The organism is Pseudomonas sp. MUP55, from assembly GCF_034043515.1.
Taxonomy (GTDB): domain Bacteria; phylum Pseudomonadota; class Gammaproteobacteria; order Pseudomonadales; family Pseudomonadaceae; genus Aquipseudomonas.
Window position 1 is genome coordinate 804735 of sequence record NZ_CP138214.1, and the last position, 57671, is coordinate 862405.

42 protein-coding genes, 3 tRNA genes, 3 rRNA genes and 4 pseudogenes (2 of these 52 cut by a window edge) are annotated in these 57671 nt (G+C 57.3%); 27 read left to right on the top strand and 25 right to left on the bottom strand.

Annotation, left to right across the window (positions count from 1 at the left end; all coding sequences use genetic code 11):
* Positions 1-440: the 5' portion of a uracil-xanthine permease family protein gene (locus SC318_RS03420; RefSeq protein ID WP_320429659.1), read on the bottom strand. The gene continues 955 nt to the left of window position 1, outside the view; the window shows 440 of its 1395 coding nt (coding positions 1-440); its start codon is at positions 438-440; its stop codon lies beyond the left edge, outside the window.
* A gap of 88 nt (positions 441-528) precedes the next feature.
* Positions 529-1449: a LysR family transcriptional regulator gene (locus SC318_RS03425; RefSeq protein WP_320429660.1), complete on the bottom strand. Its 921-nt coding sequence runs from the start codon at positions 1447-1449 to the stop codon at positions 529-531.
* Positions 1450-1575: 126 nt separating this feature from the next.
* On the opposite strand from SC318_RS03425, the gene SC318_RS03430 reads away from it, so the two are divergent.
* From SC318_RS03430 to SC318_RS03475, 10 genes are all read left to right on the top strand, one after another.
* Positions 1576-2925 (top strand): omega-aminotransferase AptA, encoded by a 1350-nt coding sequence (locus SC318_RS03430; protein ID WP_320429661.1) that lies wholly within the window; start codon positions 1576-1578, stop codon positions 2923-2925.
* Positions 2926-2964: 39 nt separating this feature from the next.
* Positions 2965-4458 (top strand): CoA-acylating methylmalonate-semialdehyde dehydrogenase, encoded by a 1494-nt coding sequence (locus SC318_RS03435; RefSeq protein WP_320429662.1) that lies wholly within the window; start codon positions 2965-2967, stop codon positions 4456-4458.
* A gap of 572 nt (positions 4459-5030) precedes the next feature.
* Positions 5031-6567 (top strand): 16S ribosomal RNA (locus SC318_RS03440).
* 123 nt (positions 6568-6690) lie between these two features.
* Positions 6691-6767: transfer RNA gene (locus SC318_RS03445), tRNA-Ile, on the top strand.
* Positions 6768-6777: 10 nt separating this feature from the next.
* A tRNA-Ala gene (locus SC318_RS03450) sits at positions 6778-6853 on the top strand.
* 239 nt (positions 6854-7092) lie between these two features.
* A 23S ribosomal RNA gene (locus SC318_RS03455) occupies positions 7093-9984 on the top strand.
* A 155-nt stretch (positions 9985-10139) separates the two neighbouring features.
* A 5S ribosomal RNA gene (gene rrf, locus SC318_RS03460) occupies positions 10140-10255 on the top strand.
* The 16S, 23S and 5S rRNA genes sit together here with 2 tRNA genes alongside, the layout of an rRNA operon.
* 223 nt (positions 10256-10478) lie before the next feature.
* Positions 10479-11138 (top strand): paraquat-inducible protein A, encoded by a 660-nt coding sequence (locus SC318_RS03465; protein WP_320429663.1) that lies wholly within the window; start codon positions 10479-10481, stop codon positions 11136-11138.
* Complete coding sequence (locus SC318_RS03470) at positions 11125-11748, top strand: paraquat-inducible protein A (protein ID WP_320429664.1); 624 nt, start codon at positions 11125-11127, stop codon at positions 11746-11748. The genes SC318_RS03465 and SC318_RS03470 overlap by 14 nt, the downstream gene beginning before the upstream one ends.
* A complete protein-coding gene (locus SC318_RS03475; RefSeq protein ID WP_320429665.1) occupies positions 11741-14044 on the top strand; it encodes a PqiB family protein in 2304 nt (767 codons plus the stop codon). Before SC318_RS03470 ends, SC318_RS03475 begins: the two co-directional genes overlap by 8 nt.
* Before the next feature lie 176 nt (positions 14045-14220).
* On the opposite strand, the gene mksF is transcribed toward SC318_RS03475, so the two are convergent.
* From mksF to mksB, 3 genes are read right to left on the bottom strand one after another with little or no spacing between them, the layout of a single operon-like run.
* The gene (gene mksF, locus SC318_RS03480) at positions 14221-17061 is read right to left on the bottom strand and encodes an Mks condensin complex protein MksF (protein WP_320429666.1); all 2841 of its coding nucleotides are present in this window, start codon (positions 17059-17061) and stop codon (positions 14221-14223) included.
* Positions 17058-17765, bottom strand: coding sequence for an Mks condensin complex protein MksE (mksE, locus tag SC318_RS03485; protein ID WP_320429667.1), 708 nt, complete (start codon positions 17763-17765; stop codon positions 17058-17060). The genes mksF and mksE overlap by 4 nt, the downstream gene beginning before the upstream one ends.
* Positions 17755-19032 (bottom strand): Mks condensin complex protein MksB, encoded by a 1278-nt coding sequence (gene mksB, locus SC318_RS03490; RefSeq protein ID WP_320429668.1) that lies wholly within the window; start codon positions 19030-19032, stop codon positions 17755-17757. Before mksB ends, mksE begins: the two co-directional genes overlap by 11 nt.
* A gap of 187 nt (positions 19033-19219) precedes the next feature.
* Between mksB and SC318_RS03495 the strand changes: the two genes are divergently transcribed.
* Both SC318_RS03495 and rimI read left to right on the top strand, forming a co-directional pair.
* Positions 19220-19963 carry an energy transducer TonB gene (locus SC318_RS03495; RefSeq protein ID WP_320431183.1) on the top strand — a complete coding sequence of 248 codons (744 nt, stop codon included), beginning with the start codon at positions 19220-19222 and terminating at the stop codon, positions 19961-19963.
* On the top strand, positions 19956-20408 hold the full coding sequence (gene rimI, locus SC318_RS03500; RefSeq protein ID WP_320429669.1) for a ribosomal protein S18-alanine N-acetyltransferase: 453 nt from the start codon (positions 19956-19958) through the stop codon (positions 20406-20408). Before SC318_RS03495 ends, rimI begins: the two co-directional genes overlap by 8 nt.
* 118 nt (positions 20409-20526) lie before the next feature.
* Here the strand turns inward: rimI and SC318_RS03505 are convergent, their stop codons facing one another.
* A complete protein-coding gene (locus tag SC318_RS03505; RefSeq protein ID WP_320429670.1) occupies positions 20527-20931 on the bottom strand; it encodes a serine kinase/phosphatase in 405 nt (134 codons plus the stop codon).
* A gap of 139 nt (positions 20932-21070) precedes the next feature.
* Here SC318_RS03505 and can point away from each other — a divergent pair, with 139 nt between their 5' ends.
* Positions 21071-21715, top strand: coding sequence for a carbonate dehydratase (gene can, locus SC318_RS03510; protein ID WP_320429671.1), 645 nt, complete (start codon positions 21071-21073; stop codon positions 21713-21715).
* Here can and SC318_RS03515 read toward each other — a convergent pair.
* The 4 genes from SC318_RS03515 to SC318_RS03530 all read right to left on the bottom strand — a co-directional run bounded on the left by SC318_RS03515 (position 21712) and on the right by SC318_RS03530 (position 26876).
* On the bottom strand, positions 21712-22233 hold the full coding sequence (locus tag SC318_RS03515; protein WP_320429672.1) for an SET domain-containing protein: 522 nt from the start codon (positions 22231-22233) through the stop codon (positions 21712-21714). The genes can and SC318_RS03515 overlap by 4 nt on opposite strands.
* 92 nt (positions 22234-22325) lie before the next feature.
* On the bottom strand, positions 22326-23495 hold the full coding sequence (locus SC318_RS03520) for a hypothetical protein (RefSeq protein ID WP_320429673.1): 1170 nt from the start codon (positions 23493-23495) through the stop codon (positions 22326-22328).
* Between the two features lie 122 nt (positions 23496-23617).
* Entirely contained in the window at positions 23618-25318 is a 1701-nt protein-coding gene (acpA, locus tag SC318_RS03525) for an acid phosphatase (RefSeq protein ID WP_320429674.1), read from the bottom strand.
* A 139-nt stretch (positions 25319-25457) separates the two neighbouring features.
* Positions 25458-26876, bottom strand: a complete 1419-nt coding sequence (locus tag SC318_RS03530; protein ID WP_124384995.1) for a short-chain fatty acid transporter — start codon at positions 26874-26876, stop codon at positions 25458-25460.
* Between the two features lie 185 nt (positions 26877-27061).
* Between SC318_RS03530 and SC318_RS03535 the strand changes: the two genes are divergently transcribed.
* Complete coding sequence (locus SC318_RS03535) at positions 27062-28351, top strand: MFS transporter (RefSeq protein ID WP_320429675.1); 1290 nt, start codon at positions 27062-27064, stop codon at positions 28349-28351.
* 3 nt (positions 28352-28354) lie between these two features.
* Here SC318_RS03535 and SC318_RS03540 read toward each other — a convergent pair whose 3' ends face one another.
* Positions 28355-29725, bottom strand: coding sequence for a GntT/GntP/DsdX family permease (locus SC318_RS03540; protein WP_320429676.1), 1371 nt, complete (start codon positions 29723-29725; stop codon positions 28355-28357).
* A gap of 343 nt (positions 29726-30068) precedes the next feature.
* On the opposite strand from SC318_RS03540, the pseudogene SC318_RS26950 reads away from it, so the two are divergent.
* The 3 genes and pseudogenes from SC318_RS26950 to SC318_RS03550 all read left to right on the top strand — a co-directional run.
* A pseudogene (locus SC318_RS26950) lies at positions 30069-30755 on the top strand (PAS domain-containing protein); the annotation flags it as partial.
* Positions 30756-30863: 108 nt separating this feature from the next.
* Positions 30864-31295: pseudogene (locus SC318_RS26955) on the top strand (methyl-accepting chemotaxis protein); the annotation flags it as partial.
* 59 nt (positions 31296-31354) lie between these two features.
* Positions 31355-31930, top strand: a complete 576-nt coding sequence (locus tag SC318_RS03550) for a flavin reductase family protein (protein WP_320429678.1) — start codon at positions 31355-31357, stop codon at positions 31928-31930.
* A gap of 100 nt (positions 31931-32030) precedes the next feature.
* Here the strand turns inward: SC318_RS03550 and SC318_RS03555 are convergent, their stop codons facing one another.
* Both SC318_RS03555 and SC318_RS03560 read right to left on the bottom strand, forming a co-directional pair.
* Positions 32031-32267, bottom strand: coding sequence for a hypothetical protein (locus SC318_RS03555; RefSeq protein ID WP_003188310.1), 237 nt, complete (start codon positions 32265-32267; stop codon positions 32031-32033).
* Between the two features lie 452 nt (positions 32268-32719).
* A complete protein-coding gene (locus tag SC318_RS03560) occupies positions 32720-33529 on the bottom strand; it encodes an AraC family transcriptional regulator (RefSeq protein WP_320429679.1) in 810 nt (269 codons plus the stop codon).
* Between the two features lie 144 nt (positions 33530-33673).
* Here SC318_RS03560 and ddlA point away from each other — a divergent pair, with 144 nt between their 5' ends.
* Entirely contained in the window at positions 33674-34768 is a 1095-nt protein-coding gene (gene ddlA / locus SC318_RS03565) for a D-alanine--D-alanine ligase (protein ID WP_320429680.1), read from the top strand.
* Between the two features lie 50 nt (positions 34769-34818).
* Here ddlA and ggt read toward each other — a convergent pair whose 3' ends face one another.
* Together ggt and SC318_RS03575 are read right to left on the bottom strand one after the other, a co-directional pair.
* Entirely contained in the window at positions 34819-36648 is a 1830-nt protein-coding gene (ggt, locus tag SC318_RS03570) for a gamma-glutamyltransferase (protein ID WP_320429681.1), read from the bottom strand.
* Positions 36649-37015: 367 nt separating this feature from the next.
* Entirely contained in the window at positions 37016-37237 is a 222-nt protein-coding gene (locus SC318_RS03575) for a hypothetical protein (protein WP_017478639.1), read from the bottom strand.
* A gap of 496 nt (positions 37238-37733) precedes the next feature.
* Between SC318_RS03575 and SC318_RS03580 the strand changes: the two genes are divergently transcribed.
* The 4 genes from SC318_RS03580 (at position 37734) to SC318_RS03595 (ending at position 44847) form a co-directional block, all read left to right on the top strand.
* Positions 37734-38282 (top strand): hypothetical protein, encoded by a 549-nt coding sequence (locus SC318_RS03580; RefSeq protein WP_320429683.1) that lies wholly within the window; start codon positions 37734-37736, stop codon positions 38280-38282.
* Positions 38283-39136: 854 nt separating this feature from the next.
* The gene (locus SC318_RS03585) at positions 39137-41563 is read left to right on the top strand and encodes an ABC-three component system protein (protein ID WP_320429684.1); all 2427 of its coding nucleotides are present in this window, start codon (positions 39137-39139) and stop codon (positions 41561-41563) included.
* Positions 41556-42101, top strand: coding sequence for a hypothetical protein (locus SC318_RS03590; protein ID WP_320429685.1), 546 nt, complete (start codon positions 41556-41558; stop codon positions 42099-42101). Before SC318_RS03585 ends, SC318_RS03590 begins: the two co-directional genes overlap by 8 nt.
* Positions 42094-44847 (top strand): AAA family ATPase, encoded by a 2754-nt coding sequence (locus SC318_RS03595; protein ID WP_320429686.1) that lies wholly within the window; start codon positions 42094-42096, stop codon positions 44845-44847. Before SC318_RS03590 ends, SC318_RS03595 begins: the two co-directional genes overlap by 8 nt.
* A gap of 141 nt (positions 44848-44988) precedes the next feature.
* Here SC318_RS03595 and SC318_RS03600 read toward each other — a convergent pair whose 3' ends face one another.
* The 10 genes from SC318_RS03600 to SC318_RS03645 form a co-directional block, all read right to left on the bottom strand.
* On the bottom strand, positions 44989-45846 hold the full coding sequence (locus tag SC318_RS03600) for a hypothetical protein (protein ID WP_320429687.1): 858 nt from the start codon (positions 45844-45846) through the stop codon (positions 44989-44991).
* A 91-nt stretch (positions 45847-45937) separates the two neighbouring features.
* The gene (locus tag SC318_RS03605) at positions 45938-48829 is read right to left on the bottom strand and encodes a DUF927 domain-containing protein (protein WP_320429688.1); all 2892 of its coding nucleotides are present in this window, start codon (positions 48827-48829) and stop codon (positions 45938-45940) included.
* Positions 48826-49098 carry a DUF3077 domain-containing protein gene (locus tag SC318_RS03610; RefSeq protein WP_017478646.1) on the bottom strand — a complete coding sequence of 91 codons (273 nt, stop codon included), beginning with the start codon at positions 49096-49098 and terminating at the stop codon, positions 48826-48828. The genes SC318_RS03605 and SC318_RS03610 overlap by 4 nt, the downstream gene beginning before the upstream one ends.
* Positions 49095-49379 carry a hypothetical protein gene (locus tag SC318_RS03615; RefSeq protein WP_044286452.1) on the bottom strand — a complete coding sequence of 95 codons (285 nt, stop codon included), beginning with the start codon at positions 49377-49379 and terminating at the stop codon, positions 49095-49097. The genes SC318_RS03610 and SC318_RS03615 overlap by 4 nt, the downstream gene beginning before the upstream one ends.
* Before the next feature lie 530 nt (positions 49380-49909).
* Positions 49910-50215 (bottom strand): hypothetical protein, encoded by a 306-nt coding sequence (locus SC318_RS03620; RefSeq protein WP_106805475.1) that lies wholly within the window; start codon positions 50213-50215, stop codon positions 49910-49912.
* On the bottom strand, positions 50212-50493 hold the full coding sequence (locus SC318_RS03625; RefSeq protein ID WP_154845687.1) for a helix-turn-helix transcriptional regulator: 282 nt from the start codon (positions 50491-50493) through the stop codon (positions 50212-50214). Before SC318_RS03625 ends, SC318_RS03620 begins: the two co-directional genes overlap by 4 nt.
* A 100-nt stretch (positions 50494-50593) precedes the next feature.
* Positions 50594-51451, bottom strand: coding sequence for a hypothetical protein (locus SC318_RS03630; protein WP_320429689.1), 858 nt, complete (start codon positions 51449-51451; stop codon positions 50594-50596).
* A gap of 279 nt (positions 51452-51730) precedes the next feature.
* On the bottom strand, positions 51731-52972 hold the full coding sequence (locus tag SC318_RS03635; protein WP_320429690.1) for a tyrosine-type recombinase/integrase: 1242 nt from the start codon (positions 52970-52972) through the stop codon (positions 51731-51733).
* A gap of 166 nt (positions 52973-53138) precedes the next feature.
* Positions 53139-53215: transfer RNA gene (locus SC318_RS03640), tRNA-Met, on the bottom strand.
* A 211-nt stretch (positions 53216-53426) separates the two neighbouring features.
* Entirely contained in the window at positions 53427-53978 is a 552-nt protein-coding gene (locus tag SC318_RS03645; RefSeq protein ID WP_320429691.1) for an RNA polymerase sigma factor, read from the bottom strand.
* Between the two features lie 263 nt (positions 53979-54241).
* Between SC318_RS03645 and SC318_RS26960 the strand changes: the two are divergent.
* From SC318_RS26960 to sctO, 5 genes and pseudogenes are all read left to right on the top strand, one after another.
* A pseudogene (locus SC318_RS26960) lies at positions 54242-54772 on the top strand (HrpJ domain-containing protein); the annotation flags it as partial.
* A 140-nt stretch (positions 54773-54912) separates the two neighbouring features.
* Positions 54913-55311: pseudogene (locus SC318_RS03655) on the top strand (FHIPEP family type III secretion protein); the annotation flags it as partial.
* Between the two features lie 37 nt (positions 55312-55348).
* Entirely contained in the window at positions 55349-56248 is a 900-nt protein-coding gene (locus SC318_RS03660; RefSeq protein WP_320431184.1) for an FHA domain-containing protein, read from the top strand.
* The gene (locus tag SC318_RS03665; RefSeq protein WP_320429693.1) at positions 56245-57603 is read left to right on the top strand and encodes a FliI/YscN family ATPase; all 1359 of its coding nucleotides are present in this window, start codon (positions 56245-56247) and stop codon (positions 57601-57603) included. The genes SC318_RS03660 and SC318_RS03665 overlap by 4 nt, the downstream gene beginning before the upstream one ends.
* Positions 57590-57671 carry the start of a type III secretion system stalk subunit SctO gene (gene sctO, locus SC318_RS03670; protein ID WP_320429694.1) on the top strand. 347 nt of this gene lie beyond the right edge of the window, so 82 of the gene's 429 nt are visible here — the first part of the coding sequence; its start codon is at positions 57590-57592; its stop codon lies off the right edge, out of view. The genes SC318_RS03665 and sctO overlap by 14 nt, the downstream gene beginning before the upstream one ends.

Sequence of the window (57671 nt, forward strand, 5' to 3'; positions counted from 1 at the left end):
GGTGTGATGACCCGGCGCAGTTGGCCGATAAAGCGGCTCAGCACGATTTGCACCAGTGCGCCGAAAAAGCACACGCCGAAGATCATCGCCAGAATGTCCTCAGGGCTGCCGCCGCGTTGCTTGACCAGAAAACCCGCCGACAGCACCGCACCCAGGAACGCAAAGCTGGTGCCTTGCAGGCAGATCATGCCCGCGCCAATACCAAACGGCCGGCGCGCCTGGATGAACGTGCCGACGCCGGAGACCATCAGCGCCATGCTGATCAGGTAGGGCAGGTGCGCGGTGAGGCCCAGGGTGGAGCCGATGATCAAGGGCGGAGTGATGATGCCGACGAAGGCGGCCAGCACATGTTGCAGGGCGGCGAGCAGGGCGGGCAGTGGTTTCGGGCGGTCGTCGAGGCCGTAGATCAGGTCGTTGGGACTGCAGGATTCTGGTGGCATGGCGGGTCAACTCGGGGGCGGACGGTTCAAGGTCCATGGGCCTTGCAAAAAACTGTCCACCTGCTCAGCTTTTTGCGAGAGCCCCGAATTAGCGCGTTGCTGCCAGACTTTCCAGGAAGCTTTCCAGCACCAAATGGGGGCGGCGGCCCTTGCGCGTGACCGATGCCAGGCTCAAATCGTAAAACCGTGTAGCCGGTTTCAGCGCACGTAGTCGGCCTTGTTGTACCCACAGGCTGGCGTAGTGGTCAGGCAGGTAGCCGATATAGCGGCCGGTGAGGATCAGGAACGCCATGCCTTCTCGATCCGACGCGCTGGCGGTGCAATTGAGCGCCTGGTAATGGGCCTGGATATCGGCCGGCAAGCGGAAGGTGGGGGCGATGGCGTCCTGGCTGTCGAGCCGGGGGTCGTCCAGTTGCATGTCGTCGACGTAAAACAGCGGATGGCCGACCGCGCAATAGAGCAGCGAGCGTTCGCTGTACAGCGGCTGGTACTCCAGGCCGGACAATGCGCTGGCCTGGGGCACAACACCGACGTGCAGACGGCCATCGAGCACGCCTTGCTCCACTTCATTGGGAGCAATCATGCGGATTTGGATCTGCACGTCCGGGCCACGCTCTTTCAACTGCGCCAAGGCATGGGTGATGCGCATATGCGGCAGGGTGACGAGGTTGTCGGTGAGGCCGATGGTCAGCTCTCCGCGCAAGTGCTGGTGCAGGCCGTTGACCTCGGTGCGAAAACTTTCCAGGGCACTCAACAGTTGCAACGCCGACTGGTAGACCTCGCGGCCTTCTTCAGTCAACGAGAACCCTGCGCGGCCGCGTTGACAGAGCCTCAGCCCGAGGCGCTGTTCCAGGTCGCTCATTTGCTGGCTGATGGCCGAGCGACCAATCCCCAGAACAGTCTCCGCCGCCGAAAACCCGCCGCACTCCACCACGCTGCGAAAGATGCGCAGCAAGCGGATATCAAAGTCGCTGACCTGGGCCAGAGGGTCGGGACGACGGGTGCTCATAGTTTAGTGAAGTCCTGACTGAAGGTTAGAAGAGTTGAATTTCACCGACTTTATCCGCGTGGCAACTTAGCTGCAACAACGCTTTTTCAATCCCGACGCTGCCTTTTGCCTTGCGAGGTTTTGCTGATGAACATGCCGGAAAACGCCCCAACATCCCTGGCCAGCCAACTCAAGCTGGATGCTCACTGGATGCCTTACACCGCCAACCGTAACTTTCAGCGTGATCCGCGCCTGATCGTGGCTGCCGAGGGCAGTTGGTTGACCGATGACAAGGGGCGCAAGGTCTACGATTCATTGTCGGGCCTTTGGACATGTGGCGCCGGGCATACGCGCAAGGAAATTCAGGAAGCGGTCGCCAGGCAGTTGGGCACGCTGGACTACTCTCCTGGCTTCCAATACGGTCATCCACTGTCCTTTCAGTTGGCGGAAAAAATCACCGACCTGACCCCGGGCAACTTGAACCATGTGTTCTTCACCGACTCCGGCTCCGAGTGCGCCGACACCGCCGTGAAGATGGTGCGCGCCTATTGGCGCCTGAAGGGCCAAGCCACCAAGACCAAGATGATCGGCCGCGCCCGTGGCTACCACGGTGTGAACATTGCCGGTACCAGCCTGGGTGGTGTCAGCGGTAACCGTAAGCTGTTTGGTCAGGCGATGATGGATGTCGACCATTTGCCGCATACGTTGCTGGCGAGCAATGCGTTCTCCCGTGGCATGCCGGAGCAGGGCGGTATCGCGTTGGCCGATGAGTTGCTCAAGTTGATCGAGCTGCATGATGCTTCGAACATCGCCGCGGTGTTTGTCGAACCAATGGCCGGTTCCGCGGGCGTGCTGGTGCCGCCGCAGGGTTATCTCAAGCGCCTGCGTGAAATCTGCGATCAGCACAACATCCTGTTGGTGTTCGACGAAGTGATCACCGGTTTCGGCCGCACCGGTTCGATGTTCGGCGCCGACAGCTTTGGTGTCACCCCGGACTTGATGTGCATTGCCAAGCAAGTCACCAACGGCGCGATTCCGATGGGCGCGGTGATTGCCAGCAGCGAGATCTATCAGACCTTCATGAATCAGGCGACGCCCGAGTACGCGGTGGAATTCCCCCATGGCTACACCTATTCGGCGCATCCGGTGGCCTGTGCGGCCGGCCTGGCGGCGCTGGACCTGCTGCAGAAGGAAAACCTGGTGCAGAGCGTAGCCGAAGTCGCACCGCACTTTGAGAATGCGCTGCATGGCTTGAAGGGCAGCAAGAACGTGATTGATATTCGTAACTACGGCCTGGCCGGAGCCATCCAGATTGCCCCGCGTGACGGTGATGCAATCGTGCGTCCGTTCGAGGCCGGCATGGCACTGTGGAAAGCCGGCTTCTACGTGCGCTTCGGCGGCGACACCCTGCAGTTCGGGCCAACCTTCAACAGCAAGCCGCAGGACCTGGATCGCCTGTTCGATGCGGTCGGCGAAGTGCTGAACAAGATCGACTGATTTCTCCTTCTATATAGAACAACTTTTCAGGAGCCCTGCATGAGCCTTATCCAGCATTTGATCAATGGTGAGTTGGTCAACGACAGCGGTCGCAGCGCCGACGTGTACAACCCGTCCACTGGCCAGGTGATTCACCAGGTGCCGTTGGCCAGTCGTGAAACCATTCAACAGGCGATCGACTCGGCCAAGGCTGCGTTCCCGGCCTGGCGCAATACGCCGCCGGCCAAACGTGCCCAGGTGATGTTTCGTTTCAAGCAGTTGCTGGAGCAGAACGAAGAGCGTATCTCGCAGTTGATCAGCGAAGAGCACGGCAAGACGTTGGAAGACGCTGCTGGTGAGTTGAAGCGTGGCATTGAGAACGTTGAGTACGCGTGTTCGGCGCCGGAGATTCTCAAGGGCGAATACAGTCGCAACGTGGGCCCGAACATTGATGCCTGGTCGGATTTTCAGCCGCTGGGCGTAGTGGCGGGCATTACGCCGTTCAACTTTCCGGCGATGGTGCCGCTGTGGATGTACCCGCTGGCGATTGTGTGCGGCAACTGCTTCATCCTCAAACCGTCGGAGCGTGACCCGAGTTCGACGCTGCTGATCGCGCAATTGCTGCAGGAGGCGGGTCTGCCCAAGGGCGTATTGAGCGTGGTGCATGGTGACAAGGGGGCGGTGGATGCATTGATCGAAGCACCCGAAGTCAAGGCGCTTAGCTTTGTAGGATCGACGCCGATTGCCGAGTACATCTATTCCGAAGCCACCAAGCGCGGCAAGCGCGTGCAGGCACTGGGCGGGGCGAAGAACCACGCGGTGCTGATGCCGGACGCGGACCTGGATAACGCAGTCAGTGCCTTGATGGGGGCGGCGTATGGGTCTTGCGGCGAGCGCTGCATGGCGATCTCGGTGGCCGTATGCGTGGGCGACCAGGTGGCAGATGCGTTGATTGCCAAGCTGGTGCCGCAGGTCAAGGCGCTGAAGATCGGCGCGGGCACCACCTGTGGCCTGGATATGGGTCCGCTGGTGACGGGGCAGGCGCGGGACAAGGTCAGTGGTTATATAGAAGACGGCGTGTCGGCGGGGGCAAAGCTGGTCGTCGATGGCCGTGGCTTGAGCGTTGCCGGGCATGAGGAAGGGTTCTTCCTGGGCGGCAGCCTGTTTGATCGCGTCACCCCCGAGATGCGTATCTATAAGGAAGAAATCTTCGGGCCGGTGTTGTGTGTGGTGCGGGTGGACAGCCTGGAAGCGGCGATGCAGTTGATCAACGATCACGAGTACGGCAACGGTACTTGCATCTTCACCCGTGACGGTGAGGCGGCGCGGCTGTTTTGTGACGAGATCGAAGTGGGCATGGTGGGTGTTAACGTTCCTCTACCGGTGCCGGTGGCGTATCACAGCTTTGGTGGCTGGAAGCGCTCGTTGTTTGGCGACTTGCATGCCTATGGGCCGGACGGGGTGCGGTTCTATACCCGCCGCAAGGCGATTACTCAGCGTTGGCCGCAGCGGGCCAGCCATGAAGCGTCGCAATTCGCTTTCCCTAGCCTGTAAGGCTGGGTGAGTAAAAGGCCGGCCCGTTGGGGCCGGCCTTTGAGTTTCTGGGGCTTTTCGACTTATATGACAGAAATGTGAAAAAGAAGGTTGACGGCAGATTCTGGAAGCCTATGATTCGCCCCACTTCCGGCGCAGTCGAAACGGAAAACTCCTTGGTAAACAATGAGTTAAGTAGGTTTCGGCAGCGGGTTGCTTCAGTTCATCGAAGCCAAAAGGAAGTTGAAAAAGAGGTGTTGACAGCAGCGTGTAACGCTGTAGAATTCGCCCCCCCGCTTACGAGAGATCGCAAGCGCAAGTGGTTGAAGTTGTTGAAGAATTCTTCGAAAACTTCTGAAAATAACCACTTGACAGCAAATGAGGCTGCTGTAGAATGCGCGCCTCGGTTGAGACGAAAGATCTTAACCAACCGCTCTTTAACAACTGAATCAAGCAATTCGTGTGGGTGCTTGTGGGGTCAGACTGATAGTCAACAAGATTATCAGCATCACAAGTTACTCCGCGAGAAATCAAAGATGTAACCAACGATTGCTGAGCCAAGTTTAGGGTTTCTTAAAAACCCAAAGATGTTTGAACTGAAGAGTTTGATCATGGCTCAGATTGAACGCTGGCGGCAGGCCTAACACATGCAAGTCGAGCGGTAGAGAGAAGCTTGCTTCTCTTGAGAGCGGCGGACGGGTGAGTAATGCCTAGGAATCTGCCTGGTAGTGGGGGATAACGTTCGGAAACGGACGCTAATACCGCATACGTCCTACGGGAGAAAGCAGGGGACCTTCGGGCCTTGCGCTATCAGATGAGCCTAGGTCGGATTAGCTAGTTGGTGGGGTAATGGCTCACCAAGGCGACGATCCGTAACTGGTCTGAGAGGATGATCAGTCACACTGGAACTGAGACACGGTCCAGACTCCTACGGGAGGCAGCAGTGGGGAATATTGGACAATGGGCGAAAGCCTGATCCAGCCATGCCGCGTGTGTGAAGAAGGTCTTCGGATTGTAAAGCACTTTAAGTTGGGAGGAAGGGCAGTTACCTAATACGTGATTGTTTTGACGTTACCGACAGAATAAGCACCGGCTAACTCTGTGCCAGCAGCCGCGGTAATACAGAGGGTGCAAGCGTTAATCGGAATTACTGGGCGTAAAGCGCGCGTAGGTGGTTTGTTAAGTTGGATGTGAAATCCCCGGGCTCAACCTGGGAACTGCATTCAAAACTGACTGACTAGAGTATGGTAGAGGGTGGTGGAATTTCCTGTGTAGCGGTGAAATGCGTAGATATAGGAAGGAACACCAGTGGCGAAGGCGACCACCTGGACTGATACTGACACTGAGGTGCGAAAGCGTGGGGAGCAAACAGGATTAGATACCCTGGTAGTCCACGCCGTAAACGATGTCAACTAGCCGTTGGGAGCCTTGAGCTCTTAGTGGCGCAGCTAACGCATTAAGTTGACCGCCTGGGGAGTACGGCCGCAAGGTTAAAACTCAAATGAATTGACGGGGGCCCGCACAAGCGGTGGAGCATGTGGTTTAATTCGAAGCAACGCGAAGAACCTTACCAGGCCTTGACATCCAATGAACTTTCCAGAGATGGATTGGTGCCTTCGGGAACATTGAGACAGGTGCTGCATGGCTGTCGTCAGCTCGTGTCGTGAGATGTTGGGTTAAGTCCCGTAACGAGCGCAACCCTTGTCCTTAGTTACCAGCACGTTATGGTGGGCACTCTAAGGAGACTGCCGGTGACAAACCGGAGGAAGGTGGGGATGACGTCAAGTCATCATGGCCCTTACGGCCTGGGCTACACACGTGCTACAATGGTCGGTACAGAGGGTTGCCAAGCCGCGAGGTGGAGCTAATCCCACAAAACCGATCGTAGTCCGGATCGCAGTCTGCAACTCGACTGCGTGAAGTCGGAATCGCTAGTAATCGCGAATCAGAATGTCGCGGTGAATACGTTCCCGGGCCTTGTACACACCGCCCGTCACACCATGGGAGTGGGTTGCACCAGAAGTAGCTAGTCTAACCTTCGGGAGGACGGTTACCACGGTGTGATTCATGACTGGGGTGAAGTCGTAACAAGGTAGCCGTAGGGGAACCTGCGGCTGGATCACCTCCTTAATCGACGACATCAGCTGCTCCATAAGTTCCCACACGAATTGCTTGATTCATTGAAGAAGACGATAGAAGCAGCTTTAAGCTCCAAGCTGATAGCTCCAAGCTAACAGTTGCGCGCTCGAAATTGGGTCTGTAGCTCAGTTGGTTAGAGCGCACCCCTGATAAGGGTGAGGTCGGCAGTTCGAATCTGCCCAGACCCACCAATTTTGTTATGGGGCCATAGCTCAGCTGGGAGAGCGCCTGCCTTGCACGCAGGAGGTCAACGGTTCGATCCCGTTTGGCTCCACCATTTAACTGCTTCTGCTTGTTAGAGTTTAGAAATGAATATTCCGGTGTGAATATTGATTTCTAGTCTTTGATTAGATCGTTCTTTAAAAATTTGGGTATGTGATAGAAAGATAGACTGAACGTTACTTTCACTGGTAACGGATCAGGCTAAGGTAAAATTTGTGAGTTCTCTTAATTGAGAAATTCGAATTTTCGGCGAATGTTGTCTTCACAGTATAACCAGATTGCTTGGGGTTATATGGTCAAGTGAAGAAGCGCATACGGTGGATGCCTTGGCAGTCAGAGGCGATGAAAGACGTGGTAGCCTGCGAAAAGCTTCGGGGAGTCGGCAAACAGACTTTGATCCGGAGATGTCTGAATGGGGGAACCCAGCCATCATAAGATGGTTACCTTACACTGAATACATAGGTGTATGGAGCGAACCAGGGGAACTGAAACATCTAAGTACCCTGAGGAAAAGAAATCAACCGAGATTCCCTTAGTAGTGGCGAGCGAACGGGGACTAGCCCTTAAGTGGCTTTGAGATTAGCGGAACGCTCTGGAAAGTGCGGCCATAGTGGGTGATAGCCCTGTACGCGAAAATCTCTTAGTCATGAAATCGAGTAGGACGGAGCACGAGAAACTTTGTCTGAATATGGGGGGACCATCCTCCAAGGCTAAATACTACTGACTGACCGATAGTGAACTAGTACCGTGAGGGAAAGGCGAAAAGAACCCCGGAGAGGGGAGTGAAATAGATCCTGAAACCGTATGCGTACAAGCAGTGGGAGCCCACTTTGTTGGGTGACTGCGTACCTTTTGTATAATGGGTCAGCGACTTATTTTCAGTGGCGAGCTTAACCGAATAGGGGAGGCGTAGCGAAAGCGAGTCTTAATAGGGCGTCTAGTCGCTGGGAATAGACCCGAAACCGGGCGATCTATCCATGGGCAGGTTGAAGGTTGGGTAACACTAACTGGAGGACCGAACCGACTACCGTTGAAAAGTTAGCGGATGACCTGTGGATCGGAGTGAAAGGCTAATCAAGCTCGGAGATAGCTGGTTCTCCTCGAAAGCTATTTAGGTAGCGCCTCATGTATCACTGTAGGGGGTAGAGCACTGTTTCGGCTAGGGGGTCATCCCGACTTACCAAACCGATGCAAACTCCGAATACCTACAAGTGCCGAGCATGGGAGACACACGGCGGGTGCTAACGTCCGTCGTGAAAAGGGAAACAACCCAGACCGTCAGCTAAGGTCCCAAAGTTATGGTTAAGTGGGAAACGATGTGGGAAGGCTTAGACAGCTAGGAGGTTGGCTTAGAAGCAGCCACCCTTTAAAGAAAGCGTAATAGCTCACTAGTCGAGTCGGCCTGCGCGGAAGATGTAACGGGGCTCAAACCATACACCGAAGCTACGGGTATCACGTAAGTGATGCGGTAGAGGAGCGTTCTGTAAGCCTGTGAAGGTGAGTTGAGAAGCTTGCTGGAGGTATCAGAAGTGCGAATGCTGACATGAGTAACGACAATGGGTGTGAAAAACACCCACGCCGAAAGACCAAGGTTTCCTGCGCAACGTTAATCGACGCAGGGTTAGTCGGTCCCTAAGGCGAGGCTGAAAAGCGTAGTCGATGGAAAACAGGTTAATATTCCTGTACTTCTGGTTATTGCGATGGAGGGACGGAGAAGGCTAGGCCAGCTTGGCGTTGGTTGTCCAAGTTTAAGGTGGTAGGCTGGAATCTTAGGTAAATCCGGGATTCTAAGGCCGAGAGCTGATGACGAGTCGTCTTTTAGACGACGAAGTGGTTGATGCCATGCTTCCAAGAAAAGCTTCTAAGCTTCAGGTAACCAGGAACCGTACCCCAAACCGACACAGGTGGTTGGGTAGAGAATACCAAGGCGCTTGAGAGAACTCGGGTGAAGGAACTAGGCAAAATGGCACCGTAACTTCGGGAGAAGGTGCGCCGGTGAGGGTGAAGGACTTGCTCCGTAAGCTCATGCCGGTCGAAGATACCAGGCCGCTGCGACTGTTTATTAAAAACACAGCACTCTGCAAACACGAAAGTGGACGTATAGGGTGTGACGCCTGCCCGGTGCCGGAAGGTTAATTGATGGGGTTAGCTAACGCGAAGCTCTTGATCGAAGCCCCGGTAAACGGCGGCCGTAACTATAACGGTCCTAAGGTAGCGAAATTCCTTGTCGGGTAAGTTCCGACCTGCACGAATGGCGTAACGATGGCGGCGCTGTCTCCACCCGAGACTCAGTGAAATTGAAATCGCTGTGAAGATGCAGTGTATCCGCGGCTAGACGGAAAGACCCCGTGAACCTTTACTATAGCTTTGCACTGGACTTTGAATTTGCTTGTGTAGGATAGGTGGGAGGCTTTGAAGCGTGGACGCCAGTCTGCGTGGAGCCATCCTTGAAATACCACCCTGGCAACTTTGAGGTTCTAACTCAGGTCCGTTATCCGGATCGAGGACAGTGTATGGTGGGTAGTTTGACTGGGGCGGTCTCCTCCTAAAGAGTAACGGAGGAGTACGAAGGTGCGCTCAGACCGGTCGGAAATCGGTCGTAGAGTATAAAGGCAAAAGCGCGCTTGACTGCGAGACAGACACGTCGAGCAGGTACGAAAGTAGGTCTTAGTGATCCGGTGGTTCTGTATGGAAGGGCCATCGCTCAACGGATAAAAGGTACTCCGGGGATAACAGGCTGATACCGCCCAAGAGTTCATATCGACGGCGGTGTTTGGCACCTCGATGTCGGCTCATCACATCCTGGGGCTGAAGCCGGTCCCAAGGGTATGGCTGTTCGCCATTTAAAGTGGTACGCGAGCTGGGTTTAGAACGTCGTGAGACAGTTCGGTCCCTATCTGCCGTGGACGTTTGAGATTTGAGAGGGGCTGCTCCTAGTACGAGAGGACCGGAGTGGACGAACCTCTGGTGTTCCGGTTGTCACGCCAGTGGCATTGCCGGGTAGCTATGTTCGGAATAGATAACCGCTGAAAGCATCTAAGCGGGAAACTAGCCTCAAGATGAGATCTCACTGGAACCTTGAGTTCCCTGAAGGGCCGTCGAAGACTACGACGTTGATAGGTTGGGTGTGTAAGCGCTGTGAGGCGTTGAGCTAACCAATACTAATTGCCCGTGAGGCTTGACCATATAACACCCAAGCAATTTGCGACTCGAGAGAGACCAGATTGCGGTGTGTGAAGACGAGATGAACCGAAAGTTCGACGCTTGCAAAACACCAAATTCTATTACATACCCAATTTGCTGAAGCGAGGCCGTCTGGCCACGACTCAGTACCCGAATTTCTTGACGACCATAGAGCATTGGAACCACCTGATCCCATCCCGAACTCAGTAGTGAAACGATGCATCGCCGATGGTAGTGTGGGGTTTCCCCATGTGAGAGTAGGTCATCGTCAAGATTAAATTCCAGAACCCCTGTTTGCTAACGCAGACAGGGGTTTTGTTTTGGGCGGTCGAAAATCACACCGCCTGCAGGCGCGAGCGTGCCCACGACGTTCGCCAACGCTATGCCCTGACATGTCCCCCGTATTCCCTCATCACCCCTGACAAATTTGCACAGTTATTTGTGAACCAGACCACTAGAATAGGCACCTAACCTTTTTTAGAGCCCGAGCCCTATTTATGCCCGATCCGGTTGATGCCCTTCAGGTGTCGGACTTACCCCTGGACGACTTGGTGGCATGTCATGAGTGCGACCTGCTGATGCGCAAACCCGCGCTCGCCCTCGGTGAGAAGGCTCATTGCCCGCGCTGCGGTTACGAGCTCTACGCTCATCGTCATAATGTCGTCGAGCGAAGCCTCGCCCTGGTGCTGGCTGCACTGCTGCTGTACATCCCTGCGAATTTTTTACCCATCATGCAGCTCAATCTACTCGGGCAGTCCTCGGAGGACACCGTCTGGAGCGGCGTAGTCGGCCTGTTCAATACCGGCATGCAAGGCGTCGCCATTGTGGTGTTCCTGTGCAGCATGGCCATTCCCTTGCTCAAATTGCTTTGCCAACTGGGTGTGCTGCTGAGCATTCGCTGGAACATCGGCCGCAGTTACGGACTGCTGTTCTACCGCATCTACCACCATATGAAAGATTGGGGAATGTTGGAGGTGTACCTGATGGGCGTACTGGTGGCACTCGTGAAGCTGGCTGATATGGCCTCTATTACGCTTGGCTTGGGCCTGGCCTGTTTTGTCAGCCTATTGATGGTTCAGATTCTGCTCGAGGTGGTGATGTCACCTCACCAGATCTGGCAAGCGTTGTCAGGAGAGGACGACCATGCGGGCGATTGATGCAGGTATTCTGGTTTGTACTGAATGCCATGAGTTGAACAAGCAGCAAGCAGATGCCGATGAGCAGCTCTGCACCCGTTGCGGTGCGTTGATCCATGCGCGCCGTCCCAATAGTCTCGTACGCACCTGGGCACTGCTGGTTACGGCGGCGATTCTATACATCCCCGCCAATGTGCTGCCCATCATGACCGTCAATTCCCTCGGCCAAGGCGATCCCAGTACCATCATGTCCGGCGTGATCCAGCTGGTACAGCACGGCATGTTTCCGATTGCCGCCGTGGTGTTCATCGCCAGTATTCTGGTGCCTACCTTCAAGCTCGTGGGTATCGGCCTGCTGCTGTTTTCGGTGCAGCGTCGTCAACCGCTGTCCGCGCAGCAGCGCATTCTGATGTACCGCTTCATCGAATTCATCGGACGCTGGTCCATGCTGGATATTTTCGTGATCGCCATCCTGGTGGCGGTCGTAAACTTTGGGCGACTTGCCAGTGTCGAGGCCAATCTCGGCGCTGCAGCGTTTGCCAGTGTGGTGATCTTGACGATGCTTGCCGCAGTAACCTTCGATCCCCGACTGATTTGGGATAACACGGAGTCGGATGACGACCATGAGTGATTTGCCTAAAGCTAAAACCCGCCCTGCGTCCAATTGGTCGGCCATCTGGGTATTGCCCCTGATTGCCCTGATCATCGGCGGCTGGCTGGGATGGCGTGCCTATTCCCAGCAAGGTATCGAAATCCAGGTCCGCTTTGAAAGCGGCGAAGGCATCCAGGTCAACAAGACCGAAGTGGTCTACAAAGGCATGACGGTGGGCAAGGTCAAGGCCTTGGCGCTGGATGACGAAGGCAGCAATCGCGGGGTGATCGCCACCATCGAGATGAACAAGGACGTGGAGCAGTACCTCAAGACCAACACCCGCTTCTGGCTGGTCAAGCCCAGCGTCAGCCTGGCGGGCATCACTGGCCTGGAAACCCTGGTCTCGGGTAACTACATCGCTGCAAGCCCAGGCGATGGTGAGCCCACCCGCAAGTTCAAGGCACTTTCCGAAGAGCCGCCGTTATCCGACGCCAAGCCTGGCCTGCACCTGACCCTCAAGGCTGATCGACTGGGTTCACTTAACCGTGGCAGCCCGGTGTTCTACAAACAGATCCAGGTAGGTCAGGTCAAAAGCTACTTGTTGTCTGAGGACCAAAGCACTGTCGAGATCAAGGTCTATATTGAACCGACCTACGCCAATCTGGTGCGCAAACATACGCGCTTCTGGAACGCCAGTGGCATCAGCATCGACGCCAACCTGTCCGGTGTGAAGGTGCGCAGCGAATCCCTCTCCAGTATCGTCGCCGGGGGCATCGCGTTCGCCACGCCGGAAAATCGCAAGGACAGCCCGCCCACCGATCCGAGCCTGCCTTTTCGCTTGTACGAGGATTTCGACGCCGCCGCCGCGGGCATCAAGGTCAAGGTCAAGCTTACCGACTTCGAAGGCCTGCAGGCTGGTCGTACGCCAGTGATGTACAAAGGTATCCAGGTCGGCAGCCTGAAAACCCTGAAAATCGACCCCGACCTGTCCAGCGCCAGCGCTGAATTGACCCTCGACCCATTAGCCGAAGACTACCTGGTTCAGGACACACAATTCTGGGTGGTCAAGCCATCCATCTCCCTGGCCGGTATTACTGGCCTGGAAGCCTTGGTCAAAGGTAACTACATCGCCATCCGCCCCGGCGACAAAGGCACCCCACCGCAACGTGAGTACGTGGCCCGCGCCAAGGCTCCGCCGTTGGACCTGCGCTCTCCGGGCCTGCACATGGTGCTACTCACCGACAGCCTGGGCTCGTTGGACGTCGGCAGCCCGATTCTGTACAAACAGGTCAAGGTCGGTTCGGTACAGAGCTACCAGTTTTCACGCAAGAAAAAGCAGTTGGTGATCGGTGTTCATATCGAGAAAGAGTATGAAAGCCTGGTCAACGGTTCGACACGTTTCTGGAATGCCAGCGGCGTCACCCTCACCGGCGGACTTACCGGCGGTATCCAGGTGAAAAGCGAATCACTGGCCAGCCTGATGGCCGGCGGCATTGCCTTCGAGACGCCGGAACCGAATGTGCCGCTGAAAAGACGCATCCCGCGTTTCCGCTTGTTTGCCGATCGTGACGCTGCCAATCAACATGGCACCCTGGTCACCATCAAGGTCGATCGCGCCGACGGCTTGAGCCCTGGCACGCCGGTGCGTTTCAAAGGCCTGGATGTGGGCAAGATCGAGAGTGTCGACCTGAGCGCCGACATGCAATCGGTGCTGCTCAAGGCGCGTATCACCCAAGTGGCCGACCGCATTGCGCGGGTTGGCAGCCAGTTCTGGGTGGTCAAGCCCGAGCTGGGCCTGATGAAGACGGCAAATCTGGAAACCCTGGTCACCGGTCAATACATCGAAGTGCAGCCGGCTGCGAAAAACGCCGGCCCGCAGAAGAGTTTTGTCGCCCTTGCCCAGCCGCCGGAAGCCGTGCACCAGGAGGCGGGCCTGAGCCTGACACTCAGCGCCGCACGCCGTGGTTCGCTCAAGGAAGGCGTGCCGGTCACCTACCGTGAAGTTACCGTGGGCAAGGTCACCGGCTACGAGCTGGGGCAGACCGCCGACCGCGTACTGGTGCACATCCTGATCGAGCCCAAGTACGCGCCACTGGTACGCAGTGGCAGCCGCTTCTGGAACACCAGCGGCTTCGGACTCGACTTCGGTTTGTTCAAGGGCGCGACGGTGCGCACTGAGTCTCTGGAAACCCTGGTTGCCGGTGGCATTGCCTTCGCCACGCCTGATGGCGAACGCATGGGCAACCCGGCGCGGCCGCAGCAGACCTTTGCGCTGTTCGACAAGTTCGAGGATGAATGGCTGACTTGGGCCCCCAAGATTCCACTCGGCAAGTAGACCGAGGCGCAGCTATCGGGGGCAAGCCCCCTCCCACACTTTGAATGTATTCACAAATCAGAATGTGGGAGGGGGCTTGCCCCCGATGAGGCCCTCAAACTCAATACAAAACGCCAGCCCACAAAAAAGGCCGCGATCCAAAAGATCGCGGCCTTTTTGCATTTCAGCGCTACACGTCAGACTTCGTCCAACTCCGGCTCATCTGCCTGCACGTTCAGGGTTGCCTTCACCACATCGTGACGACGGATATATTTCCAGTCCGCCTCATCGATGTAGATCCCGTTCGGCCCGCTGCCGCCTTCCAGGTCGATCGCCACCTGGGCGGACACCTGCGGCTTCACGCTGGCCAGGATCGGCACGAAGCCCAACTGCAGGCTGGTTTCCAGCAGCGCTGCCTGGTTCTTCTCATCGATATCCGCGGCCTCGTCGAGGTAGTACGGCAAGCGCACACGGCCAGCCTGGTCGCGGTCCATCAAGTGCAGCAACAAGTACATGTTGGTCAGCGCCTTGATGGTCATGGTGGTGCCGTTGGACGCGGCGCCATCGATGTCGGTGTGGATGACCGGTTGGCCGTGCACCTTGGTGATCTCGAACGCCAGCTCAAACAGGTCCTTGAGGCCCAGTTGGTTATGGTTGGCCGCCACGAGGCGGGCCAGGTATTCCTTGGCCTCTTCGTTCTTGTTGTCCTGTTCGGCGCTCTGGCTGAGGTCGAACACCGACAAGGTCTCGCCTTCCTCATATTGACCAGCGCTGTGGATGATCTGGTCGATATGCTTGAGGGCTTCCTTGTTCGGCGCCAGCACGATGCGAAAGCTCTGCAGGTTGGAGACCTGGCGCTTGTTGATCTCGCGGTTGAACAACGCCAGTTGGTGCTCGAGGCTGTCATAGTCGCTACGGATATTGCGCAAGGTTCGCGCGATATCGGTGACCGCCGCACGGCGCGCCTTGCCCAGGGTCAATGCCTCATCGGTGCGGTGGGCATAGGCGTTGATCAACAGTTGCAGACGACGCTCCATGTCATCCTCGCTGTCGAACTTGGCCACGCCCTTGAGGCGTACCTGGGCATACAGCGCTTCGATCTGACCATCGGCGCGCAGCAAACCTTGCCAGCTGTCCTGATAGTCGTTGAGCAGCGGCAGCAGGTTGTCCATGGAGTCGTCGACCGGGTCCATGAACGGCGTGCCGAACGGCAGGTCTGCCGGCAGCAACTGGCGACGGCGCAATGCGTCATCGAGCGTACGCTGCTTGGCTTCCATATCGCCGATCTGCCGGCCGACCAGTTGCAGCTTGGCCGACAGCTGCTGGACGCGCTCGGTGAACGCATCGCTGGAGCGCTTCAATTCGTCCTGGGCCGCTTCCATCTGCGCGAGGCTTTCCAGCTTCTCGCCTTCTTCAGCGCTCAGGGTCTGGGTGCGGCGGAAATCTTCCAGCGCCTTTTGCGCATCCAGTACCTGCTGGTACAGCGCTTCAGTCTGGGTTTTGCTCGCCGCTCGGTCAGAAGCGACCGCATGTTGGGTTTTCAGTTGCTTGAGTTCTTTTTCCAGGCGCTCTTTCTGGTCGCGCAATGCCGCGCGATCGGCCAGCGCCTGTAGAGCCGGTGGCTCGATGTGCGAGATGTCGATGGACAGCCCTGGCACTTCGAAACGCTCGCCCTTGAAGCCATCGAGGATCTGCTCCAGGGATTTGACCCACTGGCCTTCCTCGTCCAGCGTGATGCCGTGCTCGCCCAGCGGCAGGCTGAACAACGAGCTGTTGAACAGGCGCATCAGGCGTTCCACGTCCTGCTGCGAAAACTCTTCGCGCAGTTTGGCGTAGCTGTTGTTGTCTGCGTGATCAAGTTGCTGCTTGACCGACTTCAAGCGTTTTTCCAGGTCGCGCAGGCGCTCGTTCAGGTCCTCGGCGCTGAACTGACGGGACTGTGCCAGCGCCCCCGCCAACTCATCGTGAGCGTCCTTGGCCGCCAGCAGTTGCTGCTCCAGCACCTTCACGTCGTCGACCAGCGCGAAGCGATGCTTGAGCACCGACAGCTCGCCCAGCCAACGCTGGATGCCGCTGATCTCGCGCTCCAGGCGCATCAGCTCCTGGGTGCCGCCACGCTGGTCGTTCTGCAGGGCGTCCTGCTCGTTGCGATAGTGTTCGGCCTGAATCGTCAGCTCTTCCTTGCGCGCGCTGGCGTAATCCGACCAGGTGCCCAGCAGCGAATCCAGCAAGGGCGACAGGCGATGCAATTTGCCGCGCAGAATGTCGCGCTGCTGCACACCGTTGGCGAGTGCCTCGACCAAAGGCCCGGCGGCTACCAGCGAGTGGTAGTCCTGCTCCATGCGCCGCACATCGCGGAAGGCTTCTTCGCACGCGGCGATGTAATCGACGCTGCCGGAGCGCAGGCTGTGTTCGAACGCATCGAGGAACAGTTGCTTGAGCTTGGCCGCAGTGATTTCGCGCATGTGCAGCAGGTTGATGAACAACGCACGGAAGGTCTTCAGGCTCTGTTCGCTGGTAGAGCGCAGCGGGATCAGCGTCAGGTCCAGCGGAATCGACGTGTGGCCGCCTACCAGCAAGCGACGCAGTTCGTCGGGCTTGAGCTCATAGGCTTTCAGGCCTTCGCGTTCAAGATTGGTGAACAGCTCTTTCTGGCGCAGGCAGGTGTCATTCTTCTGATAGTGGGCCAGGTCCAGCTTGCCGGCGTAGGCAAAGAACTGGTGACCAAAACCACCGCCCGGGCCGCGCCCGACCACGCCAATGACGTGCGGGCCGTGGGGCAGCGAGACTTCCACCAGGATGTAGCTGGTGTCGGTGGCAAAGTAGAAGCGCCGCGATTGCTCCAGCGTGTATTTGCCGAAACTCATGTCCGACATGCGCGCCAGGATCGGGAACTGCAAGGCGTTGATCGACGCAGACTTACCCAGGTTGTTCGCGCCATACACCGACAACGGTTCTTCCAGCGGGAACAAACCCAGGCTGTAGCCGGCGGTGTTCAATAGGGCGAAGCGGCGTATGCCGTAGCGTTCCTTACTCATGCGTCGGTCTCCTGTTCTTCGGCAATCGCACGGGCGAGGGCGTCTTCTTCGCTTTCTTCAGCGAAGTCGCTCAAGTCCAGCGGGTCATCGGTCTGCAGCAATTTTTCATCGCTGTCTTCGTCGACGATCACCGGCGCCGGCAGCGGCAAGACGCTGTGCACACTGGCGGCGAGGTCACGGTCCTGCTGCACCGACAGGCACACATCGAGGAAGCGATGCATCGGCGGCAGGAAGCGATAAATGCCGTTGTCTTCGCTGGCAAAGCCCAGCTGGGTCATGCGGCGCATGATCTTTTCTTCGAGTTCTTCCTGGGTCTGTACTTCGGCCTGGATAAACAGGTCGCGATACTTCTCCAGCAACGACGGCAGCTCATCTCGGCCCAGGCTACCGCCATCGAGCACGGCAACCGGGTCGCGGCCCTGGTCGGCCAGATGCTCAACGATGATGAAGGTGAACAGTGCCAGGCGCTGGGCGGTCTTGTTCACCTGCGCGGCGGCCACGGCGGTGTCCGGCACGAAGTAGTAGAAACCGCGGGTATCGCAGACCAGCTCAAAGCCCAGGGCCTTGAACAGCGTGCGGTACTGGTCCTGGAAATTCGACAGTTGTGCGTACAGCTCCGGGTCGCGGCGACTGACGTGGTAACCCTTGAACAGCTCGCGAAAGATCGGCGCCAGCTGGGACAGTTCGGATAGATCAAGATGCATAAGGCGTGCTCGCAGAATTCTCGGTGGCGTCAACGCCGGCCGGGAGCAGGGCGAAGGAGCGCAGGCTGACCTGGTGCTCGTGGGTGTGGTAGTCGCGACGCTCCAGGCGTTCGCGCTTGAAGCGTTTTTCCCGCGAGAGCCGCGAGAACCAGTACAGCAACTCGTCGGTCGCGCCGTCCGGTTCCTGCTCCAGCAGCCAGGTCATCAGGTCCGGCATTGGCAGGGCGTCTTCGCAGCGATCGAGCATTTCCTTGACCGTTCGCGGCGCACGCTGGGCTTCGCCCTTGTGGGTTTTGTGCGCCTTGGGGAAACGCGCCGGTTTGGGCTCGAAGTTCGCCAGCGCATACACATACGCCTCGACCTGGCTGGCACTGCCCAGGAAGGTGCTTTGCGGTCGGGTGAACATCGGCATGGCAGCTTGCGGCACCGCGTCCAGGCCCTTGCGGCGGATCGCTGACAGGGCCAGGGCCGCGCCACGGGTCACGGCGTTGTGCCGACGGGCTTCTTCGCGCAGCGGCAACAGCAGCTCGCGCGCGTGACGCAAGGTCAGCTGGGCGCTGGTCTGCATCTCGAGGATGCGCGCGTGGGTGCGCAGCAGCATGTCGTCGTCCACCAGGTGGCCGAGACGCTGTTGCTCGGTGAGCATGCGCAGCAGCACGTTTTCGACCTTGCGCACGCCTTGCTCGAACGCGCCGTCGGCGTTCACCAGCTGGATCATCGGTTCGACGTATTCGTCCCAGGTGGCCAACACCTCGGCGTAACGCTGGCGCAACGGGATCTGCCGGTCGCTGGTCTTGGCTCGGTCGGCCACGGCAGCGAGGGCCTGCTCGTCGTTGGCGAGTTTTTTCAGTACATCCCGTACGCGCATATCCAGCAGGCGTAGTTGCCGGGCCAGGTCGTGGCCGTCGCGGATGTCGAAAGCGTCCTGGATGTAACCTGCCAGGCGCTCAAGGTGGCGCAGGTAGGCTTCGATTTCCAGGCACAGGCCAAGCCGGTGCTCCTTGCGAAGATAGGCGAGAAAGTCGTGGATCTGCGCGTTGAGCTCGAAACGGTTCGGGCTCTTGGCCACAGGCACCAGGATATCCAGGCGAATCCACACGTCCAGCAGGCTGGTGATGTCCTGGGGCGTGCTGTCCAATTGTTGGGCGGCCAGTTGCGCGCGCAGCTCGCCAAGGCTCAGGGTGCCTTGGTCGAAGTGTTCGCACAGTGGCTCAAGTAAGGCCCAGTGTTCGGCGAGGGCGCGCAGGACGCGCTTGGGTTCGATCATGGGAATGGCCGGCTGGTTGGCGATTAAAAGTCGCGATTGTACTGCATCGGGCGCGGGATTTATCCACAGCCGGTCAGCGCGCAGTGGGCGATTGTTGTCGAACAGCGGTAGAATCGCCGCTCTTTAGTTATCCACAAGTGGCCGAGCTGTGCTTATCGAGTCCCGACGTCGCGCTTACTTGACCGCCATGCAGGTGGTCAACTGGCTGCCCCGCACCGAACTGCCGTTTGCCGCGCCGTCGCGGCCCGAGCTGTTGCAGGCGCTTGAGCCCTATGAGGCGTTCGAGTCTTCCGGCGAGGAGGCAGCGGCCCCGGTTGCGGTGGTCAAGCCGGTGCCCGAAACACGGCCGACGGTGGAGCGCACCAAGATCGAGGTGCCGCGTCCTTCTCCTGTGGCCAGGGCGGTCGTCACCGAAGAAGCCGCGCCTGTGGTCAAGGCCCCGGTGGTACCGCCACCGCGCTTTGCCCTGCAACTGCTGCGTGCCGGGCGCTGCCTGCTGTTGGTGGAGTTGCCCACTGGCGAGCGCTTCCAGTCGCGTGACCCTGCCTACCTGCTGCTCAAGGACATGTTGCGCGCCGCCGGCCTGCCCGACAGCCCGCAAATCGTCGGCGACCCGGTGCGCTGGCCGCTGTTGGTGCGCGGCACCATGGACCAGGGCCCGGAAGCGGCGCGGGATTTCGTACAAAGCTTTGTCTCGGCACGCCTGGAAGACGAACCGTGCGTCTGCCTGTGGCTGATCGGCCTGCCCGCCGTGCGTTTTGCCGGCGAGGCCGATGCCGAGGCCTGGTACCGCGAACTGCAGGTCGAAGGCCTGGGTTCGGTATGGGCCCTGCCGGGCCTGGAATTATTAATGGAAGAGCCACAGCGTAAGGCTGATGTCTGGCAAGCCATGCGCCGGCTGATGGCGCGCTGGAAAACAACCGATGAGTGAGGCTTTATCCTTCCGCCCGATGACCGAGGCTGATCTTGATGCCGTGCTGAAGATCGAATATGCGGCGTTCAGCCACCCATGGACCCGTGGCATCTTTCTCGACGGGCTGGGCAAGTACCAGATCTGGCTGATGTTCGAGGGTGAGCAGCAGGTGGGGCATGGCGTGGTGCAGATCATCCTGGATGAGGCGCACCTGCTCAATATCACCGTTAAACCGGAGAATCAGGGCCGAGGCCTGGGTCTGGCGTTACTGGAACATTTGATGTCCCGCGCCTATGCGGCCAATGCCCGAGAGTGTTTTCTGGAAGTGCGCGACAGCAATACCGGTGCATTCAGGTTGTATGAACGCTATGGCTTCAATGAAATTGGCCGTCGCCGGGATTACTACCCCACCGTGGGGGGCCGCGAAGACGCGGTCGTCATGGCCTGCACTCTGGTCGACTGATCGCCGACCTCCATGTGGGAGGGGGCTTGCTCCCGATTGCGGTGTGTCAGTCAACTTATGCAGTGACTGATACCCTGCTATCGGGAGCAAGCCCCCTCCCATGTTAAGCGCTGTTGTGTCAGGGTTTCTGGTTGAGCGGGTCCAGATCCGCCAGTTCGGCCTCATCCAGGCCATTTCCGCCGCCGATGTCATCTTCATCGACCACGCTCAGATCGTAGTCCGCCGCGCCGCCTTCACCTTCCTCCCGCGCATCGCGCGAGCCATCGTCACGAATCAGCGTTTCCGGGCTCATATCATCATCGGTCGACTCATGGTCATCGACCGAAGCCCCGGTCAGCCCGGCTTCGCGAACCCGTTCGTCGGGCATCAGATGCTCGCGTTCGCCCGGTGGGAGCTCATCGCCGATTCCCGCTGTCTGGTCTTGCTGATCAAAATCGAGCTCGCGCATCGAACCCATGCGGTCTTCAGTATCATCAATCGGTTCGGGCTGCGTAGCGCCGTAGGGACGTCGTGATTCAGTCATGGCCAATCCTCATACTGTGGGGCTTATAGTGTGTGGACCGGTACTGCGCCGCAAAAATTCAAGCTAATTTGCGCCAGGCGTGACCCGGACGAGGGGTTGTCAGTCACAAAACTGCGCATCATTCCTGAGGCTTTCCCTGATGAACGAACTACAAGACCTGCTAGACAACAACGAACGCTGGGCGGATGCGATCAAACAGGAAGATCCCGACTTCTTCGCCAAGCTCGCCCGCCAGCAAACCCCGGAATACCTGTGGATCGGCTGCTCCGATGCGCGCGTACCGGCCAACGAGATTGTCGGCATGTTGCCGGGCGATCTGTTCGTGCACCGCAACGTGGCCAATGTGGTGCTGCACACCGACCTCAATTGCCTGTCGGTGATCCAGTACGCAGTCGATGTGCTCAAGGTCAAACACATCCTCGTCACCGGTCACTACGGTTGCGGCGGCGTGCGCGCCTCGATGCAGGACCGCCAGTTCGGCCTGATCGACGGCTGGCTGCGCACCATTCGGGACCTCTACTACGAAAACCGCGACGTGCTGGCCCAATTGCCCACTGAAGAAGAGCGCGTAGACCGCATGTGCGAGCTGAACGTGATTCAGCAGGTGGCCAACGTCGGCCATACCAGCATTGTGCAGAACGCCTGGCACCGCGGGCAGAGCCTGTCGATCCATGGCTGCATCTATGGCATCAAGGATGGTCGCTGGAAGAGCTTGAACACCACCATCAGTGGCTTTGAGCAGTTGCCACCGCAGTACCGTCTGCGGCCGCTGGGCGAAGCCTAAATCCGTTTATGCTCGCGCCACCAGGCCATGAAGGCCTGGCCCTCGGCGTTCAACGGCTCCTTGCTGCCGGTGATCCAGCCCCGGCAGTTCAGCTCGCCGCAATGGCAGGCGAACTGCCGGGACAGCGCGTCTTCAGTGGTGGCGTAGTCCACAGTCAATGCGGTGCCGGCGGGGATGGGCTGTACGCTCCAGAGTTCCAGGTAAGTGGCGTCGAGGAACACGTTCGGGCTGCAGGAATGTCGTAACAGGCCGCAGAACCAGGCGTCGTACAGGTGTATGCGTGGCGATAGCTGCAGCGTATGCAGGCGTTGTTCACTGACCGCATAGCCGGAAACCCTGGCGATGCGCACGCGGCTGTCAAATCCCACGCGGGCTATTATTCCAGCGATCCCCTCAGCGTCGTGCACGATCTGAAATTGCTCGGTCGAGGGGTAACCCTGATCGACGCGCAGCGTCTTGAATGGGTAAAGGCAGTCAATCACAGCCGCTTTAGCCTTATCCATGGCTCGAGTTTTCATGATTCTCCTGCAGCAAATGGGCGCCGCTCAAGACTCTCCGAAGTCGTGGGCGATTTCTACTGTCAAATCTGACAGTAGAAATCGGTGCTGCTTCATAGCGCAGGTGGCGCGAGGACGGGGGCTGGTGCCGCACTGCGCAGCTGCTTCAATTGGGCCTTGATGCTGGGCGTGGCGCATTTGGCGTTGGCCTGCTCCGGGCTCAGGTTGCGCACCGAGGTGTAGAACAGCTCGCAGGTCTGCTCCTTGCGCGTGACCTGCCAGGTGTTCATGCACGCCTTGAGCAAGACATTCGCGTCGCTGGCGGGTTTCTGGCCCATGCCGGCTTGCCAGCAGGCGGCGCTCAGGTCCTGGCCCATCACTTTCAAGCCGGCCTCATCGGCCTTCTGCTCATTACCTTCATAAGTGTCCGGGCTGGCGGCATACCAGATGTAGCTCGGGTGGTTGGCGCCAAGTACCGAGACTGGCTTGCCCGGCTCCGGGTTGATCTGCGCCAGGCCCAGCACCGCCACTGTTTGCCCGTATTGCTGCTTGATCCAACTGCGCACCGGTGCGCCGAAGGCCACCATGGGCAATGAACCGTTGGAGCGCAGGCTCAGCTCCTTGACCATGCGGGTCTGGTAGTCGGTGAAATAGCTGTAGACGGCTTCCAGGTCCTTACCTGCATTGGAGGGCGCGGCGATGGGGGCGATATCGATGATGGTCTGATAGGCCGGGGTTTCGCTGGCGGGAATGCCGTTACTGGTAAGCAAGGTTGCCCAGCGGTCGGTGGTGGCCGATTCCAGATAATCCTGGGCCTGGGTCAGCGAATAATCCGGCGGAAAATGCAGCAGTTCGATGCTTTTGCGGTTTTCCAGGGCCATGCCCAGCGGCAGGAACAGATACCAGTTATACGCCCACTTGCCGTCGCTGTTGAGCCGGGTGGCGCCCTGGTAAGCGAGGTCGGCAGTATTGAGCAGCGCTGTCAGGGGCTGGCCGTAGCCCTCCGGCACGCCGCTGAAGGTTGCCGCGACCTGGCCGTCATGCACCTTGACGCTGACTTTGGCCCGGCTGTAGCCGTCCCGCTGCAGGCTCTGGTTCAGATAATGCTCGGCGGTCTGTTCCAGCGTCCAGGGCCGAAAGCAGATGACGTTGCAGTTATTGGGGAACGCAAACAGCTGGGTGACGCGCTGCGTGCTGCCCAATGGCACTTCGATATCGGCCTGTACGACCGCACTGGCCAGCAGTGCGGCCAGGGTCACGGACAGCCTGGTCGATTTGAACATAGTTGGTTCCTTGTCAGCGAAAGCCCGTCTGCGCGGGATGAAAGCCCACCTTCACACAGTAGCGGCTGACCAGAAAAATCGCGTGCTAAATCGCCGGGCGTGTCGCGAATGGATAAGTAAACCTACACGCTGAACTGCAAGGCGTTACTCAAATCACCCATGGGTTTCTGGCCGCGGGCGATCATCGCCTCATCCCTCTGCTTGAGGCCGTCCAGGGTCTCCAACTGAAACACACGGGTGATCAAGCGCAGGATCGAAGCGGTGTCGTAGACCGTATGGTCAACCGTGCCTTTGCGTGCGAACGGCGACACCACCAGGGCCGGAACCCGCGTGCCCGGGCCCCAGCGGTCGCCTTTGGGCGGTGCTACGTGGTCCCACCAGCCGCCGTTTTCATCGACGGTCACCACCACCACCATGTTGTTCCACTGCGGGCTTTCCTGCAGCACCTTCAAGGCGCGGACGATATGGCGGTCGCCCGAGGCCACATCGGCATAGCCGGCGTGCATGTTCAGGTTGCCCTGGGGCTTGTAGAAACTCACGGCAGGCAGCTTGCCCGCTTCGGCGTCGGCGAAGAACCGGTTGGTGCTCGACTCATCGCCCAGCCCGCCGTCGCGCAGGCGTTTGTCGCGCTCCGCACGGTTTTCCGGGCCTTGCTGCTTGAAGTAATTGAAGGGTTGATGGTGATACTGGAAGTTCGGAATCTTGGGGATGCCGCCCGAGTCCTTGAATTGATCCAGAGTGGCTTGCCACGCGCCAGCGTACCAGGCCCAGTCGACGTTCTTTTTCGAGAGCTTGTCGCCAATGTGTTCATGGGTCTGTGGCACCAGCACATTGGGCAGGTCCGGTTTGGAAAAGTCCGGGTTTTGCGGGTCGCGGATCCAGGTCGGCCAGTAAGGCGGAGCCAGCGTATTGACCGCGTAACCGTCAGGCGTCAAGGCACTGGGGCCGAACTGCGGCGGTCCGGCCATGGCACTGGCCGGCGAAGCGTCCAGGGGCTTGAGGCGGGTGTCGGTGGGGTCGTCGCTTTGCAGCGTGGCGATCTGCGCCTTGGCCACCGACTGCGCGGCATTGGGATAGGTCGGCGCGGTGGCGCTGATCAGGTACTGATGGTTAAGAAACGAGCCACCAAACGCACCCTGGAAAAAGTTGTCGCACAGCACGAACTCCTTAGCCACATCCCACAGGCGCAGGGAGTAGCGGCTCTGGGCGTAATGGCCCATCACCAGGCCACCGGAATCGCCCCAGGCCACGAAGCGGTCGTTCTTGCCACCGTTGATCTGCATCTGGTTCTGGTAGAACACATGCCACAAGTCCCGGGTCACCAGGCTCAGCGGCAAGTCTTCGGCATTCGGGCCTTTGAGGGCGAACGGTGCGTTGGGCAGGTTTTCCTGAAATTGCACCGCGCTCGGGTAGGTCACGCCATCCACGCTTTGCGGGCCCGCCTGCAACACGCCGCCCCAGGTCGGGGGGAGGGTGGTCAATACGCTGCCGTCGCGGTCGCGCTGCTGAAAGTCGGCAGTGGAAAGCGCCGAGAGAGGCTTCTCCAGTCCGGGGAAGTGCGCGAACAAATTGTTGAAACTGCGGTTCTCGGCGTAGATCACCACCACGGTCTTCACATTCTCGCGCAAGGCCTTGTCCAGCTCCTGGGGCGAGAGCGGCCGTGGCACCGGCTTACCCGGTGTCTGGCTCGCGTTGCCGCAGGCACTCAAGCTCGCACCTACCCCCAGCACCGCCGCGCCGCCCAGGAATCGCCGGCGGCTCGTGTCTACCGGCGATTGGGTGTTGGAATCGGAAGTCGGGCGGTCTTCGGGCGCGTCAGTCATTGCGGGGGAATCCTTGGCGAGATGTTGCAAGATATTTCGCAGGACGGTAGCAATGGAATGTGACGAAATTAAGGCAGCTACAAGTTCCAAGCCTCAAGCAGCAAGCTTGAAGCTAAAAACTTGCAGCTTGAGGCTGCTTTTAAGGCATCACCGGCGGCAAATACTTCAACGTTGTTCCCAATGCCCACAACAGGAACAACACCAGCGGCGTGTGCACCAGCAGCTGCACGAACGAAAAGCCGATCAAATCCCTCGCCTTGAGCCCCAACACCCCGAGCAGCGGCAACATATAGAACGGGTTGATCAAGTTCGGCAGCGCTTCGGCCGCGTTGTAGATCTGCACCGCCCAGCCCAGGTGATATTGCAGGTCGTTGGCCACTTGCATCACGTAGGGCGCTTCGATGATCCACTTGCCGCCGCCGGACGGGATGAAGAAGCCCAGCACCGCCGAGTACACGCCCATCAGCAGGGCGTAGGTGTCGTGGGACGCGATGGAGGTGAAGAACAGCGAGATATGGTGCGCCAGGGTCTGCCCGTCGCCGCCTTTGACCACGGTCATCAGCGCCGCAATCGAGCCGTACAGCGGGAACTGGATCAGCACGCCGGTGGTGGTCGGCACGGCGCGGGCCACCGCGTCGAGGAAGCTGCGCGGGCGCCAGTGCAGCAGCGCGCCGACCATGATGAACAGAAAGTTATAGGTGTTGAGCCCCGAGATGGCGCTGATGGCCGGTTTGGTCGAAAACTCGTGGAACAACCAACCGGCCGCCAGCAACGCCAGCAGGATCGTCAGCAGTGGGCTGTGCTCCAGCCATTCGCCGGGTCGGGTCGGGGCCTGCAGCTTGGGCAGATTGAACGCGGGGTCGACGCCGCAGGCTTTGGCATCCCGTGCACTGTTCGGGCCCGGTGCGGTGGCATAGGCGATGATCAGCGACACGATGATCAGCGCCAGCAGCATCACACCGGATTGCCACAAAAAGATGGTTTCGGTAAACGGGATCATTCCGGTGATCGCCAGGATCGAGGGCGGCAAGCTGGCCGGGTTGGCCTGCAACTGCGCGGCCGAGGACGACAACCCCAGCGCCCACACCGCGCCCAGGCCCAGATAGGCAGCCGCGCCAGCGGCACGGTAGTCCATGCGCAGGTCCGTGCGCCGCGCCAGTGCGCGCACCAGCAAACCGCCGAACACCAGGGACAGGCCCCAGTTGAGCAGCGACGCCACCATGGAAATCAGCGCAACCCAGGCCACCGCCGAGCGACCGTTGCGGGGGATGCGTGCCAGGCGGTCAATCAGTTTCACCGCAGGCGGCGAACTGGCGACCACATAGCCACCGATCACCACAAAGGCCATCTGCATGGTGAATGGAATCAGGCTCCAGAACCCGTCACCAAACGCTTTGGCGGCTTCGGTGGGCGCAGCGCCCATGCCCAGGGTGGCCACCGCGACGATGATCACGGCAAGGGCGGCGAACACCCAGGAGTCCGGAAACCAGCGCTCGGCGAAGTTGGAGCAGCGCAGGGCGAATCGGGCATAGCGGCTTTCTTCGATAGCATCGGCCACGAGTCTTTCCTCTTGTATTTATTATGGGGTTGGCAGTTTTTCGGCATGTTCCTCTACGCTCATTGATTTGTGAATGTAGTTATCTTCATCGATCAATGAGTAAAACAAATATATCCGCCGCGATTGCCAGGATCCGGTTCAACTCATAACCTGCACGCCATTTTGTCTGTCTGCCGAGCTTGTACATGACTGCCACCGTTTCTTCACAGGCGCAGCGCTTTTCCCGCTCCGACTACAAAACCCTGGGCCTGGCCGCCCTCGGTGGCGCCTTGGAAATCTACGATTTCATTATCTTCGTGTTCTTCGCGCTGACCCTCAGCCAACTGTTCTTCCCCCCGGAAATGCCCGAGTGGCTGCGGCTGCTGCAAAGCTTCGGCATCTTCGTCACCGGCTACCTCGCACGTCCGCTGGGCGGCATCCTGATGGCGCACTTTGCCGACCACCTGGGACGCAAGCGTGTGTTCAGCCTGAGCATCCTGATGATGGCCTTGCCCTGCCTGCTGATCGGGATCATGCCGACCTACGCGCAAATCGGCTATTTCGCACCGCTGATCCTGCTGGTGCTGCGCGTCTTGCAAGGCGCTGCGGTAGGCGGTGAAGTGCCCAGCGCCTGGACCTTCGTCGCCGAACACGCCCCGCGCAGTCATCGCGGCTATGCCTTGGGGTTCCTGCAAGCGGGCCTGACGTTCGGCTACTTGCTGGGCGCACTCACGGCTACGTTGCTTGCACAGGTGTTTACCCCGGCCGAAATTCTCGACTACGCCTGGCGCTTGCCGTTCCTGCTTGGCGGCGTATTTGGCGTGATCGGCGTATGGCTGCGTCGCTGGCTCAGCGAAACTCCGGTGTTCCTCGAAATGCAGGCTCGCCGCCAGGCTGCCGCCGAACTGCCGCTGCGCACCATATTGCGCGACCACCGCGCCGTGTTGCTGCCGGCGATGATCCTCACCTGTGTGCTCACCTCGGCGGTGGTGGTGCTCGTCGTCATCACCCCGACCATGATGCAGAAAACCTTCGGCATGAGCCCCAGCCACACCTTTGCCCTGAGCGCGTTGGGGATTGTGTTCCTCAACATCGGCTGCGTATTGGCGGGCCTGCTGGTGGACCGTATTGGCGCCTGGCGCGCGGTGCTGGTCTACAGCCTGCTGCTGCCGGTCGGGGTGTTTATGCTGTACGCCAGCCTGATCAGCGGCGGTATCTGGCTGGGCGCGGCGTATGCCGTGGCAGGCTTGAGCTGCGGTGTGGTGGGCGCGGTGCCGTCGGTGATGGTCGGCCTCTTTCCGGCGCAGGTGCGGGTGTCGGGAATTTCCTTCACCTACAACATTGCCTATGCGCTCTGGGCGAGCATTACGCCGCTGATACTGATTGCGTTGATGCCCACGAGTCCGTGGATCTGCGTGGGCTATTGCGTGGTGATGGGCGCGGTGGGGGCCGGGAGTGCGGCGCTGTTCGGCAAGCGCCACACCCTGGTTGGCTGAGGCTCAGGTCAGCAAGTGCCAGAGCAGCAATGTACCGACCAGCCCGACCACCGAAACGATGGTCTGCAACGCTGACCACACCCAGATCGTCTGCTTGAGCTGCAAACCAAAGTACTCGCGCACCATCCAGAATCCGGCGTCATTGACGTGGCAGAAGAACACCGAGCCTGCGCCAATGGCCAGCGCCACCAGTGAACTCTGGGTCGCCGCGAGCCCGGCCATCATCGGCGCGAGAATGCCCGCCGTGGTAGTGGTAGCGACGGTGGCCGAGCCGGTGGCCTGGCGCAGTGCCACAGCGATCAGCCAGGCCAGCAACAGGTACGGCATGTGTGCGCCTTCGGCGACCTTGCTGATGGTCTGGCTCACGCCCGCGTCGAGCAGCGTTTGCTTGAGGCCGCCACCGGCGCCGATGGTCAGCAGCAACACGGCGATGGGCGCGAGGGCTTTGCGCAGGGTGTTGCCGACATCGGCGCGTGGCATGCCGGCGGCCCAGCCCAGACAGATCACCGCGGCGATCACCGCCAGCCCGAGGGCGATCAGCGGTTCGCCGAGGAATTTCAAGGTCAGGCCGACCGTGCTTTGCGCAGGCAACGCGACTTTGGCCAGGGTGCTGCCGAGCATCAAAATCACCGGCAACAGAATAATCAGCAGTGACACGCCAAAGCTCGGCTGACGCGGCGCTTTGGGCGGTGCACTGAACAGCGCGCCGATCTCGGCCGGTTCATCCACGTGCAGGCGCTTGGACAGCCAGTTGCCATACAGCGGCCCGGCCAGGATCACGGCCGGCATCGCCAGGCAAAAGCCCAGCAACATGGTCAGGCCCAAGTCGGCGTGCAACGCGCCTACGGCAATCAGTGGCCCAGGGTGAGGTGGCATCAAGGCATGCAGGGTGGTCATGCCGGCCAGTGCGGGGATGGCGATTTTCAGCAACGGCTGGTTCGAACGTTTGGCCATCACAAAGATGATCGGCACCATCATCACCAAGCCCACTTCGAAGAACAGCGGCAGGCCGATCACCATGGCGACCAACGCCATCACCCACGGCAAGGACTTGCCTTTGCCCAGCCCGAGCAACGTGGTAGCGATACGGTCCGCCGCGCCGGATTCGGCCATCAGCGCGCCGAGCATCGCGCCCAGGGCAATGATGATCCCGGCTTCACCGAGAATCGCCCCGGCGCCTTTGCTGAACGCCTTGGCCACTTCTTCCGGGGGCAGCCCGGCGCCGACCCCGGCAATAAAGGTGCCGATCAGGATCGACAGGAACGGCGGCAACTTGGTCGCGCTGATCAGCACGATGATGCTGGCAATCGCCAGCAGTACGCAGAACATCAAGCGGGTGTCGTGAACCATCCACGCGGCAGTCGATAACTCCAAGACGGGACTCCTTATCGAGCAGGTTGGCTAATATGTTTCTTTTTGTTTCAGCCAGAAAAGCATACCTGATACCGCGCCAGCCAAGTGCAACGGGCCTTTTTGGTGCAAGGCGCAACCCAGTGCTGAGGGGATTCGAATGGAAGCTCAAGGATGCCGAAAATATAATTCGGCCAGTGCCCGAAGCCCTCTTCAGAAAAAACCCGCAGCGCCGATGCAGATTTAGACCCCCTCCCCACTTGCCTATCGGTGCCCCATGTTCAATACCCGCCTGAAGCAGGAGCTGTCGGCTCTTCGCGAAGAATTGTCGAGCTTGCACCAGGTTAAACAGAGCCTGGAAAGCGAAATGCTCTGTCTGACGCTGAACCCCGATGGCCGAGTGGAGTGGGCGAATGCCAACTTCCTGCAGGAACTGGTCTACCCGTTGAGCGAGATTCAGGGGCGGCCAATCGAAGAGCTGGTGCCGGCCCACATTCGCCAGGACCCATTTCAGTTGCGTTTCAAACAGGCGCTGACACGTGGCGAACATTTCGCTGGCGCGGTGCGGCTCATGCGCGGCAATGGCAAAGAGGCGTGGCTACGCTCGGTCGTACAACCGGTGCGCAGTTCGGACGGGCGCATCAAGCATTTTTCGATCTATTCCAGCGACCTCACGCGCACCATCGAAAGTTCGCGTGAACATCAAAACCTGATCACTGCACTGATGCGCTCCACCGCGTTGATCGAATTCGACCTGGACGGGCAAGTGCTCACCGCCAATGACCGCTTCCTCGGCGCTATGGGCTACAGCCTGGCGCAGATCCAGGGTAAGCATCACCGTATGTTCTGCGAGCCGCAGGAGTACAACAGCCCGGATTACCAGCAGTTCTGGAAGCGCCTGAACGCCGGCGAGTTCGTCGCGGCGCGCTTCAAACGTGTGGACAGTCATGGCCGTGCGGTGTGGTTGGAAGCCACCTATAACCCGGTGGCGGACGCTAATGAGCGGCTGTACAAAGTGGTCAAGTTCGCCACGGTGATCACCGACCAGGTCGACCGCGAGCAGGCAGTGGCCGATGCCGCCAACATCGCTTACAGCACCTCCCTGCAAACTGATGACAGCGCCCAGCGCGGTAACACCGTGGTGACCCAGGCGGTGGACGTGATGCGCGACCTGGCCCAGCACATGCAGCAGGCCGGCGAGGGTATCGAGGCGTTGAATGCTCAGTCCCAGGTGATCGGCAGCATCGTCAAGACCATCAGCGGCATCGCCGAACAGACCAACCTGCTGGCGCTCAACGCGGCCATCGAAGCGGCGCGTGCTGGGGAGCAGGGGCGTGGCTTTGCGGTGGTGGCCGATGAAGTGCGGCAACTGGCGTCACGCACCAGCAAAGCCACCGAGGAAATTGTCGGTGTGGTGCGCCAGAACCAGGACATGGCCCGCGACGCGGTGGCCTTGATGGCAGATGGACGTGCGCAAGCCGAGCAGGGCCTGGCCCTGGCGGCCGAGGCGGGCACGGTGATTGTGGAGATTCAAGACGGTGCGCAAAAAGTGGTAAGCGCCGTCGGACAATTCGCCAATCAGCTGTCGAGCTGACCTGTAGGGCCCAGGCTTGAGGTATCGTAGGTTTTTCCTCGTACCAAGAGCCGATCCCCATGAGCCCTACTCACCGTCGTCCCGTCCCATTGTCCAAGGCCTACCGCTTGCTCAACCATGGGCCGACGGTGCTGGTCAGCGCGGCGCATAACGGCCAGCGCAATATCATGGCCGCTGCCTGGGCCATGCCGCTGGATTTTGATCCGCCCAAAGTCGCGGTCGTTCTGGACAAGGCCACCTGGACCCGTCAGCTGCTCGAAGGCGCCGGCACCTTCGTGCTCCAGGTGCCTTGCGTCGCGCAGGCCGACCTGGTGCAAACGGTCGGCAACACCAGCGGCGCCGAAACCGACAAATTCGCCGCCTACGGCCTGCACAGCTTCAGCGGTGAACACACCGAGGCGCCGATGCTGGAAGGTTGCGTGGCCTGGTTGGAGTGCCGCCTGCTGCCTGAGCCGCATAATCAGCAGACCTATGACCTGTTCCTGGGCGAAGTAGTCGCGGCCTATGCTGATGAGCGGGTATTCAGCGAGGGCCGTTGGCATTTTGAAGGGCATGATGAACTGCGCACGTTGCACCATGTGGCAGGTGGGAATTTCCTGGCCATTGGCCAACCGGTTGTCGGGCACCAGCTCTGACCAAGGGGGCAGGCCCAGTCGAGCGAGCGCAATGCTCAAAGCAGCGAAGACCAACTGTGGGAGCAGGCAAGCCAGCTCCCACATGGGTTTGTGATGTTTTTCAGGTTCGTGGCATGCACTCGATGGTGCGGTTTACCACGGTCTTGGCCATCTCCAGCAAGTGCCAGGCGGCATGGATTCGGGCGCGGTCGTGGGGTTGCAGGTGATCGCAACAGTCCCACACCGTGGCCGATGCGCTGTTGATCAGATGGGAAATATAGAGTTGAGCGTCTTCGAAGCTGAGCTCTTCATTGACGACTAGGCAATCCATGGGTGGATCGGGAAGTGCTTTGGTCATGGTGTAACTCCTATTGAGCAAGGGAGCGACCACCTAGGCTGCTAAACGTAAGGTGGCAGCTGTACGCGGGTTAGCAGACCGGTCAATAGGAAAACCGGCGCACCCGAAAGTGCCCCGCGCACAGCCACCATAAACGTATAGGTGAACCTGTGCCTATTGAGTTCGGGCTGCTAAACCCGATCACTGAAATCCAGCGACGGACCGAAGACTAGCCATCGATTCCAACAGGCACAAGGCGGCGGGGATTGTCTCGGAAACGTCCTGCAATTTAAAGGGACACGGCTTGCTGGCCCTTTACAAACCATGACCCAATGCCAGCAATGCCACCTTATTCCAAAATGTGGGAGGGGGCTTGCTCCCGATAGCGGTGTGTCAGCCAGCCTATTTGTCGCTGATACACCGCTATCGGGAGCAAGCCCCCTCCCACATTTGAATGCATTCCAAGTCTTGGATCAGCGCCCGAGCATCTTCACCCAGCGCGACGGCGGCATGCCGTAGGTGCTGCGAAACTGTCGGGTCATGTGGCTTTGGTCACTGAAGCCGGCAGTCATCGCCGCGTCCACCAGTGGCTGGCCCTGGGCCAATAAGTGGCGCACCAGGTCCAGCCGGCGCATGGTCAGGTAGCGGTAGGGGCTGGTGCCGAACAGTAAGCGAAAATCTCGCGACAACGCCCAGCGATCACGCTCGGCATGCTCGGCCATTTCATCCAGGGTGATGCTGCGGCCCAGGGCGCTGTGGATAAATTCCCGGGCACGTTCGGCGGCAACGTAGTCGAAGGAGGTGCGCTTGGCGATTGCGCCGCTGGCATCGCTCAGCGCCTGGGCCACGTCGAACATCGCGTCCTGCTCCTGCATCGGGTCGATCGGGCAATCCAGGCTTTGCAGCAACACTTCGCTGGCGCGATGCAGCCGAGGGTCGGTGGACACACCACCCGGTATGAACGGCAACGGCTTGCCGCCGAGGATCTGCTGGATCAGCGCCGGCTCCACGTAAATCATCCGGTACTTGAAGCCTTCTGCGCTGCCCGCGCGGCCATCGTGAATTTCATCGGGGTGGATGACCATGGTAGTGCCGGGCAAGCTATGGGTCATGCCGCCGCGATAATGAAAACTCTGCACACCGAACAACGTGCGGCCGATGGCGTAGGTATCATGGCGATGGGGGTCGAACGCAAAGCCGGCAAAGTACGCCTCGATACGGTCCAGGCCGCTGGCGTGCGGGGCGCGGTGCAGCCAGTCGAGGGTGTGGGTAGGGTTGCCCATGGTGACTTGTCACAAAAGGAGGTGGAAACACGTTAACCCAGTCTGTATGCGTTGTCTGCCGGGGTCTTGCACGATCGTGCAGAGGCTGGCAAACCACCGATTGTCCGTGGTAAGAAGCCTTACTTTCAACAGCGAGGCCGGGTCATGGACAAGGTGCGGGTAGGGATTATTTTTGGTGGCCGTTCGGCCGAGCATGAAGTGTCGTTGCAGTCGGCGCGCAACATCGTCGACGCGCTTGACCGTTCGCGCTACGAGCCGGTTCTGATCGGTATCGACAAGGCCGGTCACTGGCACCTCAATGACACCTCGAACTTCCTGATCAACCAGGAAAACCCGGCGCTGATTGCCCTCAACCAGTCCAGCCGTGAACTGGCGGTGGTGCCCGGCAAAGCCAGCCAGCAAGTGGTTGAGACATCAGGCCAGGGCGCGCTGCAACACATCGACGTGATCTTTCCCATCGTTCACGGCACCCTTGGCGAGGACGGTTGCCTGCAAGGCCTGCTGCGCATGGCGGACCTGCCCTTCGTCGGCTCGGACGTGCTGGGCTCGGCGGTGTGCATGGACAAGGACATCAGCAAACGCCTGCTGCGCGACGCGGGCATTGCCGTCACCCCGTTCATCACGCTGACCCGCGCCAATGCGGCGCGCACCTCCTTTGCGGCGGCAGCAGGCAAGCTCGGCTTGCCGATGTTCGTCAAACCGGCCAACCAGGGATCGTCAGTGGGCGTGAGCAAGGTCGGCAGCGAAGCCGAGTACCACGCGGCGGTCGAACTGGCCTTGGGTTTCGATGAAAAAGTGCTGGTGGAATCCGCGGTCCAGGGCCGCGAGATCGAATGCGCCGTGCTCGGCAACGAAAACCCCATCGCCAGCGGCTGCGGCGAGATCGTGGTCAGCAGCGGCTTCTATTCCTATGACAGCAAATACATCGATGCCCACGCCGCCCAGGTGGTGGTGCCGGCGGACATCAGCCATCAAGCCAGCGAGCGCATTCGCAGCCTGGCGATTGAAGCCTTCCAGGTGTTGGGATGCGCGGGGTTGGCGCGGGTCGATGTGTTCCTCACCGACGACGGTGAAGTGCTGATCAACGAAATCAACTCGCTGCCCGGTTTCACCCGCATCAGCATGTACCCCAAGTTGTGGCAGGCGGCCGGCATGAGTTACAGCGAACTGGTCAGCCGCCTGATCGAGCTGGCGCTGGAACGGCATGCCGCGCGCAAGGGCTTGAAGATCAACCGCTGAACCGTCTGCGTGGTGGCGAGGGAGCCCGTTCCCCCGCCACACAGGATGAATCAATCGCCCAATGCTTCGCCTTCGCGGCGCGGGTCGGCACCGCCGCTCAGCGACACCTTGCCTTGAGCATCACGCGTGCGAACGATGGCCTGGACGCCGCTGGTCATCTCTATTTCGCTCAACTCATGGCCCTTGCGCTTCAATGCCTGCTTCACATCCTGGCTGAACAACCCGGCTTCCAGTTCGGTCGCGCCGTTGCGGCTGCCGAAATTGGGCAGGTTGATGGCCGCTTGCGGGTCGAGTTTCCAGTCGAGCATGGCCACCAGTGACTTGCTCACGTATTCGATGATCTGCGAGCCGCCCGGCGAACCCACCGTGGCCAGCAACTCACCGCTCTGACGGTCGAACACCAGCGTCGGTGCCATGGCAGAGCGCGGACGTTTGCCGGGCTGCACGCGGTTGGCGACGGGCTGGCCGTTTTCTTCGGCGATGAACGAGAAGTCGGTCATCTGGTTATTCAGCAAAAAGCCCTGGACCATCAAGTGGGAACCGAACGCCGCTTCCACCGTGGTGGTCATCGATACGGCGCCGCCCTGGTCATCCACGGCCACCACCTGGGAAGTCGAGATGCGCAGCGGCGAACGGTCTGGCGCATAGGCGACCTGGATGCCCGCCGGCTGGCCTGGCTTGGCCACGCCCATGCTGCGCTCACCGATCAGTGCGGCGCGCCGGGTCAGGTAATCGGGGGCGACGAGGCCGGCCACCGGCACCGGCGTAAAGTCCGCATCGGCCACGTAAAGCGCGCGGTCAGCGAAGGCCAGGCGCCCGGCTTCGGCGATCAGGTGCACGGCTTCAGGCGCTGGTTCAAGCCCGGCGGGGGAAGGGCTCTGGGTTGGCGTCATCGGCGCGATGGCCTGGCGCGGGTCACGGGCTTGCAGCGCCTGCAGCGTTCCCAGGATCTGCGCCACAGCGATGCCACCCGATGATGGCGGCGGCATGCCGCACACCTTCCATTGTTTGTAGTCGGTACACAACGGCGTGCGTTCCTTGGCGACGTAGCCCTTGAGGTCGGCCTGAGACAGGCTGCCGGCGTTGCGATGGCCCTGCACCTTGCGTGCGATCTCATCGGCAATCGGGCCGTGGTACAGCGCATCCGGTCCCTCCTTGGCGATACGTTTGAACACCTTGGCCAGCGCCGGGTTTTTCAACAGGGTGCCGGTGGCTTTTGGCGACCCGTCGGCATTCAGAAAGTAGGCTGCCATGTCGGGTGACTGCGCGATAAAGCGGTCTGCGGCGATCAAGCTGTGCAAGCGCGGCGATATCGCGAAGCCCTGTTCAGACAAACGAATCGCCGGTTCGAACAGCTTGGCCCATTGCAGGTGGCCGGTCTTGCTGTGCGCCATTTCCAAGGCCCGCAGCACACCTGGCGTGCCCACCGAACGCCCGCCAATCTGCGCGTCGGTGAACGCCATTGGCGTGCCGTCGGCGTTCAGGAACAAGCGCTCGGTAGCCCCGGCCGGGGCGGTTTCACGACCGTCATAGGCGTGCACTCGTTCGCCGTCCCACAGCATGATGAAGGCACCACCGCCGATGCCGGAGGATTGCGGTTCCACCAGCGTCAGCACCGCTTGCATGGCGATGGCCGCATCGATTGCCGAGCCGCCCTGGCGCAACATCTCGCGCCCGGCTTCGGCGGCCAGTGGGTTGGCGGCGGCAGCCATATGCCGCTCGGCGTGGCGGGTAGTGAGGTCGGTGCGATAGCCCGACCCCAGCTCCGGTGCGGGCGGTTGTTCTTTGATCGCGGTGTGGCAGCCGGCCAGGGCGAGGGTGATGGCAGCTAGTGACAGTCGACGACGGGAAATAAAAAGCACGCGCTGAACTCCGTTCATTGTGAGAATGATCTGGTCTTCCTGTCGGGGGACTTTAGCGCAGCAGAGGAGGGATTTATGCACCGAAGATTAGAGAATTGGTCCCACGCGCAGCGTGACGTGATCGACCATTTTCCCACCCAGGGTAAACAGCAGGCATAAAAAAACGGCCTACCTTTCGGTAAGCCGTTTTTAGTACTTGGTGGCTACACAGTCATTTGAACTGATCGTGTAGAGCGCTGTATTTAAAGGGTTTTGTGCGGTGTCTATCGGTTAGGCATACATGTAGGCATACACGCTGCTTGCTTCTGCCTACAGATGTAGTGGTATTCCCGCTAGGTAAAGCACCACCAGTTGGTAGGTGATGTGTAGCCATTCGGCCAGGTAGTCACTTCTTTGTCCGACCTTCTGCCGACAGTGAGGCGAGGGCAAGGGTGATGAATCCTGCATTCCCATCCAGGGTTTCTAGTGCCCCTCGGATGTTCTGTGCCACTTCTGTAGATCCTCTTTGCTCAACCCAGTTTGACAATTCCTCGATAGCTGCCCCCAGCGCCAGTTGGTTTTCATTCATGCGCTTGAGTAATGACGCAAGCAAAGGGATGTCTTCCATGGTGTTCTCCCGCCGTGTTGTCAGGTAGTCAATCTATCTCGAGCCGGTCGCATTGCATATCAGCTGTCCTCAACACCTGGTCATCAGGAATCACGCTGATCATCTTGACTCACCAGAGGCCAACAATGGGGTGTAGGCCAATTTGGAAAGGCAGCATGAGAGCACACATCCAGCCCCCCCTCCAAAACTGGTGTAACCGGTGTTACGAGTGTAACGCCCTTTCCAAAACGCCCGGTTTCATTGGCTTTCACGCCTGTTACACAGTTGAGTGACGTAGCGTACATCTGATGTAACGCTGCCCGTGCGTGTAACGCTAAAGTCAGCATCCCGATGTTGTGGGCAGGCTAGCTGGAGGACATGTACGGCAAGGTATTCCGTCGCTATATGTTGCTGATAAACGAAGCGGTCCCGCGCCTTTGGAAGGTCACGCCTCTGTAACGGAGGGGTAGGTAGTGTCATGATTCGACGGAAATGAACTTCGCAGCCAGGCAAATCTATGACCGATACGCCGCAACATCAGCTTCTTGCTGGGCTGCCGGGTGATGGCCCTCTTCCTCTCCAGTTCAGTGCAACCGGCCAAGGGCAGCACAGTGAGGGGATCGTTATCAGGTTCTTGCCGGAAGGGATGCCTTCTTGGGTGGGGAACTTCCAACCCGGTTTTTGCCGCTTCAACTGTGTGTTGGAAGTGGAGTCGAGTTTTCACGTGATCGTAGTTGCCGGTGGTCAGGGTTACATCGTGGACGTTCGTAACGGACTGCTCTTGAAGCACTTCGGTGGGGATATTGAGAATTTGATCAGCATTCCAGAGCTGGGTAGCACCCTCGTTTCAAATGGGCTGTGGCTTAGGCTTTTCAAAGGAGACGCTGAGGTCTGGTGCACTGAGCGTTTGTCTTTAGATGGGATTAGGGATATCCAAGTTTCTCTCGCTGATGGGTTCATTACGGGGGATGGTTGGTACTTGGAGGACTCTTGGTATCCGTTCAAAGTCTGCATTTCCACCGGGGAGGCCACAGGAGGAGCTTTCGAGTCACTTGACTTCAGCTAGCCAGCCTCCCCATTCCAAGAGGATCAACGCCGGGGACCCTGGCGGTTTTCGAGGGACACGGGGCATGAAACCCGCGGGATCGAGTTAGTGGGAGGCGTTGGAAGTTACTGAAATTTCAATCGTTGAAATTGAAAGGATCTTGAAGAAAAAGGGCCATCGTTACAGCTTCGGTAAAGGTGGCCGTATCTGTTGCTGATAATGAACGCCTGCGTGGCGTCAACCATGGTGATGGGTGTCAACCACGTCAACCTGTCAACCGACGTAGGAAATATTGCCGCTAACACGATCCCGCGGGTTTCCTACCCCGTATATGCTTCTTCTGCTCAGGGGCCCAGGCTCCCGCAGGAATCTCTTCGCTGGTGGAACTCATTCCCGATGGGGGGCGGGGTAGACACGTAAGGATCTGGGGTGACGTGAGTTATTAAGTAATTGAATTTATTGATTTTTATTTGTATTTGCACCGCATAATTATTCCAATGCGTTTGGTGTCACAACCAAAATTGGTGTTACAACGACGTTTTCAAATTTGAGCAGACCGTAGGCCGCAATCATTATTTTCATCGTCGTAACAGACAGAAATCGAGAAATGGCGGGCGGGAGTCATATGTGGGCTAGCCGGCCAGTGTCTTTAATAAATTAAGACGAACGTAGGCAAAGGAGCGCTGCACCAGACCTAAGGGGCCTCAGGCTCGGGGATTGACATACCGAATCAACGCGATACGACATTTCTTTGATATGCGCCGATAGTGCTACCTACATATAAAAGCTCAGTGAAGCTGATAGGATGGCAAAAAATAATCACTGGGCATGACTACCCGAAGTGCGCGAGATCAGTCCAAGGAGCGGTGTTTTCAATGAAGGAATTACGCGAGTTACTGCTGAAGCCTACGCAGGATGTAGCGGATCGGAAAAAAGCTTTGAAAAAGAGACCCAATGCATTCGCATTTGATGCCGGGCAGCTTCCATTTGAGCGTCTCGGAGATGCTCAGTTCGAGCTTCTTTTATCTGATATTTACAATGAGTTAGCGGGCTCTGATTCCCATAGCTGGTATGACGGCGCAAGACGGATGAATGACGGTGCGGACGGTGGGCGCGATGTCATATTAACGCATCAGGGAGTGTCGGTTGGCATCATCCAATGTAAAAGGTTGAAGTCTAATATAGGACTACCCCAGTTTATTCCGGAAATATGCAAGTTTTTTCTAAACTCAGTTCTTGAGCCAAAGCTAATTTCAGCTGATGGGAAAGAGTTCTTTTATATATTGGCAGTTGCAGAAAGCACAACTGCTGCACTCATGACGTTCCTGGACGGCACTGGAGTAGAAAGATTTGACGCGTTAAGGTCTACTTTTGAGCAGGAAGCTTTAAAGGTAAAAGATAAATATGTAAAGCTCAAGAATAGTGAAGAGCTTAAGGGGATTACCTCGGGCGCTCAGCTATGTGATTTGTTTTGGGCAAGGATGATTGCAACCAAAACAATACTCCATCGCAAAGAAGATTTGTCAAGGTTAGTTGCTGATAAAGATAAAATTAAGTCTACATATTTTAAGCTGGATACAGTTGGCGGGGCCACAACGCAAGAAATTGAGACACTTCTTAACAATGTTTTGGGTAGTAGAGGATTAAGTCGGGGAGTAGGGGATGTAGAATTAGCTGCGAAAATTAGAACAGCATATATAGAATGTAATCTGAATCATAATGGTCGATTCAATGTGGCTGTTGTACAAGGTTCCGGCAACAGCGTAGAGGCTACTATTCGAGGCTTGCTTGAAGAGCCAGGCTCAAAATTGAAGCATCACTTTGGATCGCGTGTTTCTGTCATAATGTGTGGGTCGTCGGCTCTCACAGCGGATAAATGGTCGGTTTGCAATAAATTAGTAGAGGATTACACTTCGCCAGTAGTGCTGATGGTGGGGTGCGGATACGTAGACGGTTTGACTCTCCTTAAATGGAAAAATGAGGATCAAGAAAGCAAAGTTTGGATAGACCCTGAGTGGGAGCCCGCTTCCGGCTGTAATTATCGCGCAGGCTGGTGCTGGGTTAAACTAAGTGATGAGGAAACGAAGTGTTATATTTTAGTTGAGAATAACCCACTAGATACAGCGCTTGATCATGGTAATGTTTCGCTGAGGTTGGCATTTGAAGATGTCGTTGTTTGGCCGATACTTGGTGATGATTTTGTAGCTCCTATATCTGAGTCAAAGTCCCAGTTGAGAAGAGTTTATCTGGGGCAAAGAGAGGATGCGTTATTACGCCCGAATGTTTTACTGGTGTCTCATAATACCAATGCAACTGAGACGTCTTTTGAAAGTTCATTATCTGATTATCATGCGCTGAGGCAGAATTCTAAGGTCGCTTTGGTCGTTTCAAATAGCGGCCAAGTTAGAGATTATGGTATTTGGAAGAACGTAACGGGTTTTTTTCCAACAGCTGAACTATCAAACGTAACGACCAAAGCGCCAACGAACAGTCCGTGCGGAAATTTGATGCGCAGGATCTCGCCAGGCGCGTTGTTGGCTGAATTAGCCTGGGACAACACCGGGCACACTTTAGTTGTTTCTCGCGCCTTTCCTTATAGATTTAAAGATCATGGCATATGCTCTGACTTGAGCAGCGAAGAAGTAGAGCTTTCTCAGCTCATAAGTAAATATCCTGCTACTGTAGATATGACGGTTCCCGTTCATTCCGAGCTGGAAATATTACAAGAGCTAGTGGAGTCAGGAGCATTTCAAGCTAGTGGGGTTTTTACTTACTCTACTATGCATGGTGTAAAACCCGGGGCAGCTTTTCTACCCAGTCATATATATGACCATGGCGAGTGTGTTATGGGTACTGTGCATGCACTTTGTTATCTCAAATCTCAATCCAATACCCATTGGCAGTACGAGAAGTACTGTAGTGGCCAACTAAAATACGTTTCGGACTCAGGGTATACCGCTAATATTCTCGGCTGGAGTAACTATACTTACAGTGTTCGGTCGATGGAAGCTGATATAGTAGATTGGGCGAAGCAACCCGGCGAGCATCCCGAGCTGATTGTTTTTTGGAAAGGGAAAGGTCGTATACCTGATGTCGGAATAAAACCCTCAGAGCGCGGTCGCTTCAATATAACGTATGCCGCAGATGAAGAGAATAATATTACGTATCCTACGCTTGCCAGAAAAGCATTCGTCTTTGGAATAGATGAGGTTGAATCGTATTATTCCGAGCTGGATTCGAGCAAGTCACCTTCTTCATTGATGGAAGATATAGTTGCGCGAAAGGAGAAGTTGGATGTTTGATCAGCTATTGGTGGATATAGAAATTCGCGCTGTGGACGCTGGTTTCACAGCGAAAAAATTACAAATTGCTGAATTTGATGAGCTGGAAATTGCCAATGTTTATTGGGAATCTAATTTTGCTTCTATCTTGCTCATCAATCTGATGGGTTTGGAATATGGTGAGTCAGTTAAAAAAATTATAATTTCTGAAGCTTTGCTTGATAAGGTTCTCGTTGGAAGAGAAAGATCAGGAATAGTTATAGATGGCTATTTGATTCTTGCAGTTGATTCAGAGATGCATGATTTAAAAAGTTTTATAGCGGATGCTGAAAAAAATACAAGATTTGTCAGGAAACATGTCGTTGTAAAATACCCGGATCAATGGCAGAGAGTAGAGAGAGTTACATCTCTGGGAATAGCAACAGTAGCGAGTGTTGCACAGTTTACGATTAACCCGACACTCGATCCGAAAGCCAAAAAGCTAATGGATGAGATTGAATTGTATGGAAGTTTGGCAACGGCTGAAGCTCATTCTAAGGAGTGGAATCTAAATGAATAGCAATTTGTCGATTCGTTTGCTCTCCATCACTGTCAGTAATTTTCGAGGAATCCCTGGTACGATTACGATTCCTCTAGATACTCCCCTGATCGTGATCCACGCAGCAAATGGAACTGGGAAAAGTTCGATTTGCTACGCTATAGAATGGCTTCTTACGGGTGTTGTGAATGACGTTAGTACACACGAACTTCCATGCCAGTGGGGAAAAGGTAGAATGGAGGTCTCAGCAGAGTGCTTAATTGGACAAACTCGCTACGAATTGCGAAGGTATGGGCGGACTTTGACTTTAAAGGCAGGTAATGAGGTAAATAAAATTACCGATGCCGACCTGTTAGAAATGCTTACGCCGGATTCAGTAGGAGGAAAAAACCAAAAGGTTTCGAAAAATGTAAAACGTAATTGGTTAAGGAGTAGTCGCTGGCTGTATTCAAATGCATTAGCACTATTGGTTGATAATAGTCGAGCATCTGATAGGGAACAAATATTTGCTGACATACTTGGTTTTGGGCATTTGACGCACGCATTGCAAAAAATCACCGATTATCGTAATGCCCTACCAAGTATAAAGGGTGTAGAAGCAAAGCTTTCTAATATTCGACAAGAAATAGCAGGGCTGACTGCTAAAGTCAATGACACGCTTCTAACAAATCATGAGTTTGAAGCTATGATTCACAGCAGTCTTGAACGTCTTGGTTTGCCGCCCGCGTCTGAATTCGCTGAAATAAAGGATAGATTGAAAGAAACTAAAAAGCTAGTTGAGAAAGGTAGGATTCAGTTAGCAGATAAAATAGTTTCTTTAAATAAAATTTATGCTGAGTGGGATAGCTATCACCAACATCAAAAACACTTGGAAGTATCGCGTAGTCAATTAGAAAGTTTACATGAGCGGAAAGCTGATCTAGAAAAAACTGTCTCAACTAACGACCTCGAGATGTCAAAGATTTTACCTGATTTTGATGCGGCAGCTAGAACCGTAAGGTGGGCAGATGAACAGCTTGCAAAGTTAGAGCCTTGCTCGGCATTGATTGGTGAAGGTGTAGCCAAAAAATATTTCGATGCTAACCCAACATCCGCATTTGATGTTAGAGGTGTGTTTGCAGAGCTGAGCTGGTCTGATGGTCAGCGAGATGTTTGGAGGCAATCACTCAATTACTTGTTAAGTAATGTTGCGGACATTAATGCGCTGTTTATTCAAAGAAATGAAATTGTTGCGAGGTCGCAAGAAATTAAGCCAGTTGAAGGCTTGAGTTATCTTGAGGCACAAGCTAGCCAGGCTAGTAAAAAAAGAGAAACATCAGAGGCCGATTTTAAGAAATTATCTTCGGCAGCAGAGCAATTGAGGTCATTAGGGCGCTCTTTAGTTCACTCTCACAATGATACTTTATGTCCTTTGTGTAGTCATGATTGGAAAACGCATCAAGAACTTATTGCAGTAGTAACTATTCAAAGTGATTCGATTTCGCCCCTAGTTGCTCATCTTCATGACCAGCTTGTAGCTGATAGGGCAAATGAGGAGATTGCTCTCAAAGAGTTTAGGGCTGGTAAAGTTAAAGCTGAAATTTACCAAATGCATATACAGCGTCTTAATAGTGTTGAGCAGCAATTAAGGCAGCATGAAAAACTTTCTAATTGTTTGGGAGTAATGAAGGCGCCTGATCTATCAGGTGTTACTGTCCAAAGCATCGAAATCTGGTTTGATCGTTTACGTGTTGCTACCTCGTTGAGCAAGTGTCTCGAAACCTTGGAGTATGTTGAAATTACATTCTTGCCCGAGGGCGAGTTATCACTCCTAGGGCGCTTTATGAGTTGTATTGATAGGGTGAAGCGCTATAGAACCCATTATTCTAGCCAAGAGGGTGTGCTGACTAGAGCTCGTAATGAGTTGCAGGGCGGGCGCGAGCTATTGACGGTTCAACTTAATCAGGTAAATGTTGAAATTAGTAACTGGACTAAAAACCTTCAGTCTTCTGTGGAAAATAGCAGTGTGTTAACTTCTGCTTGGAACTCTCTGGCTCCGGGGCAGGCCGTCACACTGGATAATTATACTAAAATTCATCAGCGACTCGAAAACGAGAAGGCGATAACACAAAAGAGTCTAGAGGATTTAGCCCGTGCAGAGGCTTCTGTAAATATCAATGACGATATTAAAGCGCTTGAGATTCTGCAAGGTGAAGAAAAGTTGGTCAGTAATAAGCTTAACAAAGGGGCTCATTATTTTAGCGAGGCTGAGAGGATAATATCTATATATCGAGCGCATATTAGGTCGCTTTCCATCTCGTGCTTAGGTCCCGTATTGAAACCAGCCGCTGAACTTTTTTCACGTATGCATGCTAATGAAGTTTATAAGGGGCTTAGTATCTCTGAGGGTAGTGATGTCCTCCGCTGGACTGCAATTGCAGAGGGGCACGAAGATCAACCAATTGACGCTGAAGCCCGGTTCAGTCAAGGGCAGCGTCAGGATCTTGCATTGTCTTTGTATTTAGCGCGTGCGAGAACCGTTGGTGGCACTTTCTTTTTGGATGAGCCGATTGCTCATTTAGATGATTTAAACAGAGTCGCCATGCTAGATATATTTCGGTTGCTCGCCACGACTATGCCTAATTTGGGCCTGATCTTAACTACTTCAAGTGACGCGCTAGCTCGACATATCTCTCAAAAATTCTCGACGCCAGATACCCGCCACTTATTACGAACCATTCGATTGGATGGTAATCCAAGAAATGGTATTAAGATTGATATCGATTGACGGGCATTGGGGCCGCCTGGTGGTTATTATGGTCAATTAGGAGGGAGTAAGAAGACTTGCAGCTAGGTAATTGATAGATCGCAAGTCTTCTTGAACTTAACAGGTCGAATAATCAGCCCGCGAGAGCGGGCTGATTCGGGGTTACGCTGCGAGTAGTTCCTCCAGAGAGATGTTACGCGCTAACGCTGCCAGATCGGAACGATCAAGTTTCGAATGGAAGGGGCCGAAGCGAGGCACTTTCAGTCCGGACAAAGAGTCGCCCATTCCCCCTTTTTTGTGGCTGATGGCTACTATGCGTGCTCCCAAAACCATCAGCCGTTCGGTTGCAGCATTCCACTCCTCATTCAGCGCAAAACCTACTGCACTCAGTGCTGTGGCCCTGGCTTCATCGCACCGTTGGCGGGCATTCGTAATTTGAGTCTCAAGAGTATCGAGCTCGACTTGCAGAGCACCGAGGATCAGGTCTTGCCTTCTGACCTGCTCGTCCGTTGTTGCCAGTTGCTTAGCGGCCTTTTGCATTTCGCCGCTTGCCGATTTTTCCCCTTCGGTATCACCACTGGCGAGGCTTTTGGCGTAGGACGTTGCAGCGTCGCGCTCGGCTTGTTGCGCCTTTTCCAGTGCTTGATCGGCTTCAGATTGAATCTCCTTAAACCGCTCACTCAAGTGCTCTCTTTTTCGCTCCAGCGCTTCTATTTCAGCTGTCGCATCGGACATTGCTTGGATGGATTCGACTTTGATTTGATCGTTTTTTTCTAGGCGTTCTAGGTGTTGAATCTTCCGATCAATTGCTGCTAAGTCGTGTGGTATCGCTCGTATACGAGCTTCGGCACTGGATATTTTATCAGCAGCTTCGCTGGCTTCAGGGCTTCCAATTGGGTTGCCGACAGCACTGAAACCGCGCGGCGCGTTACGCCATTCGGTTTCCAGTTGTGGAAGGCTCTGTTCCAAGGTTTCCAGTTCTTGAATCAAGGCGGCTTGTTGCTGTTTTAGCTGGTTCATATTAAGTTCCTAAAGGCGAGAGATTGATTGATTTTTTTCCGCTGGCGGGCCAGGCCAAGGTGAGCCTGCATTCCTCATGGCGGGGCCGTTGTTAGGCCGCCTGGGCGCTGTGATCACCTTGCTCTGGCACTGCGACAACCACATAGCAGCGCTGCAAGCCCAGTCCGGGTAGTCGCACTGCGGTTGAGGCTTTGCCGTCCTTTCCAGGCTCTAGAACACCCCTTCGCAAAAGCTCTTTGTTGACCGCACTCAGGTTCATGCCTCGGAAGATTTCGGAGCGCCATGCTTCCGGCAGCACGTAGTAGGTGTTGGTGGTGTGCAGGGCATCGCCCATGCCGTGTTCCATCGTCTTGCGAAAGCCCAACCGATCAATCGTGCGTGGGCCGTGTTCATCGATCTTTGCGGCAGCAGATTCCCAGCGGGTAAAGCGGCTTTCTCCGAAGCGTTCGATGACCTGGCGCAGTCGAGCCAGGATCGCGTCACCCTCGAAGTTACCGGCGCCGCCACGCTCGGCGAGCCACGCATGCAGACACACCCGTGCGGCGGTCGTGGCCGTGCCATCGGGCCAGCCAGTGACGCCGAAAGCGGTGGCCAACTCTCCGGCCGCTGCTGCGAGGCCAAAGCGCAGGGCGGCACGTTGGGCTTGCCCACTGGCCGATGCGGGTAGGTTTTGGGTGATGAACTGCTCCACCGTGCGGCGAATGATCACCGTCCATCTGAGCATTTCTCCTGGCGCGCACAGTGCGTGCAGGAAGGCGGTGAGGGGTGTGCCGTAGTATTTAGCTACACGGGCCTTGAGCGCATCGGAGAGGGCGGCTGCATCCTCAAAACCGTTCAGCACATCGAACATGCCGAGGCCCTTGCTGGCATCCGCTGGCACCGCAAGCATGCGCACCTCCATGCCCGCTTTCAGCTCCTTGTTGGCGTCCGCCATGTGCTGCGCCAATGTCTTCTCGCCGGTCGAGAGAAACAGCAAGCGCCACTCCTGTACCTGTCGGCCCGCTTGTCCTCGATCATTCGCCCGGGCCTTACCGGTGCCGTTACCGAGCATGTAAACCGTCTCGCCAATAATGCGTGGGTCACACATGCCAATTTCATCCAGCACCAGGAGGCCGTCTGAGTGCGCAGCGGCGATGGACTCCAAGGCGTTATCTGTCGAGCGCCACGAACGCACCAGACGCGGTCCGCCATAAACCGAGGCAGCGACCTGCAAGTGGGTAGTCTTGCCCCCGGAACTGTCGCCATAGAGATGGAAGCCGCCCGACTCATGCCCGAGCAGGTTGAGCAGAGGCCCTGCAAAGGCCACAGAGACGACAAACGCCAAGCGATGGTTACCAACGCACAGCGCGCCGATTTGCTGCTGCCACTGCTCCAGAGAGCCCGCCTCGCTGATCGGTGGCAACTGCGCACCGGCCTCATAAAAATGCAGGTGTTCGGCGTGCGAGCCAATCTGTTGTTCGGGCAATAGGAACGCGTTGTCGTGCCAACCCAAGCGCGTCACCAAGCGTGCGCGCTGGGAGCTGTCGAAGCCGCCGAGATAGCTCTGCAGGTCATTACGGGCATTGCGTCCTGATCGGCTTCCGGCAAGGCGTAGCCCCATGTCCACCAGCGGGCCGAGTACGTCCTTGCCGAAGTCGCCGGTCATGGTCCGGGCTGGAATATTCCAGCGTTTTTTGGCGCCGTCCGGATCATCGAACTCGACCAATAAACCCCAGTTGTGGCCCTTGTCATCGCGAGTACGGGCGATGATTTCCAGAGGCGAGCACACGGGGCGTTCCTCACCATCGTCGCCGGAATAAAACACCCCCTCTGGCGTCAGGCGAAAGCCGCCCGGCAACAGGTCATTTTTTTTTGATTTCGCAGGACGTTTGGCGGGAGCCTCGGCCTTCGGTTGTTGAGGTTCAGTTGGCTCAGCGGCACCGCCGAAAAACTCACCGCTGCGCACCAGCTCGGCGACGTGGGCAGGTGTCCAGCCTTTGGCTAACGCATCCGCTGCATCGTCGCCGTCTGCCCATTTTCCACCCTTGATGAGCGTGGGCTTTCCGCCTTTGCTGCTGGGCTTGAGCTTGAACACGTCGAGCGAGACTCGTTGTACCGAAGCGACGCCCAGCTCAATCAACTTGAGCTCGATGGCGTCCATGCAGGTCTTGCCGCTGGCATCGTTATCCGGCCATAGCACCACCGTGCGCCCTTTGAGTGGCGTCAGGTCGGCCTTGTGCCAAGAGTTGGAGCCGTTCGGCCAGCACGTGGCTACATGGTCGGGCATCAGTTCAGCGGCGGCATCAGCAGCCTTCTCGCCTTCACATAGCACCACAGGCGCATCGGCCCGCTGTTCCAGCTCATCCAGGTGCAGCAATGGCCGAGGTTCCGGCAACCCTTGCCAGCGCCATTGTGTGGTTTGCCCATCGGAGCGCTTGCACCAGGTCAGCGGTGCAAAGACCTTCCTCGGTTTTCCTTCTTCATCTGGGCCCAGGTCGAAGCGATACAGCGCCATGACTGGCTGACCCTGAGCATCGCGATAGATCCACACTTTGGACGGAACACCGTGTTGTCGGTGTTTGGTTGGACATTTGTTCATGGCCTCGGCCGGGATCGGTTGAGTCGCGATCCACTCCGGCGTTGCGCTTTTGGCCGGTGCGCTTTTGGTGGTCGCGGAACCAGCGGAGACGTTGAGCAGATCCGCCAGTTTTTTGCAGGCTTCAACGTCCGTGCCGCCGTCGATGTAGCGCACCAAATCGATCAGGTCTCCGCCCTTATCGCCGGTGGCAAAATCCGCCCAGGTGCCTTTGCTCAAATTGACCTTGAGTGAGCCTGCACGTTTGTCTGTACGCGTCGGATTAGGTGCTGTGTATTCCTTTCCGCCGTCGACGCGTTTGCCGTTCGGCAGCCAGTGAGCAAGCACACGGTCGATGTTCTTCAGGGCGGCATTTTTTACGTCGGCAAAGCTGGGGCGTTTTGAGGTGTTGCCGGTGCGCTGAGTCATGGTGCTGTCCTCGACTCAAGCAACGCCTCGTTCACGTCGTCGATCAGCGCTTTGGCCATCTCGCCGAGGTAGAACGCAGGCCAACTAAAACGCTCGCCCGCATCGCTGATGGCGGCGTCGAGGATCAGTTGATTGGCGTGGTGCAGAATCTGGGAGACGGCTTCAAGCGCGTCTTCCAGCGGGATACCGGCATTCACCCGAAACAGGTTTTGGCCGTTACCGTTGGCAGGAGAAAACTCGGAGCGGCCACGCGTGCTGGAGTGGGTCACAGAGCACCGCCTTTCTGGCCCATCGGCACAGAGGAGGCATCACCGTACATGGCGAGTGTTTTGATCAAGCCCAAGGTGCCGCGCACGTCCCAAATTACGGATGACAGCACGCGGTTCGAGAGCTGGGGTTTATCGCTGTCTAAGTGATCTTCCAGCAGCATGAGAACTGAATTGGCACGGTCGAGGGCACAGGTGATGGCGTCGATTGGCAGACCAGCTTCGGCGTCCTGGCTGACGCAGAGCAGATCCTCGGGTAGTGCAAAGCCTGGGAGCATGCTCATTGGGCACCCCCTGCGGCTTCCAGGGCGCGAGCCTTGGACATATGGGCGTTGTAACGGGAAAGGCGTGTAGCGAGGCTGGAGTTGGCGTGTAAAGCGGCGAGAGCCATTGCTCGATGAGCGGCGGCGCGAATTTTGGACGGATTGAGGGCGTGCATTTGGTGAAGCTCCTGTATGTGAGGAGCTGCCACTGATCGTCGCCAAACGAATTAGGGTGGCAGCTGTGCGCAGGTTGGCGAACCGGGCATACAGGACCCCGGCAGACCCGAAGGTCTCCCACGCACAGCCGCCATAAAGCAGGAATGCGGGCACAAAAAAAGCGCCTGCAATCGGTATGGGGGCGCCTGTGCGCCTGCATGTACTCGGGTCGCCAAACCCGATCGCTGAATTTGCAGCGACGGTCAGAGAGTAACGCCCGTTTTTTGAAAGTGCAACTGTGCGGATCGCTTGCGGATTTTTTCGATGCGGCATAAATTGATCAGGCATGTAGATTTACCTCAACGCCTCCGGTTGCCGCCGGGGGCGTTTTCGTTTCAGGCATGGATGTCCCAGCGAAGGGAAACAAAGGGCAACAGATCGCCTTCGAGGCAGGCGCGCGCATCCTCGTAGGCGTCGATTTGTTGGCCTTCGTCGACGATGATTGCTTGGGGGGCTTGGCAGGGAACTGACAATGCGCACCAGATTCCATCTCTCCATCGCATCACCATGACGTCCCGGTTAAGGCGTTTTTGCTCCGTGCGGTAGCGTTCAAAACGCTGCATACCGCGTGATGAGAACCCGACTTTTCTGAGTACAGAAAACGGCTGCAAGATGGCCCTGTTGGCAACACGACTTTTCATGCAGCCACCTGGTCGCGAGCATCTATGCGGCTTCGTGCCCATGTTTGGATTTCAGATAAAACCCAGGCTACGGGCGCACCGCGTGCGTTGCTGTTGCTCAATTTGACGGGCAGGGGAAAGCCGCTATCGGTGCGCTGCATGAGTTTGTAGATGGTGGAACGCTTCATGCCCACGATCCGCTCGACCTCGGGCATACGGATCAATGTCGACGAAGCGTCAAAGATTGGGCTTGGTGTGGTTGAGTTAAAGCGGGGAATTTCGGTGATAGGGGCTTTCATAGATCTTGCTCTCGACTGGTTAGGACTGAGAGCAATAATCTAGGTGTGGGTCAGCGGTGAGCAGTTCACTTCCAATTGAAATCCGATTGAAATTTCTGGCTTAGAGCACGAAATGGCGTTTGAGGATGGCATCAACTCTTTTGCGAGTTAAGGCTTTTTCAGTCTCGAGCGCAATCCACTCAGGCCGTTGTTTTGAAGGTTTTGCGACTTCACGCTGTAGCCAGGCATGTACCTTCGTTGCGACGTTACGTTTGGGCATCCCCGCTGCGCGGTAGTGATGTCCCTGTTTAACTATCGCAGCGTCTCGAACGCTAATCTCATCGTTACGCTCCATTCCGCTGATGATGCCGCCCTTTTTGCGGGCCACGCTATCAATCGCTCTCACGGCGATGGATCTCAGTTCATCGTTGTTTAGGCAGGGTAGGGACGTGATCGGTTCCAGGTAGAGGGTGTACTGATCGAGCACTTCGATGTGCTTGTCCGGGTCGACCTGCATCTCTACGAATTGGCAATACAGATCCCTGGGCCAGTCATTAGGAGGTTCAGAGACATGAGACCAGGCCTCTTGATCGGCTGTTTGCATCCAACTGGCTAATGTCTCCAGCGCTTTTACGGCACAAGCCATGATGTAGCCCGCATGAGCGTCGCGCTCCGACACTGAGTGATAACCGCTGTACATTCGTACCCAATGCGCCAGGCGTGCCGTGGTGTCGGTGGAGGCATACTGAAAAATGCTCTCCTCATGGATCATCGTCTGAATGCACATACTTCCGAGATCTTTCATGCCAGCGAGATCTTTATTGATATCGTCGCGGTGAATGCGCAGCCAGCACTGGTCGATCAGGTGGCAGGCGTCAGCGACCTGTCCACAGCAGAGATCATAGAGCGATTGTGCTGAGAGAGATTTGAGCAGGCCGCTGCCTAGCGCCGAATGCAATATGACTCGGTGATCAGTCATTGCCAGGTCTCATCCGCCGTGTAACCGAAAGTCCCACGCCCTGCGCTTGAAGGGCGGAGCCAGCGAGGGTCACTTGGCAGGCTCGGGCGAAACCGCCTGCCCGCAGCACCTGAGCGCTGACTTTTGCGTTACACGCAGGGGCAGCGTTACATCGGATGTACGCTATGTCGCTCAACTGTGTAACAGGTGTGGAGGCCAATGAAACCGGGCGTTTGGCTATGGGCGTTACACGAGTAACACCCGTTACACCGGTTTTAGAGGGGGGTTGAGTATGTGCTCTCACACTGTCTTTCCAAATTGGCCCTGCACCACATTGCTAGCCTCTAATGAGTCAAGATGATCGGCATACCACTGCATCATCTGTGTGCGTTGCTCAAGGTACTGAGCTTTGTTGTAAATCCCTCGAACACCTTGTGGCTTGTGGCTGAGTTGGGCCTCGATGTGGTCAGCAGGATAGCCGTGCTCGTTGAGGATGGTGCTAGCGATGTGGCGGAAGCCATGGCCGGTTTGGCGCCCTTCGTAACCAAGGCGTCTGAGCGCCATTAGGAATACGGTATCGCTGCGGGGTTTGGTGCGGTCGCTTCTACCGGGAAATAAGAGTGGGTAAGCGCCGGTGAGTTGCCGAAGCTCTAATAGCGCTTCGATTGCTTGAGTGCATAGTGGCACCAGGTGCTCACGACCTTTCTTACGACCCTTGCGCTCGACTGGAACGGTCCAGAGCTTCTTGTCGAAATCGAACTCTACCCATTGTGCCTCTCGGAGTTCGCTGGGGCGTACAGCCATCAGGGTCAAAAGCCTCAGGCCGAGCTGAACATCTTTGGCGTGGGGGTAGGAGCGTATCGCTCGAAGTAACCCCGGAAGCTCATCGGGGGAAACGTGGGCGTAGTTCTCTGTCTTTCCCGAGGACAGAAATTTATGCACACCCTCCAACGGGTTGTTAACGGCTCTGCCTGTTACGCGAGCCAGGTCATAGATATCTTTGCAGTAGGCCCTTACACGGCTCATCTGTTCCAGAATCCCCTGACGCTCAAGTCCTCTCAATAGCTCCATCCACTCCATGGACATGATAGAGGTGTAGGGACGTTTGCCGAGCGAAGGGAATACATGGCGTTCGAGTGCACCGAGTATTCTTTTAGCCGTACCAGCATCCCAGCCGCTCAGGCGAGACGTGTGCCACTCCCTTGCCAATGCTTCAAAGGTGTCGTTGGCCGCGTCGATCTCGGCAGCTTGGCGAGCTTTCTTGGAGGTGATCGGATTCTTTCCTTCCGATGCGTCTGCGCGTAGATCAGATGCTTTCTGACGAGCGAAAGCGCCGCCCACTTCCGGGTAGCCGCCAAGACCAAGCCATGACCATTTACCGTCCGGCTTCTTGTAGCGTAATTCCCAAGACTTTTGGCCGTTTGGCTTGACCCTGAAATACAGCCCTGGGCTGTCTAGTTCGCGGTATGCCCCGGCCTCAGACTCCAGGCTGGAAAGAGTCGTGTCAGCGAGAGGGCGTCGCTTGATATCGGTACGTTTCATCCTTGTATGCCTTCAGTTCAATTATTTCTGAAGCATACACGTGGGCATACACGGTGGGGAAGGATAGGGATAGATAGAGGTGGATAGCCAGAAACAAGAAAGCCCGCACTAGGCGGGCTTCTTGAGGTGATTCATAGACTGCTGTAGACATCTATGGATCGGTACTTGGTGGCTACACAGGGACTTGAACCCCGGACCCCAGCATTATGAATGCTATGCTCTAACCAACTGAGCTATGTAGCCAAGTGGCGCGCATTATTCGCGCAGAAGGGAAATGCGTCAAGGGGTTTTTTTAAGTTTTTTCTACGCTTTCAATTGTTTAACGAAAAATCGGCTCAATGGCGACGAGTGGCAGGTGGCCTCTCACCCCAGGAGGTCTTTGGCTACCGCGTGCGTAAAGGTCGATGCGTTGGGCAGAGATCCTTTTCGCCCAACGGTTTTCCTCTAGCGGGACTTACGGAAGCAACGAATTGCGTGTGACCCGTTTAAGCTGTTCGCGCGCCCGAGACAAGCGTGAGCGTACCGTGCCGATGGGGATGTCCAACGCATCGGCAGTGTCCTGATAACTCCCATCGGTTTCGAGCGAAGCGTACAGCGTTTTGCGCATTTCAATCGGCAGATGGTCGATGGCGCTCAGGGTTTTTTCCAGGCGTCGGTTGACTTCAAATTCCCAGTCCAGACTGTTGTGTTCCTCCTGGCCATGCCACAACGACTCATCGAACTCACAATGCACTGGTTTGGCATACATGCGCCTGAAGTGGTTGCGGATCAGATTCTGAGCAATCCCGCACATCCACGTGCTCAGGGTGGCCTGGCCGCTGAAGCGCTCTCTGTTGCGCCATGCTTCCAGGTAGGTGAGTTGCAGAAGGTCGTCCGCATCTTCGGGATTGAGCACGCGTTTGTGAATGAAGCGTCGCAGCTTTTTTTGTTGGTCGTCCGTCAGTTGGACCATGAACTGCGGCGAACTGCCGACGAGTTGAGCTAGATCACCAATAGGTATTTTCATGTAGTTTTCCTCCGGGAAGGCTCGATCGAAATGGTTTCGATGTGCACCCCTTTTGCACTGGCTGTGCCAGGCGCGGAAAACGTTCAATTCATTGATTTAATTGAATAAATATTTTGTTTGTGGGCTTTTTTATGCAGTAACTTGCAAAAACCTCACCGTAGATGTGCGGGTATTTTCATAGCCGCCGGCGCGAAACGCGTCGATGGAACCCAATCGCAGCGGCTTGCCACATAGGGACACAAACTTCCCATTCTGGCCCGCTCATGAAAGTCGAATCCTTCAACGATGTGCAGCAGATCCAACCTGCGGACAAACCCAATGTGAGCACTGTCCAAGCGCCCAACCGTTCGCTGGGCCTGGATGACATTGCGCAGATTTTCAGTGAAGAAGTGGCGCTCAACGCGCAAGCCCTGGGCCGGCGATCGATTGGCGCGAAAGTTTCCCCCGTCACAGAACTGGTGCAGATCTACGAGCAATTGGGGCACCCCGGCCAAGCCACTCTGGAAACGGTTGTTCGCCGGCTTAGGTTCGAGTTGCTGCGCAAGCCCACTGTCGAAAAACTGATAAGCCTCGCCGGCAGTGACCCGGCGCGTGCCTTTGTGGTGCTTCAATTTGTCGCCAACGAAGCGCGGACCAATGGGCTGACAGTAGAAGAGGACCTGGCACGCGGGGCCTTGAAGGCGCTGAGGCAGGGTTTCGGCGGGCACATCCAGGCAGGTCTGAATATCGCCTTGGCGTTGAAGGAGGCCAGCACTGACCCACAGGAGCGCCAGGACGTGCGTGCGCTTTATTACGCCTCGGTGGTCGTTCGCCAATCCTTGGCGTTGATGCTGCAAACGCTGTTGAAGATGTACGGCTTGACGGATTTTCCCAAAGGCGTCGACCTGATGACTCAGGCGCTGAACGGCGATATCGCGGCGCACACGCAGTCGGTGCCCTGGCTGACTACGCACGCATTGCCCTCAAGGCACAGATCTATCATCAGTACAGCGAAGCTGACGGCCTGCACGCCTGGTTACTCTCGCCACAGACCGAGAACATCTTGCGCGAAGCGTTGCGCCAGACCCAGAGCGGGGTGTTTTTCGCCCTCGATGACGACAACAGTGCGGCCTTGGTCGCGCTGCTCAACCAGGCCTTTGTGCTGCGGCCGAAAACCAAGAGCGTGCTGTTGGTGGCTCAGGATTTGCGCAGCCCGTTGCGCGCTCTGTTGCTCGATGAGTTCAACCATGTGCCGGTGATGTCATTTGCCGAATTGGGAAGTCACTCCAAGGTCAAGGTATTGGGCCGTTTTGACTTGGGTCAGGACGAACCGATGCGGGGAGCGGCGGCATGAGCGCCCCATTTTTATCCGCATCGAGGGCGGCCCCATGATGTTCGAGCTGCGGGTGCTGGATGGCTTGCATCAAGGCGCCGCGCTGCCGTTGTTTGGTGAACAGTGGAGCGTGGGTGCCAACGCGGATGCGGATCTGCTGTTGAACGATCCTGGGGTTGCCGAGCATCACGCGCGTTTGCAGCTGGCCGATGGCTGCTGGTCGGTGCAGGCCGAGGCAGGGCTGCTTAAAGACAGCAAAGGGCATGTGCTGGCGCAGATCGCCGAGCTTGCGTTGAACACGGTCTTTTCAATCGGCTCCGTTCGCTTGTGCGTCAGCCCTGCCGATCAGCCGTGGCCACAGGCACCCTCGCCTGCACCAGCCGCGTCTGAGTCTGCGGTGCAGGCGCCGCTCGCCTTGAAGCTGTCGTCCATCCCATCGTCCCAACAAAAGCGCTTGCTTAGCCTGCTGCTTGCATTTGCGGTGCTCACCGCCGTAGCCGGCATCATCTTCAGTGGAGAACGCAAGGCTCAGGCATCGCTGATGCCGCCAGTGATTCAAAAGCCCGAACTGGGTTCGCCGTTCGAGGTGCGCCAGCAATTGTTGAAGATGCTCAGCGAGCGCGAGTTGACCGCACGGGTCAGCCTGCAGGTCATCAATGGCCAGATTTCCTTGAGCGGTGATGTTTCCCAGGAGGACGCGGACCTGGTGGCGCGCATGCTCGACCGATTTGCCGGGCAATTCGAAACGGCTGTGCCGGTGATCAGCCGCGTACGCACGCGCGACGGCGCCTTGCCGTTCAAGATCGTGCAGATCATTGGCGGCCCGAATGGCCACGTTGTGCTGGAGGAGGGTACCCGGTTGTTCGTGGGTGACGAAGTGAATGGTTTGCGCCTGGTGCTGATCGATAACAGCAAAGTGGTATTCGACGGTGCGCAGCGGTACGAGGTGCGTTGGTGAGCGGCTCGTTGCAAGAGCGCCTCGAGGCCTGGCAACGCCAACAATCGGCGGCGTTGAACGGCTTTGCGCCAGTCACGATGCGCGGCCGAATACAGCGCGTCAACGGCATGCTGATGCAGTGCCGTCTGCCCCAGGCACGCATTGGCGATCTGTGCCAGGTGGAAAAGCAACCTGGCGATTACATGCTTGCCGAAATTATCGGCTTCGATCAGCAGGATGCAGTGCTCAGTGCCCTGGGCAATCTGGAGGGCGTGAGTGTAGGCGCTGGCGTGGAGCGCCTTGGCGTGCCCCACAGGGTACGTGTGGGTGACGACCTGCTGGGCCAGGTGCTGGATGGTTTCGGCCGGCCTATTGCCGGCGACGGACCCAGTGCGTTCGCAGAAGCAGATACGCCCGACGCAACCCCGGTACTGTGCGAGGCGCCGTTACCCACGGAGCGGCCGCGGATCAATCGCGCTCTGTCTACCGGTGTGCGCTCGATCGACGGCCTCATGACGCTGGGGGAAGGCCAGCGCGTCGGACTGTTCGCGGGGGCAGGCTGTGGCAAGACCACCTTGTTGGCCGAGATCGCCCGGAACGTGGAGTGCGATGTGATTGTGTTCGGTTTGATCGGCGAACGGGGTCGTGAGTTACGCGAGTTTCTGGACCATGAACTGGATGACCAACTGCGTGCCAAGGCGGTGCTGGTGTGCGCCACCTCCGACCGATCCAGCATGGAGCGCGCCCGCGCGGCCTTTACCGCGACGGCGCTCGCTGAGGGCTTTCGGCGCAAGGGCAAGCGGGTGCTACTGCTGATCGATTCCCTGACGCGGTTTGCGCGGGCGCAGCGTGAAATCGGCCTGGCTGCGGGCGAGCCGCTGGGGCGTGGTGGTCTGCCGCCTTCGGTGTACAGCCTGCTGCCGCGCTTGGTGGAGCGCGCTGGGTTGACGCGTGAGGGCGTGATAACCGCGATCTACACGGTGCTGATCGAGCAGGACTCGATGAATGACCCGGTGGCCGACGAAGTTCGCTCGCTGCTGGACGGCCACATCGTGCTGTCACGCAAGCTGGCCGAGCGTGGCCATTACCCGGCCGTTGACGTACTCGCCAGCCTGTCGCGGATTCTGACCAATGTCGCCGAGCCTCGGCATATCCAGGCCGGTACGGCACTGCGGCGGCTGTTATCGGCCTATCAGCAGATTGAACTGATGCTCAAGCTGGGCGAGTACCAGGCGGGCAATGATGCCCTGACCGACATGGCGGTGAGCAGCCGCCAGGCGGTGGACAGTTTCCTGCGCCAGGACTTGCGTGAGCCTTGCGCGATAGACGCCACCATCGACCAACTGATGGAGCTGACTGCTTATGTCCCATTCTGAATCGTTGCCGGCTGAGATCGAAACCTTGCGGCGTTTGCGTCGATACCGTGCCGATCGTGCCGAGCGTG

Coding starts and splice junctions, on each gene's coding strand:
- SC318_RS03465 (WP_320429663.1), top strand. CDS start 10,479: ATGCCCGATCCGGTTGATGCCCTTCAGGTGTCGGACTTACCCCTGGAC.
- SC318_RS03535 (WP_320429675.1), top strand. CDS start 27,062: ATGACTGCCACCGTTTCTTCACAGGCGCAGCGCTTTTCCCGCTCCGAC.
- SC318_RS03515 (WP_320429672.1), bottom strand. CDS start 22,233: ATGAAAACTCGAGCCATGGATAAGGCTAAAGCGGCTGTGATTGACTGC.
- mksB (WP_320429668.1), bottom strand. CDS start 19,032: ATGATCGAACCCAAGCGCGTCCTGCGCGCCCTCGCCGAACACTGGGCC.
- SC318_RS03585 (WP_320429684.1), top strand. CDS start 39,137: ATGAAGGAATTACGCGAGTTACTGCTGAAGCCTACGCAGGATGTAGCG.
- ddlA (WP_320429680.1), top strand. CDS start 33,674: ATGGACAAGGTGCGGGTAGGGATTATTTTTGGTGGCCGTTCGGCCGAG.
- SC318_RS03595 (WP_320429686.1), top strand. CDS start 42,094: ATGAATAGCAATTTGTCGATTCGTTTGCTCTCCATCACTGTCAGTAAT.
- SC318_RS03435 (WP_320429662.1), top strand. CDS start 2,965: ATGAGCCTTATCCAGCATTTGATCAATGGTGAGTTGGTCAACGACAGC.
- SC318_RS03615 (WP_044286452.1), bottom strand. CDS start 49,379: ATGAGCATGCTCCCAGGCTTTGCACTACCCGAGGATCTGCTCTGCGTC.
- SC318_RS03550 (WP_320429678.1), top strand. CDS start 31,355: ATGAGCCCTACTCACCGTCGTCCCGTCCCATTGTCCAAGGCCTACCGC.
- SC318_RS03555 (WP_003188310.1), bottom strand. CDS start 32,267: ATGACCAAAGCACTTCCCGATCCACCCATGGATTGCCTAGTCGTCAAT.
- SC318_RS03605 (WP_320429688.1), bottom strand. CDS start 48,829: ATGACTCAGCGCACCGGCAACACCTCAAAACGCCCCAGCTTTGCCGAC.
- SC318_RS03625 (WP_154845687.1), bottom strand. CDS start 50,493: ATGAAAGCCCCTATCACCGAAATTCCCCGCTTTAACTCAACCACACCA.
- SC318_RS03620 (WP_106805475.1), bottom strand. CDS start 50,215: ATGAAAAGTCGTGTTGCCAACAGGGCCATCTTGCAGCCGTTTTCTGTA.
- SC318_RS03425 (WP_320429660.1), bottom strand. CDS start 1,449: ATGAGCACCCGTCGTCCCGACCCTCTGGCCCAGGTCAGCGACTTTGAT.
- SC318_RS03630 (WP_320429689.1), bottom strand. CDS start 51,451: ATGACTGATCACCGAGTCATATTGCATTCGGCGCTAGGCAGCGGCCTG.
- rimI (WP_320429669.1), top strand. CDS start 19,956: ATGAGTGAGGCTTTATCCTTCCGCCCGATGACCGAGGCTGATCTTGAT.
- mksF (WP_320429666.1), bottom strand. CDS start 17,061: ATGAGTAAGGAACGCTACGGCATACGCCGCTTCGCCCTATTGAACACC.
- mksE (WP_320429667.1), bottom strand. CDS start 17,765: ATGCATCTTGATCTATCCGAACTGTCCCAGCTGGCGCCGATCTTTCGC.
- can (WP_320429671.1), top strand. CDS start 21,071: ATGAACGAACTACAAGACCTGCTAGACAACAACGAACGCTGGGCGGAT.
- SC318_RS03575 (WP_017478639.1), bottom strand. CDS start 37,237: ATGGAAGACATCCCTTTGCTTGCGTCATTACTCAAGCGCATGAATGAA.
- SC318_RS03475 (WP_320429665.1), top strand. CDS start 11,741: ATGAGTGATTTGCCTAAAGCTAAAACCCGCCCTGCGTCCAATTGGTCG.
- SC318_RS03505 (WP_320429670.1), bottom strand. CDS start 20,931: ATGACTGAATCACGACGTCCCTACGGCGCTACGCAGCCCGAACCGATT.
- SC318_RS03470 (WP_320429664.1), top strand. CDS start 11,125: ATGCGGGCGATTGATGCAGGTATTCTGGTTTGTACTGAATGCCATGAG.
- SC318_RS03580 (WP_320429683.1), top strand. CDS start 37,734: ATGACCGATACGCCGCAACATCAGCTTCTTGCTGGGCTGCCGGGTGAT.
- SC318_RS03495 (WP_320431183.1), top strand. CDS start 19,220: ATGCAGGTGGTCAACTGGCTGCCCCGCACCGAACTGCCGTTTGCCGCG.
- SC318_RS03635 (WP_320429690.1), bottom strand. CDS start 52,972: ATGAAACGTACCGATATCAAGCGACGCCCTCTCGCTGACACGACTCTT.
- acpA (WP_320429674.1), bottom strand. CDS start 25,318: ATGACTGACGCGCCCGAAGACCGCCCGACTTCCGATTCCAACACCCAA.
- ggt (WP_320429681.1), bottom strand. CDS start 36,648: ATGAACGGAGTTCAGCGCGTGCTTTTTATTTCCCGTCGTCGACTGTCA.
- SC318_RS03590 (WP_320429685.1), top strand. CDS start 41,556: ATGTTTGATCAGCTATTGGTGGATATAGAAATTCGCGCTGTGGACGCT.
- SC318_RS03645 (WP_320429691.1), bottom strand. CDS start 53,978: ATGAAAATACCTATTGGTGATCTAGCTCAACTCGTCGGCAGTTCGCCG.
- SC318_RS03560 (WP_320429679.1), bottom strand. CDS start 33,529: ATGGGCAACCCTACCCACACCCTCGACTGGCTGCACCGCGCCCCGCAC.
- SC318_RS03600 (WP_320429687.1), bottom strand. CDS start 45,846: ATGAACCAGCTAAAACAGCAACAAGCCGCCTTGATTCAAGAACTGGAA.
- SC318_RS03430 (WP_320429661.1), top strand. CDS start 1,576: ATGAACATGCCGGAAAACGCCCCAACATCCCTGGCCAGCCAACTCAAG.
- SC318_RS03520 (WP_320429673.1), bottom strand. CDS start 23,495: ATGTTCAAATCGACCAGGCTGTCCGTGACCCTGGCCGCACTGCTGGCC.
- SC318_RS03660 (WP_320431184.1), top strand. CDS start 55,349: ATGTTCGAGCTGCGGGTGCTGGATGGCTTGCATCAAGGCGCCGCGCTG.